Raw genomic sequence first — 54516 nt, forward strand, 5'->3', positions numbered from 1 at the left:
GCCTGGGCCTGGTCGGTGGATCGTTGGGACCCGCGTTGGTCCGAGACGGTCAAGCGCAACGCGATCCGGGCGGCCCACTTCATCCATGCCCGAAAGGGCACCATCGGCGCTTTGCGCCGGGTGGTGGAGCCGCTGGGCTACCTGATCGAGGTAGTCGAGTGGTGGCAGACGGTGCCCGCCGGTGAGCCGGCCACCTTTGCGCTCAAGGTCGGAGTGCTGGACACCGGCATCACCGAAGAGATGTATCAGGAGCTGACCCGGCTGATCGATGACGCCAAGCCCGTCAGCCGACTCATGACTGGCCTGGCCATCAGCTTGGAAACCTCCGGGGTGATCGGTTACGGGGCTTATGTGGACCAGGGCGAAGTGATCGACGTTTACCCCCCGACACCCCGCGATATCGAAGTGACCGGCCGTTATGGCCAGGTCGTGTGCATTGATGAAATAGACACCCTGGACGTGTACCCATGATCGACTCTAACAGTCAGTTCTTCGCCATCCTCACGGCGGTAGGCGAGGCGAAACAAGCCAACGCTACGGCGCTCGGTGTGCCCTGGACCTTCAAGGAAATGGCGGTCGGCGATGCCAACGGCAGCGACCCCATCCCGAACAGGGCCCAGACCAAGCTGGTCAACGAATGGCGCCGCGCTCCGGTCAACCAGGTGCGTACCGACCCGGCCAACCCCAACATCATCATCACCGAGCAGGTGATCCCGTCCGATGTGGGCGGGCGCTGGATCCGCGAGATCGGCTTGTTCGATGCCGACGGCGATCTGGTGGCGGTGGCCAACTGCGCTCCGAGCTTCAAGCCCCTGCTGGCCCAGGGCACCGGCAAGACCCAGGTTATCCGCATGAACTTCATCGTGGCCAACACCGCGCAGATCGTGCTGAAGATCGATCCAGCGGTGGTCCTGGCCACCCGCGAGTACGTCGACAATGCCGTGATCGAGGCCCTGGCCAAGCTGGACTTCAAGCACTCGGCGCTGGTGGCCACCACGGCCAACATTGCCTTGAGCGGGATTCAGACCATCGACGGTGTGTTGCTGCCGGCCGACGCCCGGGTGTTGGTGAAGAACCAGGCCCAGGCCAAGGACAACGGCTTGTATGTGGTGTCGTCGACGGGCGTGTGGAAACGAGCCCAGGATGCTGACACCAGTCTGGAGGTCACCCCGGGGCTGTTCGTCAGCATCGAGACAGGCACGGTCAATGGCGACAGCGTCTGGCAGTTGGTCACCGACGGGCCAATTGTCCTGGGTACCACGCCGCTGGCTTTCGAAATGGCAACGGGGCGAACCGGTGTCAGCGCGGGCTCCTATGCCAACATCACAGTCGACAAGTACGGTCGGGTGATCGCCGGGACGAACCCGACCACCCTGGCCGGGCATGGCATTACCGACACTTACACCAAGGCTGAGATCGAGGCGCTGGTAGCCAAAGCGTCGTCGCTGCCGGTGGGCTCGATGGTCGCGTTTCCCAAAGCCAGCGTGCCACCGGGGTTCCTTGAAATCGATGGCAGTGTGAAGAGCATTGCCACCTATCCAGACCTGGCAGCGTACCTGGGAACAACGTTCAATAAGGGCGGCGAGGGCGCCGGTAGCTTCCGGCTGCCTGAGTCCCGAGGTGAGTTTCTGCGAGGCTGGGACCATGATCGGGGGGTTGATCCTGGCCGAGAAATTGGCAGTTGGGCCCCGGATGAGTTCAGATCGCACTATCACGGTGCTCCAAACTCAGATGCTGCGGGCGGGGTTTACGGTAGCTGGTTGTATGCTGAACTCGGCAACGCTGCAACGAACTACGAAAACATCACGAAGAACGCTGGCGGTAGTGAAACCCGTCCCCGCAGCATTGCGGTCATGTGGTGCCTCAAGGCTTGGGGGGCGCCGGTCAATCAGGGAAACATCGACGTTGCCGGCTTGGCCGCACAAGTAGATGGTTTTTCGGCTCGGGTGGCAGCTCTGGAGGCGCGGCCACGGGGTCTTGGTGATGGTCAAACCTGGCAGCACGTCACCGCGTCCCGTGTCTCAGGCACTGTCTACACGAACACAACCGGGCGGCCGATCTTTGTGCAAGTGTCGTTCACTACCGGCGGCGTTTATGTCGTTGTCGATGGCGTGAACTTGACGGTATCTGCATATCACGCGGCATTCATCGTGCCGGCCGGATCGACTTACAAAGTCACTTACGGCAGTCCGACAAACCTCACCTGGGTGGAGCTTCGCACATGAAATACTTCAACAATCCCAAAACAGGCGAGGTGCATGCTTACGATGATGATGCCCCAGCGCACTACATTCTCGACTGGCTGACGCCAATGTCGGATGCCGAGATAGAAGCCTATATAGCCAGCGCCGGCGCACCGGTGTCGCCAAACGAGGGCGACGAGCGCAAATGGCGCGATTCTGAGTTAGTCGCGGTCATGTGGCTGCGCGAGCGCCACCGGGATCAGCTGGAGATCGAAGTTCAAACGACGCTGACAGCTGAGCAGTTCAAGGAGCTGCTTTTGTACATGCAAGCCCTGCGCGACTGGCCGCAATCCCCCGATTTTCCGCAGGTTGAGCGCCGCCCGGTAGCGCCGCCCTGGGTCGCCGAGCAATCCGAGTAAACGCCCCGCTCCGTCGGGGCGTTTTCTTTCCCGCGCTACGGCGCCCGTTCCACCCACAGCCTCGCTCATGCGGGGCTTCTTCATTTCTGGAGCCTATCCATGAGTGGTTTTTTTCACGGCGTTACCGTCACCAATGTGGACACCGGCACGCGGACTATTTCGCTGCCGTCGTCCTCGATCATCGGCCTGGTGGATACCTTCACTGAAGGGCCCGACGTCAGCGCCAAGGCCAACGACTTGCTGCTGATCACCAACGAGCGCGAGGCCGTCGCCGCCTGGGGCCCGGATGCGGCCATCACCAAGGCGTGCCAGGCCATCTACCAGCGGGCCAAGGCGGTGATCGTTGCATGCGGTGTGGCCAAGGTTCAGGACGCCGCACAGCAGACCTCGGCGATCATCGGCGGGGTGCTGGCCAGCGGCAAGCGTACCGGCCTGCAGGCGCTGTTGGATGGCAAGAGCCGTTTCAATGCCCAGCCGCGGTTGCTGGTTACCCCCAAGCACAGCGCCAATCTGCCGGTCGGCACAGCCCTGGTCGCTTTGGCCGACAAGCTGCGCGGTCTCGCTATCCTCGACGGCCCCAACACCACGGACGAGTCGGCCATGGAGTACGCCAAGAACTTCGGCGCCAAGCGGGCTTACCTAGTCGACCCGGGCATTCAGTACTGGGACACCGGCGAGAGTGCCACCGTTGATGCGTCGGCCTCGGCCTGGGTGGCGGGCTTGTTTGCCTGGACCGACAACGAGTACGGCTTCTGGGCCTCGCCGTCGAACAAGGAGTTCGTTGGCATCACCGGCACCTCGCGTGCCATCGAGTTCCTGGACGGCGATGAAACCTGCCGCGCCAACCTGCTGAACAACGCCAACATCACCACCATCATTCGTGATGCAGGCTTCCGCCTGTGGGGCAACCGCACGCTGTCGAGTGATCCGAAATGGGCGTTCGTCACCCGGGTGCGGACCATGGACATCGTCATGGACGCGATCCTCTACGGGCACAAGTGGGCGGTGGACCGCTCGATCACCGCGACCTATGTCAAGGACGTGACCGAGGGCCTGCAGGCGTTCATGCGCGACCTGAAGAACCAGGGCGCGATTATCAATTTCGAGGTCTACGCGGACACCGAACTGAACACCGCCAGCCAGCTGGAGCAGGGCAAGGTGTATTGGAACATCCGCTTTACCGATGTACCGCCCGCCGAAAACCCCAACTTCCGCGTCGAGGTCACCAATCAGTGGTTGACCGAAGTCCTCGACCAAGCCGCTTAAGGAGCCGCAGCAATGGCAATGATTCCCGAAACCCTGGCGAACATGAACCTGTTCGCCGATGGCATCAGCTTCCAGGGCGATGTGCCGAGCCTGACCCTGCCCAAGCTCACGCTCAAGACCGAGGAGCACCGGGCCGGCGGTATGGACCTGCCGGTGGAGCTGGACATGGGCATGGAAAAACAGGAAGCCGGTTTCACCACCACCGGCGTGCGCCGCGAGTCGTTGAAGCTCTTCGGCCTGGCCGACGGTACCGCCTTCAATGGCGTGTTCCGGGGCGCCTTCAAGGGCCTCAAGGGCAAGGTCACCCCGGTGATTGTCACCCTGCGCGGCATGCTCAAAGAGGTCGACATGGGCGACTGGAAGTCCGGCGACAAGGCCGAGATCAAGCACAACGTGGCGTTGACCTACTACAAGCTGGAAGTGGACGGCCGCCTCATCTACGAGATCGATGCGCTGGGTATGAAGCGCGTGATCAACGGCGTCGACCAGCTCGCCGCCCAACGTTCGGCCCTGGGCCTGTAAGGAAAACCCCCATGACTCAAGTAGCGAAAAAGACACCGGCCTGGATGACCCTGAGTGCCGAGAGCGTGGCCGTGACCCTCACCAAGGCGGTGGAGATGAATGGCGTGGTCTGCGACAAGGTCACCCTGCGTGCACCCACCGTGCGCGATGTGCGCGCCGCTAACACTGCCGCCGGCAGTGACGATGAACAGCGCGAACTCATTCTGTTTTCCAGCCTGGCTGGGGTCGGGTCCAAGGATCTGGAGGGCATGACCCTCAAGGATTATCAGCGCCTGCAGGCCGGCTATTTTCGCTTGGTGCAAGACGACGAACTTTGACCCGGCGGTGATGAAGATGGCGGCGAAGCGGCTCGCGAGCGAGCTGCATTTCTCCGCCGAGGAAATCATGACCATGAGGTTTTCCGACATGGTCTGGTGGCTCACGGACTGAGCCCATCAACTCGGGCGTAGGGGGATCAGATGGCAAGCAAACTGGCGTTGGGGCTGGTGATCGGCGGCGCCGTCAGTTCGACGGTGGGGGCAGCCTTCAAAACGGTTGAGGGCCGGATCAAGAAGCTGGAGGAACAAGGCAACAAGGCCAAGGTGCTGAAGAACACCATCGGCGAAACCATGCGCCTGCGGGACGAATGGAAGAAGGCCCACGACACGGGGGCCGCCTCGGCCGCTGGGTTGCTGCGCAAGTTGGAGGGCAACCTGGATAGCCTGCGCAAGCAGGGCATCCAGGTGCACAAGCTGCGCCAGGAGTATCAGGCGCTCGGTCGCGTGGCCAGGGGGGCGGATCTGCAGCTCAAGGGGCACCAGCAGATCCAGCAGGGCAAGGAGGGCCTCAAGTCCGGGATTGGCCAGGCTGTGGCCGGGGTCGGGGCGGTGGCCATTCCGACCAAGATCAGCGCGGACTATCAGGCGATCATTCGCGACATTGCAATCAAGGCCAACGTGGCGAACAAGCCCGAAGAAGCCCAGATGACCCGCGCGATCATCCAGACCTCGCAAGACACCGGGATGGGCCGCAATGAGGTGGCCGACCTGGTGAACCAGTTGGTCGGTGCCGGTATGGAGCTGGACAAGGCGCTGTCCTATGCGCCGGTGGCGGCCAAGTTTGCCGTGGGCCAGGGCTCGGGTGGTGAGGACACCGCCAAGATGATCCAGGCGCTGGAGCAGAACGCCAAAATCAGCGACCCGAAGGTCATGGAGAAGGCTCTGGAAGCCATCGCCATGCAAGGCCAGGCGGGCAGCTTTGAAGCTGCCGACATGGCGCGCTGGTTCCCGCAACTGCTGGCCGGCATGGGCAAGATGGAAATCACTGGCATGGATGCGGTGAGTCAGCTGGGCTCGATGCTGCAAGTGCAGATGAAGACCGCCGGCGGCTCGGATGAGGCCGCCAACAACCTGAAGAACTGGATGGAGAAAATCGGTTCCAGTGAAGTGGTCAAGGCGTACAAGGATGCCGGTATTGATTACCAGGCCTCGCTGAGCACTGGCGTTCAGAAAGGCATGTCGACCTTGGAGTCGAGCTTCGAGCTGGCCATGAAGTACATCAAGGCTACGGACCCAGCCAAGGCCGCGAAGATGGCGGAGGCCCAGGCGAAGATCAGCAAGGAAGCGGATCCAGTTAAGGCTAAGGCCATGCTCAACGCCCTGGAGCAGTCCCTGCGCACCGGCGATTTGTTCGCTGACATGCAGGTCAAGGCGGCGTTGACGGCGTACTCGCAGAACCGGGAGCTGTACGAGCAGCTCAAGAAGGACTCGCTGAGCGCCAGTGGCATCCTCGACAAGAACCTGGCAGAGCGCCGAGAAACCTCCTCGCAGCTGTGGGCCGAAACAGCTCACGCGATGAACGACGGCATGCGGGCCGTGGGGGATGCTCTGCGGCCGGCAACGGATGCCGTGGCCAAGCACATCACCACGGTGGCCAGATCGCTGACCGGGCTGGCGGAGAAAGCTCCGCCCCTGGTGATGGGGATCACCGCCCTAGGTGCTGGGTTGGTCGCGCTGAAGAGCGTGGTGTCCGCCTTCAAGATCGGCAAGGGGCTGCTCAATGTGGCCCGCGGTTCGTTGATGGGCAACCCGAACGTGATTCAGCGGGTGTTTGTCACCAACGCCGGCGGCTTGGGCGGTGGCGGTGGTGACTATGATCTCGACGGTGGCAAGGACAAGAAAGGCGGCAAGGGCGGTAAAGGGGGCCGTGCAGGAAGGGCGGGGCGGTTCGGTCGTGTCGGCCAGACGCTCAGGAATGTCTTCAGTCGTGGCGGCGTGGGACGTGTTGCCAAGGGCGCGGCGAGCCTAGGGTCGACAGCGCTGAAGGGGGTAGGTTCGGTGTTCAAGGGCCTGGCGCCAGCGATTAAGGGGGTGGGCTTGCTGTCGGTGTTGAGCACCAGCCTCAAGGTTGCGGACACCTACAAGAATGCCAAGACCCGCGATGAAAAGGCCGAAGGTTATGGCGGTGCGGCGGGGGGCTTAGCAGGCTCGTTGGTGGGTGCAAAAATGGGATTGGCCGCTGGTGCCGCACTCGGTTCCGTCGTTCCAGGTCTCGGCACGGCCATTGGCGGTGCTATCGGTGCCGCCATCGGGGGAACCGTAGGTTACTTTGGGGGTGATGCCCTGGGCTCATATGCCGGCAAAGCGATGTTTGGTTCCGACGATTCGCTCAAGCGGATGCCGGCAGCGGGGCCGCTGATGATGGTCAACGCCGGGAAGGATATCCCGCCGGTCCTGGGCGACATCGCGAAGTCGTTCAAGACCGGCCAGACGCCGCCGGTGATGGGGCAGGTGGTGCGCTCGATGGCGGCCGACGCGCCGTCGGCAGCTGTACCGGCAATGCTCAAGGCGCCCGAACCTGCGAAGCAGGTGCCCAAGGTCGACCAGCAATTCACCTTCGCACCGACCGTGCCAATCACGGTGCAAGGGGACGTGAAGGACCCGGCCCAGGTGGCCCGGGAAGTCGAACCCCATCTGCGGCGGATGTTCGACGAATTCAGCCGGCAGGCTGCGGCCCGTCAGCTGTCTGACGAACCACACGTTTAAGGAGGTGCCATGGCTTACATGGAGCAACTGCAATCGGGGTTCCAGTCCCTAGTCGAGGCAGGGGAGGCGGGGCGCAGTAGCGCGGATGGCATGCTGACCCCGTTGAACGGAGCCATCAGCGAGATTACCGGTGCTGCCTCGGAGCTGGAGAACATCCCGTTTGTGGGGCCTGAGATGGGCGCCAAGCTGCAACGGACCTTGCGCGGCATCACCGCCGCGCAGTCTGTTGTCGGCGAAGTGGCGGCCAAGTACAGCCAGGCCGTGTCGGCGGCGGGGCAGATCCAGCAGCGGCTCGGTACGCTGCAGGAACAGACCGCCAAGGCCAGCGCCGCTATCAATCGGATCGGTGGGCAAGTCAGCCCATCCCTGGGCAACATCCTTCCGACCGGATCATTCGGCGGTCTGGGGACCCCGGCCGCCGAGGCGGTAAAGCCGTTTCCGCACCTGCTGATCATTCAGCCGTTCCGGGCTGCCGGTGCAGCCTTTTACTTCAACCTCGACACCGCAGCCTTTGAAGAGCTACGCCGTCAGACCGGGTTCCGCTGGGCAGGCCAGGAACGCCTGACCCGCAGCATTGCGCAGCAGGCGGTAGGGCAGGGTGACGACAAGATCACCCTCAAGGGCGCAGTGTTTCCTGGGTTCAAGGGTGGACTGGGTCAGTTGCAGAAACTGCGCAGCATCGGTCGACGCCTGCAGCCGCTGAGTCTGACCACGGGCTACGGCGAAGTGCTGGGCACTTGGTGCCTGACCAGCCTTGAGGAAGAGCAGAGCCATCTGCTGGCCGGTGGCATTCCGCGTAAGCAGGGCTTTTCAATGGAGTTTGTGAGCTATGGCGACGACATGCAGAACGTCTGACGGGGATCTGCTCGACACCTTGTGTCACCAGTATTACGGGCACCTGAATGGCAGTGTCGAAGCGGTGCTCGATGCCAACCAGGGGCTGGCCGATGAGCCCCAGCCGTTCCGGGCTGGGGTTCTGATCGTGCTGCCGGAGCTGCCGGCGGTGACGGAGGCCGCGCTGCAGTTGTGGGATTAGCCAGCGGCCTTGGCGCATTCCTTGGCGTTGGCCTGGTAGGACGTGTTGTCTTCGGAGTACTGGCGAGCATTTTTGAAAATCATGCCCTGCCAGGATGAAGCCGCGTCGATTGCGGCGGAACGGCATTTAGCGAAGGGGGCGAATAGCGATCCGAAGCGGTCGCTTTCGTCTTGTAGCTTGTTCAGCGCAATGGCCTGCTCACGAGCTTGATTGCTGTCCATTGTTCCGGATTTGGCCAGGTTCTGGCCGTGCTCTACCGTCTTGTTAAGGCGCTTGAGGAACTCGCGGGCTTCCTCGGGCTTGATCTTCTTTGCAGCTTCTTGAGCTGCGATGGCCTTTCTGCCGCGCTCTGCGGCTTCGGCGCTCACCGGCGCATCGTCACCCAGGTCTATAACTCGCAGTTTCTGTTCGGCCTGTGCCATCGAGGCGGCCAATAGGCACAGCGTCAATCCAAAAATCCTTTTCACTTTTCTCGACTCCTGTAGGGGCAACGGCTCGGGATTCTATGAAGTCCCCGTCGCTGTGTCACCCAGGGGGAGGCTTATTGCATGACGCCTGTATTCCGAATCGTTGCGGACGGCAAGAACATCACCGCGCTGATCAATGACCGGCTGTTGACCCTGCGCACCTCGGACAAGCCCGGCATGGAGTCGGACGAGTTTGAGCTACGCATCGACGACCGCGACGGAGCGGTGGCGCTGCCCAGCCGTGGCGCCAATATCGAGATATTCATGGGCTACGCCGGCCAGTCACTGACCCGTCTGGGTCGTTATATGGTGGATGAGGTCGTGGTGACGGGCCCGCCTGACTCTATCGAGATCCGGGGCAAGGCCAGCGACATGCGCGGCAGTGGCAAGACCACCCGCAGCGGCAGCTGGGAAAATGTCCCGCTGCAGCAGATCGTGCGCGATGTGGCGACCCGCAACGGCTGGCAGCCGGTGTGCCCGGTGACCACAAAGGTGCCCCGGGTCGACCAGCTCAATGAATCCGACTTCAACTTCATCACCCGCCTTGCCAAGCAGTACGACTGCACGGCCAAGGTGGCCGACGGCAAGCTGCTGGTGCTGCCCCGGCAGGCCGGGCAAAGCGCCAGTGGCAAGAACCTTGGCACCGTCACCATCACCCGCAGCGACGTGAGCCGCTATCAGTTCCGCCTGGGTGACAAGAGCACTCACAAGGCGGTGCAAACCAAGCACCAGGACAAGAAGAGCGGAAAGCTGCGGGTCGTCGACCTGGGCAACGAGGACTCACCAGACGGCCTGCCGCCGGTGCACACCGACCGCCATATCTATCCGAACAAGTCCGCTGCCGAGCAGGCCGCCAAGGCGCGGTTGGCTGCATTCAACCGCAGCACCGCCGGCGTGCGCCTGGAGATGCGTGGCCGAACCGATCTATTCGCTGAACGCATGATCAATGCCCAGGGCTTCAAGGTCGGGCTTGATGGCGAGTACTTGGTGGACTCGGTCGAGCAGGTGTTCACACAGTCCGGGTGGAGTACCACGGTCGAGTGCAACGGCGGCAAGAAGGGCAAGGCGAAAGCCAAGGGCAAGAAAAAGAAAGAAACCAAGCCGCTCAAGGTTGTGCAGCTTTAAACCCCATCATCACTGGAGATATCTGGCATGACGATTACCGCGCAGCAGCTGCTGCAGATCCTCCCCAACGCCGGTGCTAAAGCCGGCGTTTTTGTTCCTGCTCTCAACGCCGCCATGAGCAAGTACGCAATCATCACCCGCCTGCGCATTGCCGCGTTCCTGGCGCAGATCGGCCACGAGTCCGGCCAGCTTCAGTACGTGCGCGAGCTGGGCAGCAATCAGTACTTGAGCAAGTACGACACCGGAACCTTGGCCAAGCGCCTGGGCAACACACCCGAAGCGGATGGTGACGGCCAGAAGTACCGGGGCCGGGGGCTGATTCAGGTCACGGGCCGGGCGAACTATGAAGCCTGCAGCGAAGCACTGTTCAGCGATGCTCGGCTGCTCAACACCCCTGAGCTGTTGGAAAGCCCCGTCTATGCCGCGCTGTCGGCGGGTTGGTTTTGGCAGCGGGCGGGACTGAATACCTTGGCCGACAAGGGCGACTTCCTCACGATCACCAAGCGCATCAACGGCGGAACCAACGGCCTGGCAGATCGCGAGGCGCTGTATGAGCGTGCATTGAAGGTGCTGCCTTGAAGGCCCCGGGGTGGCTGTTGCCGGTCCTGGCCTTGGTGCTGGGTTTTGCCCTGGGTGGTTGGCTGGCCTGGACGTGGCAGGCCAATGCCTACGGCAAGGATCTGGCTGACCAGGCGGAGGCGTACAGCAGGGACCGCGAGCAGGCCGCCACGGCGGTGATCAACTGGCAGGAAACCCAGCAGGACGCCCGTCGGGCCCTGGAGGATCGCCTGCAGGCAAATGACGAAACCCATTACAAGGAGCTACGTGATGCACAAACGAACCAGGCTCGCCTGCGTGACCGGCTTGCTACTGCTGATGTCCGGCTGTCAGTCCTACTCAACACCGCCGCCTCGGGTGGTGGCGGTGGGTTGCCAGCCACCGCCGGCACCTGCGGCGTGGTTCATGGAGGCACGCGAGCCGAACTTGACCCAGCGGCTGCTCAACGAATTGTCGCCATCGCCGGAGATGGTGACCAAGGACTGATCGCGCTGGCGGCATGCCAGAACTACGTGGAAGGGGTGATTTCAAAGTGAGGCCAACGCCCCGCGACGCGGGGCTTGGCCGTCGATCTAGTCCACCGAGATGATCAGTAGCAGCTCCAGGACTAGCTTGATCCGTTCGAGTCTGGAATAAACAATTTCGAAGATATGGTGAAGCATTGGTATTTCCTCGTAAGGGATAGAAAAATGCTTTCGCCGGCCGAACTTCCATGATTTGCGACATGAAGGTGTCAGCCAATTTTCTGGAATAGAGTGGGCTATCCCCTGCGTAGCGCAGCGTACTAGGACATCGGGACTGTAACTCCCTTAGAGGGTATACGCATCTCAGGGAGCAAGGGGAAAGATATGACTCGTGGGCTTGGTTGAAAACCATACTTGACTCGACAGCGTTGTTGGGTCAGGGTAGGGTTGGCTATTTAAACGGAAATAATTCTCCCTATTCTATATGAGAGCTAAAAATTGAGTTTATGGAATGAGCTTGGTTTTACTGACAATCCTTATAGTCCACGTCCTATTCAAGGGGATGAGCAAGGAGTTAAGCTCCTTGTCGGCAGGGCTCGGGTGTTAAATCGCCTAAAGACGTATCTGAGATCATCTGATACTCATCCTACACTTGAAGGCCCAAATGGTGTTGGTAAAACTAGTCTTGTGTCTGTTGCCGGTTACTTGCTGAAGCAAGATTTTATTGAGGGAGTTTCTCAACAGGCACTGTTGCCTTTGTCTGAGCCGTTTCAGTTGACTCAAGATGAAACTGCGGTGACGTTTAAACGCAGAGTGCTTTTTAGAGTGGCGCAATCATTCATTGATAATTATGAATTGCTGAAAGCTAGTGGGTTTGAGGTTCCTGACGTTGGTGAGGTTAATGCCTGGTTGAATTCGCCTCTGATCAGTGGTGGAGGGGGTGGTGTTTCAGTCTACGGGCTTGGTGGTTTAAATGCCTCCAAGAGCAATTCTGCTAACACTTCTGCAGGTTTCACAGAAGATGGTTTTGTGGCAGCAGTTATAACTTGGCTCAGAACATGTTTTCCTACTAATGCTGCTGGCGCCTTCATTTGTACTATTGATAATCTTGAATTGCTCGAAACCTCTAAGAATGCTAGGGCTTTGTTAGAGGCAATTCGAGATGAGGTTCTTTCACTTCGAGGGCTGCGGTGGGTTCTCTGTGGAGCGCGAGGCATTACAAGAAGTGTCGCTTCCTCACCTCGATTACAGGGTGTGCTTGCTGATCCTCTTCTGATTGAACCTATTGCAGAGGAGTACATGGAGGAGCTGATCACCGCTCGATTGCAGGTTTATGCTCTTAGTGAAGATGTGAAAATTCCAGTCGATGCCCGAGGCTTTGCTCATTTTTATAAAGTTGGCGGGCGAAGCTTGCGTAACGCGATGAAATATAGCGAGGATTTTTCGTTTTCTGCAGCTGAGAACAAGGCTTTGGAAAAAGATAGTGATGCTATGTACCAAAAGATTGAGGAGTGGATGGAAGGTATTTCTCGAGATTATCTTGAGGATACAAGTGGCGTGGGTGGACGGGCGTGGCAGGTTTTCGAGAAGCTTGCAACTATGGGGGGTAGTATTTCACCTAGTCAGTATGAAGAATTTGGATTTGAAAGTAATCAGGCCATGAGGCCGCATCTTCGAGCGCTTGAAGAGGCTAACCTCATCGAAAGTGCTATTGATGATACTGATAGTAGGCGCAAAACTATAAGTGTTTCTTCGAGGGGGTGGATTGTTAACTATCGTCGGAGCGACTATCAGCAGTCTGGTAAGCGGTAGGATAATAGTCCGAATGCTTATGGTGAAGAGTGAGCCGTTATTGGCCGTTATGGGTAAATTTTCTAATCTGATTTTCCCATTTTTTCTTGTCTAAACCTGCCTATGGGTAATAAGGAAGGGGGCGAATATCTATCCTTGCTACCCTGGGTTGTAGTTACCGAACTGGTTGTTGGCTAGGAGACGGGAAGGGGCAGGGAGGGGAAAAAATGCGGCAATCTGTACGCCAATCAATGCCATTTAATGCCAAACGGCGCGATCTCTTGGTTTGTAAAAAAAGCCCTACAGCCTTTTTTCGGGGCTTTAGGGCTTTTTTGCGTTAATACCCGGGCACAATCGGCGTGTGATCTTCTCCTCTGGGCCCATATCTGTCCCCGCTCTGACGTTCTTGACGCATACGAAACCTATGACCTAGACGTCGCTGCTGGATAACATCTAAATGTGTCCGTTGCGTTCTCGGACCTGAGCCAAGATCTCAGTTACGTCCCCCTAAAATATCCATACCTAGTGATTAACTCATGAAAAGTAATATAAAAATTAAGATTGACTTAGAACTGTCGGATGAAGTCGTACTATGGCGATATATGAGCCTTGAAAAGCTTATAAATCTGATTGATACACGTGCATTATTTCTATCGCCAATCGCATTTTTTAAAAATAGTGACCCTCTAGAAGGCCACCTTCCAAAGAAATTTCACGACGAGATTGCATCCCACCTCCAATCCATGATGCAGAGTGGCCCAGAATTTCCAGAATCAGCGCCGAAGGAAATACGTAATTTCGAAAAAGAATTGAAAGAGTCATCAAGCCAGCAATTAAAATTAATGCGTGAAAAAGCCCGAGGCCGTAAAAGCATTTGCTGCTGGTATGAAAGTCAATTTGAGTCCGAGGCAATGTGGAAACTATACGGTGATAATGGGAAATCCATAGCAATTAAAACAACTGTAGGCTCACTGAGAAAATCCATAGAATCCAGAGATAATGAAAAGCTGGTTTTTTTGGAGCGTATAAGATACCTGGATTTTAATAATGTCGACATGACAAGGGACGAGCTTTTAGCAAAAAAGGAAAGCGTTGCTAGCATTCTCTTAAAAAGAAAGGAATATGAGCACGAGAGAGAGGTCCGTCTCTACCATGAACCAGATAGGTTCGATCTCATGCGCCCTGAAAATTTTTTAAGCGATTACTGGGAAAAATACATTATCAAGCCGCACACCATTAACGTTGATGTTAGTGAGCTAATTCATAGCATTGTTATTTCACCCTATGTTTCAGAGCCTTACACAAGTAGCGTAAAAGCTATCTGCGGTAAGTATGAGCTAACTAGTTGCGATGTATATCAATCTAAACTACTGGAAAGCTATGACATTAAGTAGGGTTAGTAAGATGGAGGTTTCCTCAAACGCTAATAAAGGCTGCTTTACCACGTCTTTTTTTGACGAACTTGTGCGTCAGCATCCACAGCCCTTCCGTGGTGCAGATCGGACAAACCCCAATACCAGGAACGTAATGTCATCGAGCGGCAATTTGGTTGTCGCCCGTGCTTAACGGCCGCTTTGGCCGAAAGCGCCCGCTCATGACCGATCTTTTGGCCATTAGACGCCCCTAAGAAATCAGTTCCGCAATCAAGTTCATGGCCCGCGTAGGCCGTGGCTTTCAGCCTTTCTCTGCGATGGCGCTTGCGGAACGGAAATGTCGCTAACTACTTGAAAAAATTGAAATTTTATCTGGATTGCAAATCCGCCTACGCCGGTTCGATTCCGACCTCGGCCTCCACCCTTGAAAACCCCGTAGATTAACGTCTACGGGGTTTTTTACTGCCTGTATGAAAGTGCTGGCGTACCAAAACTTTAAGGCTGGCGTACCAAAACTTTCCTATTTCGTCGGGTTTGCGATGGCGCCAACTCGAACGTAAATCTTCTTTGTGGTCTCCTGTTTTGAGTGTCCGAGAAGCCGGCTCGCGTCGTCCAGGTCGAGAATTTCAGATGCCGCCTTCGGTCGGATATCACGGAACTGAAACCCTGCGATTTTCTTAGCCAGGCCCTGGTCGCCTTGTTCGATAGCCTCAGCCACGGCTTTTGACCTGGGCGTCGTCCCATCTCTGGCATAGCATGCGCTCGGAGACCTTCTTCCCCGACTTGCTCACGATCAAATAGCCAGAGTTTATTTTTTTCGGTCTGGCAATAATTCTCTCGATGAGCAGGCCCAAGCTATTTTTCTGGCCATCGACCTCCATGAGGATTCGGATCTTCTTGGAAGTCTTGCCTTGGCCAACGCGCAGATACACTCCCTCCACATCATCGACACGCATTAGTCGGACATCGGCTGGGCGCTGGCCGGTCAGGTAGGCCAGATCCATTGCCTCCTGCAGTTCAATTTCGCCTTTCTGGTAGACCGCCTTCCATACCGCGTCGTTTGCGTAATAGTCGCGCGGCGTTTCCTTGTTCTTACGAACGCCCTGGCAGGGGGGCTCTCTGTTGGTCAAACCCCATTCGCGCGCAATATTGAAGACGTGAGACAGTAAGGCGATTTCTCTGTTGGCTCTGGTTTTCGCGGATCGCTTATCGCGATAGGCAGCAATCATCGATGGCGTAATCGCATCCACCGGTATCTCGTCAAAAACTGGCCTTAGCTGCCTCAATTCGGCCTTGTTGTCTTTCTGAGTGCGCTCCGACTTTTTCGGGATGATGTCGCGCATGTACCTATGGGTCTTCCTTGGGCGCATTTCATCTCACTCGCGACAAATCAAAGTTCCAGGTGGGGACTTCAGCGGGCGGGTTGCTTTGCCCGCCATCGCCGGCAGGCTTTCCGATTGTTGAGTGGGGTGTTTAGAGTTGTTGCAGGATTCGCTGGCCGATCCAGCGGACGACGGTGACTGCCTTGCTGTTACCGATCGCCTTGTAGCGTGGGCCGTCTGGGCATTCGCTGGCAGGCTTGCCGCGCCAGGGGATTAGGGTGTAGTCCTCGGGCATGCCTTGGAGGCGTTCGCACTCGCGTGGGGTGGAGCGCCGAATACTGGAATTCGCGAGGATATGTGGTGTGCCGCCTGGGTCTGGTGCGTGATCGCCTGCTTGTAGGGTATGAGTATTCGCACCGCCCAGGGCCTGGTATCGGAGAGGGCTCCAGTCATGTCTGTGAACGTCCTGATTCACGTATGCGACACTGTGCTATCTCACTAGGGAATGGAATGTTTACAAATGGTCCAATTGTTAGCGGTGTCCGGAAGCATTCGCGCAGCATCTTCTAACTCTGCACTGCTACGTGCGGCTGAGGTGTTGAGCCCTGAGGGGGTGTCGATCAAGCACTATCTGGCGGTTGGTCAATTGCCGCACTTCGATCCGGACCTGGCTGATGATCCGCCGCAGAGCGTCAGAGAGTTACGGGCTTTGGTGGGTAAGGTAGATGGCATCCTTATTTCGTGCCCTGAGTATGCTCGTGGAATACCTGGTTCTTTCAAGAATGCCTTAGATTGGCTTGTGGCCAGCCATGAATTTCCTGGTAAGCCGGTTGCACTGTTTAACGCGTCACCTCGTGCGAGTCATGCCCAAGCGGCGCTTCGTTTGGTGCTGAACACCATGTCCGCAATAGTTGTCGAGCCTGCGTCGATAACTGTGAATCTGCTCGCAAAAGGAATGAATGAGGCGGACATCGCAGGGAGCCCAGAGATCAGTAAGCAGATCGTCTCGGCATTGGTTGCATTCAAGAGCCACATTGAGGTCATGTAGGAATCGCGAAGGTGAGCGAATGAACAGGCCTGTGCCTCCCCTCTCACTGCTTGAGCTAACCGATTTGTCCGACTTCGGTACCCTACGCATCAATCTGCCGGCAGCTACCAGCGGCTGGCTGCTCAGGGTGACCCGCATCACCCCGAACCAGAACAACAACAAAATTGCCGACATCATGCAGATCGCGGGTTTCACCGAGGTCATCGATGCAAAGCTGCGCTACCCGAACACCGCGCTGCTCTACATCGAGTTCTCGGCCGAGCAATTCCGTAGCATCCCAGCCGTCACAGTGGAGACCAAGCTGAAGAGGGTCCTTGTGCCGGCCAACTACAACCCTGTGGCTAGGACCTACTCCGGTATCTGGGACGGTAGCTTCAAGTTGGCCTGGACTGACAACCCAACCTGGATCACCTACGACATCACTGTCAGTGACCGCTTCGGTCTAGGCCGCCGCATCAAGCCGTGGATGGTGGACAAGTGGGAGCTCTACCGGATCTCCCAGTATTGCGACCAACTGGTACCGGACGGAATCCGCCTACGCCGGTTCGATTCCGACCTCGGCCTCCACCCTTGAAAACCCCGTAGATTAACGTCTACGGGGTTTTTTATTGCCTGGGATTTGGGCGATCGCTTCCGCAATTCGTTTGTTTTTAGCATCGAACTGACAAAGTCCTTTCGCTCCATTGGGTACGAGTTGATGGTGGAGATTGGCTAATACACTTGCCGTTTTGCGATGAGCTGCTTTGAGCCCTAGTCAAAGCGGAATTCAAGCTAGGTTCTTAGGAACGACCGCTTTCGGCTAAAAGCAGCCGATCACAACGTACCGCTTTGCGTGGACTTATTACTGTTCTGTAGTCCTCCACTTAAGTGGAGGAAATAATCATGAGCGAATGAAGGGCGCTGTATTCGACAGCTATTTGCCTAGGGTATGGAAAAGTGCTTTCGACGGACGGGTTTGTTTGTCATTTTTCAAACTTGCGTGCTCGACTTCACTGTCACCGAGTGCTTTGCGGCCTGCAACGCTTGCATCAGCTTGGCCAGTGACTCTGTCGGGACTTGCCCTTGTCGGGTGATGCTGTGAAATGCTGCGTTATACCTCAGCCGCTGCGGTGCAATTACACGCAACATGCCACGTGCTACCCAGATATCGGCGTAGTGGGTCGGTAGGTAGCCGATGCAGGTGCCGGAAGCGATCAGTGTGGCAATGGCTTCCATGGAGAAAGCGCTTACCGAGTTGCCGAAGCGCAATTTGTGCGGCCGGCGGCTTTCGAGCATGTAGCCACGGTCTACGTAATCTGCGGCACCGATCTCCTCGTCCGTAAAATGCTCGTCGGGACGTGCAAAGAAAGGATGACCACGCCCGCAATACAGGTTTTGTTCTTCCTCGAACAGCGCTTGGTAATGCAGGCCTGAGAGCTGGTGGTTAAAACAACCGATGGCGAGGTGCAGACGCCCTTCGAGCACGGCTTGCTCAAGCTCGTCGGCACGCATTACCTGCAGGTCGATGCGGGTACTGGGCGAAACCAGGCGAAAGGAAGCGAGGGCCTGCGGCAGCGGTGCCTGGTCTAGCGAAAGCAGGTTATCGACGCTGCCAATCTGCAAGAACTCTGGATACTTTTCGTTAAGCATGACTACCCGCCGATGAAAGCGGTCGATATCAGCATACAGCTCCTGCGCCGCCGCATAAGTTTGGGCGCCTTGTTCGGAAAGTTGAAAGCCGCTCTTGCCACGACGGCAGAGGGAGTAGCCGAGGCGAATTTCCAGATCTCGCACCAATGTGCTCAAGCGAGGCAGGCTGGTATTTAAGCGTACCTGCGCGGCAGTGAAGCCTCCAGCCTCGACGATGGTGCAAAAGATGCGCAGTTTGCGCAGATCCACGTCTGAGAGATTAGTGAGCATCAAAACCTCCGATGCAGAGACACAAACGCTATAGGGACAGCCCTTATACCAGCAAATTTACCTTGCGAATCAATGCGACTGAACTGCACCGAAAGAGGCCGTTTTTTAGTTGCGATTTCGAGTAAGTCAGGTTCCGTACTGCAGGATTTACCAGCCATTTTTTTCTTCCGATACTCGCGGTGCTGCTGGTCGGCAGTGTTGCGGGGAGGGGAGCCACTGCCGCGGCCCACACAAGCAAAACTTCACCCAGAACAAAAATAACGATTACGGAGTGCGGTATGGCAACTCAACGAAGTAGCGGATCGAGCAGGCCCGCCATTGAAGCTCGCTCAATCGATTATGTGCCTCGTGCAGAACGGCACGGTAAGGTCTGGCACCAAGGCCCGTTCTGGTTTACCGGCAACTTTGTGTTTCTCACCATGATGGTCGGCTTTGTTGGGCCAAGCATGGGGCTCAGCATAATGTGGAGCATACTGGCGATTGCAATAGGTGCTGGCTTTGGCACCGTGTTCATGGCCTTGCACGCCAACCAGGGCCCCAAGATGGGCTTGCCGCAGATGATTCAGTCTCGTGCGCAATTCGGTAGCCGCGGTGCCATTGTGCCGTTTGCGGCGACCATCTTTGTTTACATCGGTTTTATAGTATTCGGCGTCATTTTGGTCACTCAGGCCATACAGCTGGTTCTGCCGGGCTCGACGTGGTTCTGGTACCCCATGTTGATTGCGATCAGCATCGTGATTGCACTGGTGGGATATGACCTGTTGCACTTTGTGCAACGTTGGCTCACGTATCTGCTAATTGCCGTGTTTGGCATCGTGACGTTGATGGCTGTTACTGCACTGCCCGCGGCAGCTCCAATACCGGTGAACTCGGGTTGGAACACCACTGCGTTTCTCGTGCAGTTGTCACTTGCTGCTGGGTATAACATCAGCTATTCGGTGTATGTCTCCGATTATTCGCGCTACCTGCCTCAAGACTCGTCCAGCCCCAGGCTGATCTTCTGGACGTACTTGGGCGCGACTGCGTCGGCGATATGGCTGATGTCGCTGGGGGCGGTGTTGTCCAGCTATATACCGGGCGCCGATGGCATCGTTTCGCTGGTGCAAACCGGTAATTATTTCTTCCCTGGCTTTGGTATATTCGTCGCGTTAGTGGGGGCCGTCGCGCAGTTGTCGGTCACCGGCATAAATAGCTATGGCGCCATGCTCACTGGAATCAGCGCGGTGGACGGCTTCCGTCCAGTACGCCCCGGTGTCCGCGTGAGAGTGATCGGCCTGAGCGTAGTGGGCCTGCTGTCACTGGTGATCGCTTTGGCGTTACCGGATGCCTATATGGCCAGCTTCAATGGCTTTGTACTGCTTATGCTGTACTTCCTCATCCCATGGACGGCGGTCAACCTCGTCGACTTTTATGCGATTCGCAAAGGCGAATACGCCATCGCCGAAATATTCAATCCGCACGGCGTATATGGCCGTTGGGCCTGGCGAGGTGTACTGGCCTATCTGGTTGGTTTTGTCGCAATGGTGCCGTTCTTCTCGCTTCCGTTTTTCGTTGGCCCAGTAGCTGCGGCACTGGGCGGTGCGGATATCGCATTCATCCCCGGCTTGTTGATTTCCGGCGGCCTGTATCTCGGGTTGGCGCGCAACCTCGAACGCTCATCGGAGATCGCAGCGCAACGCCAAAGTCAGCTCGTGCTTGAAGGTATTGCCGGCTGAACGCTCACCGATAAACGACCATCAGAAAAAGGTTTTTAGATGATCAGCAAATGCGAAAAAACAGTCGCTATTGTGCAAATGCCTGCGGCTCTTCTTGATCGAGCCGAATCGATGCGCCTGGCAGCCGAACATATCAAGAGTGCTGCGCTCAAGGAGGCGCAACTCGTGGTATTCCCGGAAACGTGGTTGAGCTGTTACCCCGCATGGATATTTGGAATGGCGGGCTGGGACGATGCGCAAGCCAAGTTCTGGTACGCCAAGCTACTGGCGGACAGCCCGGTTATTGGCCGGCCTGACGACATGGACGATGACCTTGCGGTGCTTCGCGAGGCTGCGCGTGTTAACGCAGTCACCGTGGTGATGGGTATGAACGAGCGCTCTCGGCGCCACGGCGGCTCGCTCTACAACTCTCTAGTCACTATTGGCCCGGAGGGGACCATTTTGAATGTGCACCGCAAACTGACGCCGACCCACACCGAACGCACGGTATGGGCCAACGGTGATGCCGCAGGTCTACGGGTGGTCGATACCGCGGTTGGTCGCGTGGGAGGGCTGGTGTGCTGGGAGCACTGGCACCCGCTGGCGCGCCAGGCCCTGCATGCACAAGACGAACAGATTCATGTGGCGGCATGGCCGGACATGACGGAAATGCACCATGTTGCTGCCCGTTCCTATGCCTTCGAAGGGCGCTGTTTTGTGCTTTGCGCTGGCCAGTACCTGAACGTTGCTGATGTGCCAGCCGAGTTACTGACGGCTTACCGCCTTGGGGTTGGCGGCAACGGACTGGAGGAGCGTTTACTGTTCAATGGTGGATCTGGTGTGGTCGCTCCAGATGGTTCCTGGGTGACGGCACCGCTCTTTGGGGAGCCTGGAATTGTCCTGGCAACCATCGACCTTGCGCAGATCGATGCCCAGCACCATGACCTCGATGTGGCAGGTCATTACTTGCGCCCGGATGTCTTCGAGCTCTCGATTGATCGACGCGTACGTACAGGTTTAACGCTGCGCGACGACTGAATATCTCCTCAACCCTATATTCCGGGTGGCCGTGCATAGGCCGGCCCGGAATCATCAAGGCTAACTCATGGTTCATGTACTTTTGGCTACAGCGCTCTTATCCATCATGTTGGGTGCGCTCTCCGGCTTTGCCGTTCTGGCTTCCGTCGACTACCCAGCCAAGCTCCGTGCCCTAGGTGTGGTCAACCCGATGCGCGTGCGGCAGGCGCATCTGGACTGGATCATCATGGGGACGGTGATGGCGGTCACCGCGCTTGCCAATCCTCAGCTTCCCGACTGGGTCGTTGCGTTGGTGATGTTTGGTGGCGTGGTCAATCCGCTGACGTTTGTGCCCATGGCGTTCTCCACTACGGTGGAGACCACCAAGGCATTTCAATGGGTGTCTTTTGTGTCGTTTGTTTCGTTGAGTGTGGGACTGATCGCGGCGGCGGCTTATTTTATCTTTGGTTGAGTCATCAACACCGATAGCCGGCTAGACCTGTTCTACCGCCTCCTGCATTTGACCAAATCAGCGGGCCGCTCAAGCACGAAAAGCGCGGCACTCTCCTTTGGGGAATCCTCGCGCTTGATGGCCGAACACTAAGCAAAGTTCGCAATTACAGGTGGAAATCCCCCGCAGCCTCCGGCTGGTAAAGCACTTTCCTGATTTCAATCCGGCGGGTGCGATCAGAGATTCGCCAGTCGATGGTGTCCCCCTCCTGATAGCCAAGGATGGCGGCGCCTATATCGGAATACACCGAATGCTTCCCTGCGGTGCTGTCCGCGTCTTCAGGGTAGACCAAGGCCACTTCGATCTCTTCGTCGTCCAGTTGCAGCAAGGCCCTGGAGTTCATCGTGATGACGTTGCGCGCCACCTGCTGGGGCTTGACGACAATGGCTCGCTCAAGCTCATGTTCGAGTTCAACAATCGTCGGGCCTTGCTCGAACACGATCAGGCTCTCGAGCCTGGCCTTGTCGATTTCAGTGATGTAGATCTCGGTGGAGTCGACAACGGTACCTTCGCGCAAGAACTGGAGATAGCGCTCGGCCGTCATGGAAAATGATTTCAATGTCGGCGTTTCGCTTTCAAGCACAAAGCCGCTGCGCTGAAAGGCTTTCAGCGAGCGCGTGTTGTCCGGGTGGATCTTGGCGATGAGCTTCTCGGCCCGCATGTCGAGGAAGGCCAGTTTCATGCCTTCGCGGATGGTGCGGGCGCCCAGGTTCCGGCCCCATTTGTCGCTGTCTCCGATGACCAGGACTATCTCGCAATTGGCGCCGGTCTTGACCAGACGGACAAAGCCCACCGGGGCGTCATGCCGGTCATAGGCCATGAAGAACCGGCCGTCCCGGTTGAATAGATGGGTCAGGATCGGCAATTGAGTCCGATCGATGACTTGTTCGATGGAGCGGGAGACGTGACGCGAATCGCTCAGAAAGCAGGTAACGCGCTCATCCTCCAACCAATCCATCAATGTCAGCGCGTGCGCCCGAGTAATTTCAGGGCACAGTGTAATGAAAGGCTTGTTCATCTTGACCACACTTATCTGTAAAGAATGGAAGCCTTTCATGGCTATGGTCATGACGGTTCTTCGGCAACCGCGCATTTTAAGATATACCGCGAGGAATGGCGAACATCCCGGCGTGTTCGAGGAAACCATCGTTTTGCCCCAGGATCCGGTCCAGAGGTTCGCCGCAGGCTGCTCCATCAGATGTATGTGGATGTCCTGGCATGACCGGGCGTAACAGTTTCAGTGCTTTGGATCATGTGGCCGAACCCGCTTTTGGGGGAGGAGAGAGTTTCGGCCCGCCAAGGCCCGTCTGGCGGCGTTTCAGCGCAGTGAATCTAAAGATGCCTGGCCGGGCCAATCTATTCGTGAAGCGTGTATTTCCCGTTGGCTGCAATAAAATCTTGAAAGCTTTTGATAAAGGCTTTTCTTGTGCCAGGTAGTATTTTTTTTAGAGCCAGAAAATAAAGATAGATAGGTGTCGCGTCCCCAGTGCCTTCCTCTATCCAGCACTCTTCTGTTGCAAAGCAAAAAAGTACACAGCGTATGAGGTTCGCAAAGTCTTCATCTGATTTACGGTGCTGTTGCTCTACCGTCCAGAGTTCTAGCGCAAGCCTTTTCCGGAGATCCCCATCGCTTTCTATAGGTTCTCGCTGGATGCTTTTTTCGATATATGGAATCAGCACTTTCAACTTAGGGGTGGAAATGCTAGCAAGTACACCGCCGTCGATCAGACTGAGCAAATAGCGTGCGTACTGACGTGTTATTTCACTGAAAGGCACGCTCGCTTCAAGTAACGCCTGTTCAAGGTAATCGAACTCTTGAACCTCCAGGCTATCAATCATCATACAGCTCCATCTTTTACTCTTATCCTGCAGCAGCAATCGGCCGAAAGCGGTCAGTGCAGATTCAGGTAGGGGTTCGAGTTCCTATTCTCCCTACCCTGGTTGCATTTGGCGAGCTGGTTGTTGGGGGGGGGCGAGGCCCTGGGCTGGTAAGCTGATAGCTAAGAACAACTACTCATCACAGAGGGCAATGACCCGCAGATGGCCGCCCCTGCGCATCGTGCAGCTCGTGCGCCGTCGATGTTGGTTAGAATGGCGTGTTGAAGTCTACTGCTCGCAAGGAAACCCAATGAGCACTGAAAAGCCAGAGCCTTTGCTCATCCTTCAAAGGTTTCTAGATAATGTTTATGTGAAGGCTTCGAAAAGCCAGAATGTTTTACTCAAAAGAAACCATGGCCACTACACATACGCGAATGGAATACTCTTCGTCTACGTGACGATCTTCCCTAAAGAGGTTGAGCTTGTTTTTGAAAGCAAGCAGGTAGGTAACGGGGTTTTTAGTATTGTTTTGGATATGTGCATGTCCAGTGGAGAAGTACTGGCTGGCAACCTGCTGTCTCTGAATGGGAGATGCGAGGAGATCAGCACGGCATTGGCCTCGCAAGAAGACTGGGTGTTGGCCCTGTTGTTAAAGTGCTTGGGCAACTGAGTCTTTTTCCAGAGCGTGGACACCGCAGGCGTTCCGGTTTGCCGGTTCGCGTGCGCCGAGTTTATGCAGTGACCGCTTCTGGCTGTGGATTCAACCGGTCGATGCAACAGATTGGCTAAATCGTTCGGCGGGTGCTTCGTAGTCTAGTGTTTTCCGAGGGCGGCTATTTAGCTGCCTTGCAACTTCATTGAGCATGGCTCGCGGGCGAGGGCGGCGACTCGGTCTTTGCCCCGGCGATTTACTGGTTTTAAGCCAGCAAGGGCGGGTCTTTACCCGCCCCAGTGGTTTAGTTACGCACGAACGCCAGTAGATCAGCGTTAATCGTATCGGCGTTAGTTGTCGGCATTCCGTGGGGGAAGCCGGGGTAGATTTTCAGGGTGCTGTTTTGCAGAAGTCTGGCGGACAGAACTCCGGCATTTTCATAGGGCACGATCTGGTCATCGTCCCCGTGCATCACCAGTACGGGGATCTTTATGCTCTTCAAATCCTCGGTGAAGTCGGTCTGAGAAAACGCCACGATCCCGTCATAGTGTGCCTTTGCATAGGCGGCAGCTACTCGGCGCCCGCCATGCAGGGCGAAGTCCGTGACGGTAGTACCCTGGCGCGCGAGGCCTATTTCGTTGAGTTTGCGCGTGACATCCGCACCGTCGCCAGGATGCCGGTCATGGTCAACGGGGGAGTGCGCCGACGGCCGATCGCTGAAATGGCCGCCCAAAGTGGCATGGATATGGTGGGGATCGGCGCGGCGTTGACCTCCGATCCGAGCGTGTCGCCGTTGCGTGCGCTGGTGCTGCAACAACTCGCCATGGCCTTTCGCCCCCGCCAATATCGACGTTGGGTAGAGAAGCGTTCGATGTGAGTCGATACCTGGCAAACCTACCGCTCATTATTTGGGCGAGAAAGTCACCTTGACCGGATTGTCGTGTTTGTAGGTTGCCGATGATGGCCCGTAGTCGAGGTTGAAGCCTGGCAGCCAGGCCCTGAGTTCAGTATCTGAAATCCATTCGAGCTGGAGCTGGCTTGCGGCCGCATTGGCGTCGAACTGAGCCAAGGCTTGCACCGCAGATTGGCAGGCTGCCGATACGCCGGATTCCAGTACCGAGACCTGGAGCTTCTCGCTCCAAGTGATGGATCCGCTTTGCGGGCACTGGCGTACTTGCACATGATATTTCCCGCTGGGTGAAGGCAGGTCGTAGACAATTTTGTTGGGGCCGCATGCGGCCAGCAAGGCGGATGAGAAAATCAGGGCGGGGACGCGTTTATTCATCGCAGTATTCCAATTGCCAGGAGGGGCAAGTGAGCAGTCGGCCGGCCTGCACTGGGGGCGTACCGAATTCAGGCAAACAGGCCCCCGAGCGCATGCTCGACACGGTATTCGATGAGACGCCCATACCCCCGGACTGGTCTTACTTGGCCAGTGACAACGGCACGCCCCAGATGGGATCTTCCATGCCTTGCTTGCCCAGCGGCGTGATTTGCATGGGCTGGAGCCTGGACAGCAACTGCCGGTGCTTCTCGCTCAGGTTGCGCTGCTCGATGAGATTCTGCGTAAAGCTCATGGGCGCCGGCCAGGTATAGACGGTCAGGTTGTCGAGAGGGCACTCGATTTTCTTCGGGTCGATCGCCCGGCACTTCGACTGCTGGTACTTGTAGCCAGGGGTCTTCAGGTGCATGCGTGGGGCCAGCAGCAATTGGCCGCCCTGGATGGTGAAACTGGCAAGCGCCTTGTCGACCGGCAGGCGCGCCTGGACCTTGATCGCGGGAACGTCGCGAGAATCGGTCTGTTGGTAATAGCCGCCCGGGGAGAGCGCCGTCGTCTGGGTATATTGCTGTTCACCCCAGCTCACGCAGGCACCCGAAGCCCTGAGCACGGCGGTACAGACACCTTCGGTCTTGGTCTCGCTGCCATAGGTAGCGTCCTTCCAGACCTCTTCCCTGTAATACTCGCGGTACAGCTCGGGGGACAGGTAGGCAGTCCCGTTGGCGCCATGGCCCGAACCGGGTGGGCCGCTGCGGGCGCCGACCTGGTCGAGCAAGCCGTGGATCTGGTAGTCGTCGCCGCCGGTCAGCAAGTATTTGCCTGGTGGCAGGATATGCACCTCGAAGGCCTTGAACAGATAGGTTTCGCCAGGCGGCCTCTGCAGCGCGTTGGTCTGGAACTTGCGGCCGAAGGTCACCTTCGGATCCTTCTCGTATTCCCAGATCACCGTCGGCGTCCATTGAGTCATGGTCAGTGCATCGCTCAGCGACTTGTGCGGCATCACGTCCGCCACCAGCACCACCGCCATGTTCGCCTTGAGTGCTGCGTCCACCTGGTCCAACAGCTGCGCGTAGCGCGGATCGTCCATGCTGCCGTAGGCACCCGAATCGAGATCGGAGACGCAACCGGAGAGGGAAAGAGCGAGGAGCAACGCGGCGGGTAAGGCAGAGCGCTGCCGGAACAGTTTCATGTATCAATCCTTGATGGGCGTTGGCAGGGGATGTTGAACAGCAATATTAATGGTTTGAGGGTAGAGCGCAATATTTAGGAAGGCCGGTCCGATGGCATGCGCAAAGAGCAAGAATACGCTGTGATTGACCTCACATATCGAACTCTGAACGCTGTGCGAATTCGACTTCGCAGGCCCATGACGACCTGCGCAGGTAGAGGCAGGGAGAGGGCGAATTGCTGTCCGTTTCTCTGGCACAACCCGGATCCTCTGCTAGTTTTTTCAACGATCAATCTTGCCGCAAAAGATTCGCTCGCCAAAAAAACACTCAAGCAAGGAAGCAGCCGGATGAAGAAAGCCCCCGTATTCATCAGTGGCTTGATTGCTACGTCAGTGATGCTCGCCGCGATGCTTGTGCAGGCGCAAACCTCGCCGATGGCGCAGGTCTCCGGGCCTGAAGCCGATGTGAAGGTAACGCAAACCTACGTTCGGATGATGGCGCGGGAAGCGTATTTCTGGGGTTGGCCGATGGCCAATATCTTCAACCGCCGGCAGAAGTTCAAGGACCTGCCGGAGCCGGGACTGATGGGCGGTATCGTGCCCGTAGCACCGATCAACCATCTGTCGATGCTCACCGATTACATTTCCCCTGGCGAGCGGCTGGTGGCCTGCCCGAACCAGGATGTGGTCTACGGTGCGGGCAGCATTGCCCTGGATATCGAGCCTGTGGTGATTCAGGTGCCGGACTTCGGCGACCGTTTCTGGGTGTATCAACTGGTGGACCTGCGCTCCGACAGCTTCGCCGAACTGGGCAAGATGTACGGTACCAAGCCGGGCTTCTATCTACTGGTGGGGCCGGACTGGAACGGCAAGGTACCGGAAGGCATTGCCCAGGTGTTTCGCGCAAAGACCAACACCGGTTTCGTGATCCCGCGGGTATTCCAGGACGATACCGCCTAAGATCGCAAGGCCATTCAGCCCTATCTGTCAGGCATCGATATGTACCCGCTGTCCAAGTACGACGGCAAACTCAAGCAGCGTGACTGGAGCAAGTCGCCGAAATTCCCTGCCGAGGCATCGGGAGACGAGGAGACCCGCTGGGTGCTCCCGGAAAAGTTCTTTGATGAACTGCCGGCGATTCTCAAGGACGCCAGGCCGCTACCGGGTGAAGAGGCGCGCTATGCGCAATTGGCGGTGCTGGCGCAAATCGCCCAGCGCGACCCCGAGCTGAAAAAAGCCATGATCGACGAAGCGCAAAAGGCTGACAGCGAGGTGGTCAAGCCGCTGTTGCAGTTTCGCAACTACGGCCAGCAATTGCCGCATCACTGGAGCACCATCAGCAACGGCGCGGCGTTTGGTACCGATTATTTCCTGCGCACGGCAGTCGCCCGGTCGAATATCTTCGTCAACAAGCAGATCGAGACCAAGTATTTCTACCAGGACCTGGACGAGGCCGGTACTCGGCTCAATGGCGCCCAGCGCTACAGCGTGACCTTCCCCAAGGGTGCGCTGCCGCCGGTCAAGGGCTTCTGGTCGTTGACGCTGTACAACCAACAGCATTTCTTCGCCGAAAACCCGTTGGGACGCTATTCCCTCGGCACCAAGAACAAAGCGCTCAAGAGCAATGCCGATGGCTCGCTGACACTCTATGTGCAAAGCGACTCGCCGGGCGCGGACAAGGAAAGCAACTGGCTCCCCGCGCCCCAGGGCGCCGACTTCTCGCTATACGTACGCGCCTACTGGCCGGAAGCCGCTGCAATGAACGGCCAGTGGACACCACCGGCGGTGGTCAAGGTCAACTGAGCCGATTTTCCAACTGCGTTTCATAAGGACAGCCCATGAACCGTTTGCGCACTTCCCTGACGGCCCTGGCCGCAGCCATTACCTTGAGCGGCCTGGCCAATGCTGCGACGCGTTATGAGGAACTGGCCAACCAGCCCTTTGAAAAGGGCTTCCCGACTGAGACAGCTGCACGCAACCTGATCGATGAGCTGGTGTTCCAGCGCGCCGTGCAGTCGTACCTGTGGGCCTTGCCGGCGATCAACATCTGGTCGATGAAGGAGGCTTCGGAGAAAGAGTTCGGCGCCGGCTACAACATCCTGCCCACCTGGAAAAAACGCATCAATGCCAAGACGCTGGTGACCACCCCGAACTCCGACCTGGTCTACGCCATGAGTTATCTGGACCTGCAGAAGTACGGCCCCCTGGTGGTCGAAGCACCTCCCGGTGTACAGGGCATGTTCGACGATTTTTTCCAGCGCCCGATCGTTGGCCCGACCATCGACGGCAAGACCTGGCGCGGTGACGTCGGCCTGGCCGGCCCTGACAAGGGCAAGGGCGGCACCTACGTGCTGTTGCCGCCGGACTACAAGGGGCCGGAGCCGACCGAGGGATACGTCTATCGTTCGCGAACCAACAACGTGTTCCTGTTCTGGCGCACCTTTTTCAAGGATCCGAAAGACCTCAGCGTGCCGGTGGCTGAAGTCGAGCGCACCAAGATCTATCCGCTGGGCAAGAAGGATTCGGCGCTGCCGATGCAATTTCCCGATGCCACCGGCGCACCGATCAACATGCTATTTCCCGAGGATGGTCGCTATTTCGACATGCTGTCGCGCTTCATTGACGCCGAAGCGGTGGACCCGGCAGACATGGACATGCGTGGCTTCCTGCACACCTTGGGCATCGAGAAGGGCAAGCCCTTCGCTCCGGATGCGCAACGGCGCAAATTGCTCGATGAAGCGGCGCGCACCGCGTTCAAGATGAGCAAGGTGGTGACCAGCCATTTGCTGCTCAAGGAACCGGGCGGCTTGTACTACAAAGATCGGCAATACGTGAATACCTTCGCCGGGGAGAACACCGAGTTTCAGTCCAGTGGCAGCTTCACCAATCTTGAGCAGCGGGTGGCGTTCTTCACTTCGGCCTACTCGGACAGCCCCGGCATGGTCATGAACATGGTCGGTGCCGGTGCCAAGTATCCCGCGACCACCCGTGATGCCGACGGCAAGTTCCTCGACGGTGCCCAGACCTACAAGCTCAACCTGCCGGCAAATGTACCTGCGGCGTTGTTCTGGTCGGTGACCGCCTACGACAACCTGACCGCCTCGGGCCTGGACAACGGCCAGCCGTTCCCGTCTCTCAATCAGATGGATAAGCCGGTGCAGAACAGCGACGGCTCCACCGATATCTACTTTGGCCCGAAATCTCCGGGCGAGGGCAAGAACTGGATCAAGACCGTACCGGACAAGGGCTTCCTGGTGATCGTGCGGCTTTACGGGCCCAAGCAGGCATTCTTTGACCAGAGCTGGAAACCGAGTGATTTGCTCAAGCAGTGATGAGTGTGCTCGTGTCGTGCCCCATAAGACGGCCAATGCGAACAACGCTTTTCGAAGGGTAGCCGGTGTGCGGTACGTTGAACCCTCTGCGCGATAGCGTTGAGCATTCATTAATAGCCGTCAGGTATGTCTGAATCAGGCTAAATGGTGCCCACTTCATTAGGTGGACACCATTTCCCTGAACGTTGGGATCAGGCCGGACGATTACAGCCATAGTGACTGTCGACCCGTGGGTGAGATTTGCACAGAGCGGGGAGTTCGCTCACTGCCCCTTTATATTGATTGTCACCTGTAATCCCAGTGGGCCAGGCCTGTCGCAGATCAATGTCATGCTGCCGATGGGATGACGCTCCAGCAATTGAAGCAGTTGCGTCGGTCGCAGACCTACTCGCACATGTGCCAGCAACTCGCGAGTGTGCTGAGACAGCGCTTGTAGCAGGGTGGCGGGATCATCAACCTGCAGATGCAGCCATTTGCGCGGCGCCGCGATATCCGGCAAATCGAAGCCGTCGACGCCTGTCTGGAACAGCTCCCCACCCTCGCTGTGAACGGAGGACGCAGCAGGTGAAATACCCAGGCCCTGCAGTAGCAATTTAAGCCTGGCAGCCTCGCCGGCAATGCCTGCGGCATTCATGGCAGAGAATGCGTAATTGACGCGCTTGCTCGGGGACTGCAATACGGCTTGCTCAAGAAAGGCCGTACGCTTGGGTGCTATCTCCCAAACCAGGGTGTTTTCAGTTTCGCAAGGCTGCATGGACTGCCTTTGAGCGGCAGCCTGATAAAACGGATGCTCACTCAGGGGCTGCATGACCTCGGACAGCCGAGTGGCCAACCCGGTATCAAGAAAGCTCAGATACGCCTCGAAGGTCTGGTTGGACTTCGCGTCAGGCCAGCACCCGCAAAAAGCCCTGAGTGCGTCACGGGCTGCCGAGTCGAATGCCTGCGGCAGGATCATCGTCCCCAGATCCCGGGATCGCCCGCTGTCGCTCAACAGCGCGGCGTAGTCCATCAGCAACTCGCCCTGGTCGACCCATTGAATACCGTGGTCACGACCACGGCGTTGCCACAGACTGCGTTGCTGCTCATCGTGAGAGAACAGCAGGGCTGTCGTCTGTCCCGGAATGCATTGCGCCAGGAAGTCTTCAGTGGTCATCAGTTGAATGCCATCAACGGCATCAATCAGTACCTTGTCGTGCACCAACGCCACCGGTTCCCAAGGGAAGTCCAGATCCTGCAACGCGCGCTTGAAGGGCACTGATCGCGGCGTACTGTAATCCCAACCGATAAAGTAGAGTTTCTTGCGAACAGTCATGCCGGGCTCACTGTGGTTTCTGGAAGTAAAAAGTTTGCGTATCGCCGATACGGCCTGCGGTCAAAGCACCGCTATGGGGGCTGTAGTAATTGCCCGAGACCACCTTTCCGCTACTTGGATTGACCAACGTGCAGTCGGCCCCCAGCCAGGTCATCAGGGTCAAACCATGCCGTTCGCCCAAGCTCAGGAACTCTTCCACGGTGTAGTGCTTGTAGTGCCACGCGTAGGGGTTTTTGCTCAGGTCCACAACCTGTGAGTTGGGTGCGGAGATAATCAATCGGCCGCCGGGCTTCAATGCATGGACCATCAGCCCAAAGAACGCTTCGCCCTGCTCGACGTGCTCGATGGACTCGATCGACACAATGAAATCAAAGTGGTTGGCTGGCAGTGAAAACGGAAAAAATTTCTGGCTGAACAGTACGTTCAAATCGACATAATTGCGGTTAGCCAGGTCAATGGACTCGGCCGAGCCGTCGATGCCGTGCATGAAGCAGGGCAGGGATTGCGCCAGCAGATGAGTGCCATAGCCATTGCCGCAAAAGATATCGGCGCCCAGCAGCGGCCCCGGCAGGTCGGCGAGGACCTCGCGTGCGAATTCATAGCGAGCGATGGCATCGGGCGGGAGTGCATCCGGGTGCAATGCGGTGAGTCGTTCACCACTGTCCAACCTAAAATCTCTATCAAGCAATCCCATAAATACCTCGGCACTAAATGCCCGGACTCCAGGCACCGTAAATAAATGATTAGTACGTGAACACCCTGGGGCCTAGGGGGCTCAACTTGTCATAAAAACTGTTGCCAGGTAACTGTCGCCCACGTACAGCTCCCAACAATCATTTGCAGTGTTCGCCCGCTACCGTGCCGGGCAAGGCGACACTGGCCAAGCCAACCTTGGGTCTTGCGAGCCACCCCTGCGCTGTCCGGGGTGACTGCAGATTGATCAGCCGGTAGCCCGCCATTTGAACCTGCGGAGTTGCTCGTGGCAGCGTAATTCGCCGCCCTGCCATCGAGCACGACCCCTACACGTTTTTCGGCAGGCGGATAGTGCTGTAGCAGTGGCGACAGGTCAAATTTGGAATGGTTGTTCGATGCCACGCGAGCTATACCGCCCAGTAGATCGTCTGGTGCCGCCGCTATGGAGGTTGGCCATGGGCCAGGAGCAGACCCCTGGCCCGGCGTGGCTCTGGCCGCCCGGGGCGGGTCAAGGAGGGTCAGGCTTCTGGCTTGAGCTTTATGCCGGCGCATCGGCCTCGAGTCAGCAGGTAGTCCACTTGCCTGGCGCGGTTGATGGCGACGCGGATTTCGCAGCTGGCTGAGTTGGTCACGTCGCCCCAGTATTCAGCGTGTACCAGTTGGCCGTTCTGTGGCCCGGTGTAGGTGCCGAGCGCTTCGCGTGAGGTGTACGAGGTGTCGCGTTTATAGATCAGTACCACCCAGTCCTTTTCGGGGGCGGTGGCGACTTGGTTGGGGACGCCAAAGTGCTCGATCGCCTCGCCAACCGGGCGGTTCTTCCAGTAGTTGCGAGCCTGGGCTTCGGGCAGGGTTGGAATGGCCGAGCATCCGCTGAGCAAGATGGCGGCTATTCCCAGTGCGAGCAGTCTTTTCATCGCACGTTCTCCATAAATAGTGCGTTCATTTGGCGGGCATCTGATCGAATGCCTGGTCGACGATCTTCAGGATGGCCGTCTTGGTGTGCTCGTGATTCATTAACTGGAACAGCCCCGGAGCGGCCGAAATCATCTGCGAGGTAGGCATCTTGCCGAGCGGATACATCTGCTTCGCCTGGCGCTGCTCCGGATGACAGAGGAAGTCCCGGGTCTGGGCTATCCAGGGCTCGGGCTGCTTTTGCCATTGAGTGGAAACCTTCTTCGGGCGCAAGTCGTTGAAGAGCTTGCTGTAGTTCTGCGCGCCGTTCAGGCGCACCCGGTTCTTCGCGCAGTCGACTTCGACGTCATACGCGGTCATCGTTGGCTTGCCGCCTTCTTCGTAGAGCTGATAGACGCCCAGCGAACGGACACCGCCCTTGCGCAGGAAGATGTTGGAAGGTTCACCGTCGACGATGAAGGCTTCGTTCTTGTTGAGGCTGCCCTGGTGATGAATCATCCAGAAGTCGCCGGCCGGGGCACTTTCCGCTTGTGCAGCCAGCGGGCTGCACAGCAGCAAGGCGGGCAGCCAGGGTCTGAGGGAGGTGAGCATAGGGCAACAATCCTTTGCTGTGGTGGGCACCTGGAGGCGGTGCTTGCGGGTGAAGAAAAATCAACTCAGTCCGTTGGCAAGACGGTGAGTGGCCAAGCTCAGGGGCTGTATCGGGCGATGGGCAGGGCGGACTCTGGTGAGTGGCTGCCATGACCAGAGGGCGCTCCTCGAGTTTTTTGTTCGTGGCAGCAGGTGGGCCGCTCAAGGGTAGAAATATAGGTGCGCCGGGCGTCGTGGGTCGATTAGGGCAAATGTGCTAATGGCGTATTGCTGCTATCGAGCAGGGCCGCGGAAACTGCGGCGGGCAGCTATGCCAGGGCAGGCCGCAGGAGGTCGATGGAGCGCTCAGGCCCGAGGGGGCCGGGTGAATTCAGGTAAAGGCCAGGGCCGCTCGGGGAGGGGGCAGTGTGCTACGGCGGCCAAGGCTGTTGGGGGGGGGGCTGGATCAGCTTTCGGGTGCGATGATCGGGTCTTGAACGGCTTCAGCCGCCAGCTTCAAGCGATCGGCCTTGCTGATGTAGGTGCACTTCTTCTTCGGTGCCAGTTTGGCGCTGGCCTTCTTGGCGTTGGCCTTCAGCAGTTGGTTGATTTTCTTGCGGCGATTCATGTGTGCGACTCGGCGGGTAAGTTGCCGAATGATATCAGCTAAGGGGGGCAGGCCGGCCACCCGGGGTGAACCCTGGTGGCACAAGATTGGGTGGCGGCCCTGTTTAGCTGGATCACCCGATCACTTCTTGCTGTTGCAGTCGATTACGCTGGCATCGGTGATGATGTTCTGGCTATCGGTGTACAGGGTGATGCTGCAGAAGTAATCGAGCACTGTCCGGTTTTCCTCATACCCGGTCTTGCGATAGACCGCTTCGCTCCCCACCGGCATCATGCCGCCGACTCCGCCACCGCCAATGCCTACCCAGGTCTCCTTCTGGCCGACGTACTCGACGCCGGTCTGCACGAAGACCTTCTCTGGCGTGGTATGGGTCTGCACCCGGTTCCACAGGTAGAAACCTCCGCTGCCGTAGGAAGAAGGCCCCATGCCCTGGTCGGGCCTGCCGAACAGTTGAAACGCATTCTTGGCCGGCTGCCCCACCAGTTTCTGGGCGGCGATCTCGACGTCGTTGGGTTCGGTCTTGGCTGTTGGGATGGCACAGGCGCTGATGGTCAGAACCGTGAGGGCAAGGCATACGAGCTTGAGTGAAGGCATGACACAGATTCCTTGTGTTCCTGGATTTTCGGCAAAAGATAATCTGAAAAATATCGGCATGGCCAGTGCAAGATTGTGCTGAAGAGCCGCCGTGCGCTGATTTGCGCCGGCCATACAGGCGCGACAACACGCCACACTGGCGCAATCGCCGGCAGTGGTCTTTGCTGTCTCGGGCCCGGCGGCAGGGCGCGCGGACTGAGCCTGCGTCATGCCATACAGGGGGCCTGTGTCCGACTCTGGTGACAGAGCAGGGCACAGAACACTATCGAGGTCTCGACCAAGGAGGTCAGGTTGAAAAGGAAAATGCTGGCGGCTTCGCTGCTGCTGTGGATGTTTTCGCTGACGGCGCAAGCCGACTGCGCGGTGCTGGGGCCGGGAGAGGATCCGTGCGCTGGCCCGGTGCTCGGGCCTACGGTCTGCGAATGCCCTTGATGAATGTCCGTGCCCTCGTCAGGGGGCATGGGTGACTGGATGACTGACCAGGAGGTCGCAAATGAAAAAAGTGATGTTGGCGGTATTGCTGCTGTGGGGCTTCACCCTGACGGCCCAGGCTTCTTGCCCGGTGTTCGGCCCGTCCGAAGATCCGTGCAGCGGCCCGGTATTCGGTCCGTCCACCTGCGAATGCCCTTGAGCTAGTTGCCAATGGCAGGCCCGGCCCAGGTCGGGCCTGCTTCTGCCTTGGGCCTGATCGGCAGGTGCCGAAGCGCCTGTGGCCGGTTCTTCAAAGATGGGCAATCAGCTGCTGCCGATAGCCGTTTTCATCGGCTGGGGCGGGGTATCGGGTTTCATCGATCAGCGCGCGCAACTGCTGTGAATGGCTGGACTGCCTGAAGGCAACCTGGCACTCGGCAGCATCAAAAAAGCCTCGTAGATGAGGCAGGGCCAAGGGCAGCAGCAGAGGTTCTATCTTCAACGAAATACTGACGATATCCAGTTGGTCGGTGGGGTCTCGGTAGAGATCGATGACCAGCAGGCTTGCACTTTCGGTACCCGGATAAATGTGGACGTCGCCAGCGCCAACCGGGGTTTCGTCAAAGTAGCTGGTGTACAGCTTGCGAATGTCGAGAGCGATTCCCAGGGTGTTCAATGCCGCCGCCAGATCGGCGTTGGGAACAGGCTCGTCCTGCGCCCAGGTGACGAAGTCGGGCATGGAAACACAGATGTCGAACTCGTTGGCGCAGATGATGGGCGTCACTGGGAAGGCTTCCTGGTGGTGGAGGGCCGCTAGCCTACCACTGGGCGACGCTGTTTTTGCAGCGATGATCCATGAGCTACTCCAGGTTGCTCATCGGCTGTCCATAACTCTTGAATAGGTGGCGCATTCCCCGGTTTGTCCTGTAGCGTTCATCGCGGCTGGCGAAGCTGGCCAGACACGGACGTTGGGAGTCCTGCACACATTCAGACCAAGGATATTGGCCCCAGATGACTCAGCTGATTGATTTCAAATCCATCGTTGCAGCAGCGCAGCGGATAGATGGATCGGTAGTTCGTACGCCGACGGTGGAAAGTTCAATGCTGGCAGGCATGGTTGAACGACCTGTCTTTCTCAAGCTTGAAAACCTGCAGGCCGGTGGTTCATTCAAGGCCCGCGGGGTACTCAACAAGTTCTCGGCGTTACAGGAGGGCCTGAGCGATAGCCACTTCGTCGCCGTCAGTGGGGGTAACTTCGGCATTGCCATCGGCGAGGCGGCCAAGCGCTTCGGCGCCAGGGTGACGGTGATCATGCCCGAGAGCGCGCCGTCTTCGTCGGTCGAACGCATTCGCGCCTCCGGCAGTACGGTCATTGTCGAAGCGGATGTGCATGCTGCCTTTGCCCGGGCCAAGACCCTGGAGGCAGAGGGCTATGTGGTGATCGACGATTGCGCCGACACGCTGATTGCCGAGGGGCATGGAACACTGGCCCTTGAGTTCATTGCCGACTGCCCGTCCCTGACCGACGTGTTTGTCGCGGTCGGCGGCGGGGCGATGCTGGCGGGGGTGGCCACGGCCTTGAAGGCAATCAAGCCCGGGATCCGGGTCTGGGGCGTAGAGACCGCCGGCGCACACTCCATGAGCCAGGCCTTGCAGGCGGGCAGGCCGGTGGATATCGACGTCAGTTCGATCGTCTCCACCCTTGGCGTTCCGATCATCGACGAGCTGATGTTTGCCCACGCTCGCCACTATGTCGAAGACATGGTTGTGGTCCCTGACGAAGAGGCGATCAAGGGCATGCTGTCCTTTGCGCAAGGGACAAGGCAATGGGTTGAGCTGGCTTCTGGCGCGCTTGTGCCCGCGGTCGTTGCCACCGCGCCCAGGCTGCCTGCCGACGCGGTTATTGGCCTTGTCGTCTGTGGTGGGAACATATCCCTTCAAGACATGACGAAATGGGCTGCCTATGCGGGAATTTCCTGAACATTCCCAGGGTGATGTCTGTAACAGGTCGCTCGCTATCGAAAGCGAGTGCTGGCTGACGTACGCGCTCCGGCGCTGAGAGGGGGCGAGCAGCCCTCTCAGCGCACCAGGTTGGCCAGCCAGCCGTGCAGGTCCTACTTCACATCGCCATTGTAGAAAACGTGCTGTACGTCTTCTTTCTTGACGATCAGCTTGTTGCCATCGGCCAGGCTTTCGACCAGCTCCGAGCAGTTGTTGATTTCCATCTTGCCGGTCACCGATTCCGAGGCACTGTCAAAGGTGAAGGCGTAGGTGGTGGCGGGGCAGCTGGCGCCACCTTCTCCGGTGGAGACCACCAGCAGATACTTGCCACCGAAGGCATAGGCTTTCTCGACGGCGACGTATCCTGTGAGGTCCGGGTCTTCAACCACGTAGTCCATCACATTGACGACACCGGCGCGGGATACATAGTTGATGGCCGAACCGCCCATTTCGCGGGTGCTGGTGGTGAATACGCCACCGATGTCGTCGCCGCTGATGATCAGCGGTACGTAGCTGACCCGGGGCGCTTCTGGGGCCGGTTGGGTGGCGACTGTCGGGGCGGGGCGCTCGCCGAGGGCAGGAGCCGCCTGTGGCGATACACACTTGCCGGTCTCGCAGATCCGATCACCCTTGCAATCGGTGTCCTTGAAGCACTGGGCGGCAGCGCCTGCCTGGCCGGTTGCCACCGGCTCGGGTTTCTTGTCGCATCCAACCAGGGTCAGCGCTGCAAGTGAGAGGGCGTAAACAAGCTTCATGTTGATCTGTCCTTAATCAAGAGGGGGGGCCGGCGGGCAATGTAAAGGGTTTGCTCAGGCGTTGCCAGGAAACCTCAGCCCGGCCATCCCCTGTTGGCGGCTTGTCAGCAAAGGCTGTCGGCAGCACTGAGCATGGGGAGGACCGGGAGGCTCATATCGCGGATGGCCGCTTCAAGCTTGTCCTGGTAGATGCTGAGGATGGAGTAATCCAGTTTCTGGGTGATGTTCGCGCCGCTTGCGCAATTTTGCAGCAGTTCTTCCAGTGCCCCGGCAACCAGGTCCGCGGTGACCTGCAAGACGTTCAAGCCGAAGCGGCTATCGACAATGACCAGATTCGTTAAGTCGTACATACAGCCCCTGCGGTCACTGTGATGAAGGGTAATGGCTATGAGCCACTAGCAGTTTAACTAAACCGTCGGTGGGCTGTCACGGGGAGAAAAGGGGGGAGTTGCGCCAGTGAGCTGGTTTTTTGTACGGCGATTTTCCAGCGCTCAGGGGCTGCTCTGTGTACCATTCTGGTCCGCCTGGAAACCAGATTTGATCTGCATGCTGATTTTGAAAAAGGGTGATCACCAGGGCTTGAGGATAGGGCCACGCTGGCCGTCTTCAGAGGTCTCGATAGATGCCCGGGTCTTCGCCCAACTGCTTGAGGTCCAGTCGAGACTGCCTCGCTCCGTGCAACTGCTGGTAACCCGGGGTTACGAACCCAACAGCAGTTGCCTGGGGTTTTTCAGAACCCTGTCGCGCTGGCTGGGCATCCGGCTTTTCTGCCTGTGTTACCCGCGGCGAAAGCAGGAGCTGGAGGATATTTTCGGCTCCAATGGCCATGACGTGGACGGCACTCATGTCGACCTGTCCATCGTCCTCGATGGCAAGCGCTTGCGCTTTCTGCCCTTGGGTGTGTTTACCTCGCCGGCCCGCCAGGAACAGCGCAAGGCGCGTTACTCGGCGGTAGTGGAGGAGGTCAAGGCCACCCTGGGGCAGTGCGGTTTTCAGATTCATCGCAACCCTACCGAAAGCCTGCAGATCCATTGCGACTACAAGGCTTGATCTCGATCTCTGAAGCGTTGGTCATGCAGCACCCATGGTGCTTGCCGATGCAAGTAATAAGGACGTTACGTGTTGCGAAGTCTGTTGTGGCTGGTGCTGACCCTGGGGCTGAGCGGGTGCACGGCATTGATGACCCGAACCACTCCCTACACCTGTCCCTATATCGGCGTGCGCATGGACTGGGCCCTGGCAAAGGAAAACAACGGCGTACTCTGGCCGTTTCTGGCGCTGGATGCGCCGTTTTCCGGGGTGGTGGATACGCTGATGTTTCCCTTTGAATACCAGCACAGTTGCAGCCTTTGACTCTCGAGGTTCAGCTGGGCTGAACGGGCAGGTGAGTGGGCGGGCCGATCCGTGCTCAGGGGCGGGGACGACCCCAGGATAGAAAGGCCGTCTAGAGTTGATTCTGGCAATCGCTGCCTGAGGAGAACCACCATGCACACATCGCGTCCGCTTGTTACCGTTCTTGCCTGCCTGTTCCTGGCTGCGGCTTCCCCCCTGGCTCTGGCCGATCCGGGCGGGGGCAAGGGGCAAGGCCATTCCAAGCAGGACGCCCAGGATGATCGTGGCCAGGGCAACCGGGAGGGCCACGGCAAGGGCAAGAAACCTGCTGCTGACGATTGGAGCCATGGCCCGAGCATCGATCGTGGCAACGTGCTCGGCATCTTGGGTGGGCACCGTGATTACTGGAGCCCGGGACCGGCGTTGCCTCCCGGTATCCAGAAGAACCTGGCCCGTGGCAAGCCCCTTCCACCAGGCATCGCCAAGAAGCTGGACAGCCGGCTGCTCGGGCAACTGCCACGCTATGAGGGGTATGAGTGGCGGCAGGCCGGTACGGACCTGATCCTGGTGGCCATCGCCAGCGGGGTCATCTACGAAGTGCTGAATGACGTGTTGAACTGATGGGGCTGCCGGGGTTTCAGCCAATCGCAACTCAAACCCCGGCAGGGAGCCCAGGCCCGAAGGGCTATTCCCAGCGCTTGAACAGCACGCTGGCATTCACCCCGCCAAAGCCGAAGCCATTGGACAGTGCGTATTGCATGGCCAGCTGGCGAGCCTGCCCCCTGACCAGGTCCAGCCCTGCGGCGGCGCTGTCCGGGTTTTCCAGGTTGAGGGTGGCCGGGGCGATCTGATCGCGCAGGGCGAGGATGGTGAAGATCGCCTCGATTCCTCCGGCCGCACCCAGCAGGTGGCCAGTGGCGGATTTGGTGGCGCTGATGGCCAGTCCACTGTCGGTGCCGAACACCGTTCTGATAGCAGCCAGCTCGCCTTTGTCACCCACGGGGGTGGAGGTGGCGTGGGCATTGAGGTGCTGCACCTGAGATGCCTGGATACCGGCCTGGCGCAGAGCCTGCTGCATGGCGCGACGGGCGCCGTCGCCGTCTTCCGGGCCGGCCGTCATGTGGTAGGCGTCGGCGCTGGTGCCGTAGCCCACCAGCTCGGCGATGGGCCGGGCGCCGCGGGCCAGGGCATGTTCCAGTTCCTCGATGACCAGCAGGCCGGCGCCTTCACCCATGACAAAACCATCCCGAGCCTGGTCGAACGGACGGGAAGCGCGTTCCGGGGTGTCGTTGAATTCGCTGGACAAGGCGCGGGCTGCGGCGAAGCCGCCCAGGCTGACCCGGTGGATGGCCGCCTCTGCACCGCCACACACTGCGATGTCGATTTCCCCGGCGCGGATCATCCGCGCGGCATCGCCAATCGCCTGGACCCCGGCGGCACAGGCGGTCACCGGCGCGCCCAGGGGACCCTTTAGACCATGGCGGATCGACACGTGCCCGGCGGCCATGTTGCTCAGGAACGAGGGAATGGTGAACGGCGACAGGCGGCGCGGGCCCTTGCTGTCGGTGGTGCGTACCGCTTCGGCGATGGCCGGGAAGCCGCCCACCCCGGAGGCGATGATGGTGGCCGTGCGTTCCTGGGCTTCTGCGGTATCCGGCTTCCAGCCGGCCTGGGCCAGGGCCTCCTCGGCCGCGGCCAGGGCGAAGAGGATGAAGCGATCCATCTTGCGCTGTTCCTTGGGGGCCAGCAGTTGGTCCGGGTCGAAGCCGGCCTCCGGGTCCTGGAGCGAGTCGGGCACCTGGCCGCCGATGGTGGTCGACAGCTCGCCGATGAGTTCTTCCGGTAACGAGCGGATGCCGGACTGGCCTGCCAGCAGGCGCCGCCATACCTGTTCGACTCCACAACCCAGTGGCGTGATTGCGCCCATGCCGGTGACTACGATGCGTTTGCTCATGCGGATCCTGCTCCTTCAGCGTACGTGATTGGGGAACAACGAAACGTGGACGATACTATCATCATGAAAGTAACATCCGAATCCATAATTACCGAGGTGCAGTGCAGGAGCCAGCCATGCAACGAAAGAGTCTGATTGAAGCCGAGTGTCCGATCGCCCGAGGCCTGGAGCGGGTGGGGGAGTGGTGGAGCATCTTGATCATGCGCGATGCCTTGCATGGCTTGCGGCGCTTCGACGAGTTTGCCCGCAGCCTGGAGATCGCCCCGAACATGCTGACCCGGCGTCTCAATTCCCTGGTGGAGGATGGGTTGCTCGTACGTGAGGCCTACAGCCAGCGCCCTCTGCGCTATCAATATGTGCCCACGGCCAAGGGCGAGGACTTTCGTGTGGTGCTCATGGCTTTCGTGGCCTGGGGCAATCGTCACTACGCTCCCGAAGGTGAGAGCGTGCAACTTGTCGAGCGGGAAACCGGGCTTGCGGTACAGCCTGTGATGGCGGAGGTCGCCAGCGGCCGGTTGGTGGCATTGCAGGCGTGCACGGTGCAAGCCGGGCCCGCGGCCAGTGCCAGCATGCGCCAGCGCCTGGGGGCTACGGCTGACTGAGCCCTGGCGCCTGGTTCGATGCTGCGGGTGCGGCGGGTTGCTGTGCGGCGGCCAGGTTCTGGGGTATCCAGCAGATTCTGGCTGGTGGCTGCCAGGGCGTTATCGTCCGCAGGCTGGCCGGCGTCTCAGCGTGCTCGCTGCCCGCGCCGCCAGGAAGGGTGAAAGTGCCGCCAGTGGGCGTCCTGGGCTGCAGCCAGCAGCTCACGGTCGCCGCGGGTATCGCCCCAGGCCCGGAGCCGATACTGGTTCAGCGGACCGTAGACGCTTTCCAGGCGCAGGACCTTGTTCTGGCAACGGCAATTGTTTCCGGTGATACGCCCGCTCAGTATGCCGTCGACCACCTCCAGTTCGGTGCCGATCAAGCTGATCCCCAGGCGTGTGGCGAAAGGTTGCAGGACCAGGGCCGGGGAGGCAGAGCACAGGGTTACCAGGGCGCCTGAGCGCAGCTCCTGGGCCACCGCCTGCAGGCCCGCCGGGCGCATCAGTCGGCTCCAGGCCTGCTGGCAGAAAGCTTCTGCCCGCTGCTGGAGCCAGGCGGCCTCGACGCCTGTGAGGAAGGTGCTGATCAGTTGCGCCTTGAGCTGGTCGCGATCGACCCGGCGCACCAGGAACCTCAGGCTGGGCAGGGCCAGGCCGAGTATCCGCCGGTTGAACTGGCGGTGGCCGAAGGCAAACCTTAGAAAGGGTACGAAGCTGTCATGGCGGGTCAGGGTGCCGTCGAAATCGAACACCGAGAGCACCTGGCTGGCATCGGGGTTGATCCCGATGGTGTCCGGGGCAAGCGCCTGGGCTACGGATTGTGGGGCCTGGGATGGCAAGCCCGTGGGGGCGAGGGGGCCGGTTGGCGGGTGGGGCGGCATGGGTGTTCTCATTGATGGCGGCCGTGGATACGCGGCCGGTTTTGCCTGGGATCGCTGCAGTCTACGCGTTCCGAGTGGAGGCTTCTGCTACAGGTCTACAGACGCAGCATGGGAAGGGGGTTCCAGGGACGGGTCAACAGCCGTCTGGCGGACAATTGAACCAGGCGCAGATGAAAGCCGGCATCGGGAAATGCGGCAAGCACTCGACGCCGATCCTGGCGCGATAGACCAAAGCTCAGCATGCCCAGGGAGACATCAATCCAGTCGGCGCGGCGAAAGCCTTCCACCAGGCTACTCGGCTGCTCGGCAGTAGGGGTGATCTTGTGGTGCAGTTCAATCATTGGCAGCACCTCGGCTGCCCATTCCGGCCTGCCGATTTCCTCCAGATAGGCTTCGGCCAGGTGTAACGAGGGTGGCAGGTAGTCGAAGGTCCCGGCGGTCCAGATCCCCAGATCATGAAAGGCTCCGGCAATGGAGAGTTTCTGCAACTGCAGGGCATCAGTGCCTGTAAGCAGGTGGCAGAAGTTGATGACCCGGTACACATGGTTGCGATAGCCGGTGAAATCCTTGCCCAGCTCTCCGCGATAGCGTTGCAGCAGTTCGTCCAGTAGTTCCAGTTGGGTCAATAGCATTGCAGCGTCCTTGCGGTACCCCTTCGGGGCGCGTTTTCAAGAGTCGGTTCACAATTAACGGGAAGCGCCGGATGCCGGCGTGCGTTGCCTGGCGCGGGCTCTTTCGACCATGGCCACGATGGTGTCGCAGAGCTCTTCCTGGGCTTGGCCGAAGCTGATCTCTCCCAGTGTGGCGGCATGGGACAGCGCTTTAGCGGCGCCGAGCATGGCCCGCAGGCCCGCGGTGCCTATCACGGCGCCGTTCGCGAAGGGCTCAAGGGCACCTCGACAGGTTTCCAGGAAGGTGGCCTCGTATTCACGCTTGGTCTGTTCCAGCTCTGGCGAGCTGGCCAGGGCGGCGATCACCCCAGGGATTTCACGGCCCTGGCGTTGCACACAATCCATATAGGACGCGGCAATCACATCGGCGCGAGCCGCCAGCGTGGGCCTGGCAGTCTCCAGCGCCTGCTCCATGAGTGCGGTCTGACGCTGATCGTAGTCCTGGTAGAGGGCCGCCAGGAGTACCGCCCGAGTGTCGAAATGATCGTAGACCACGGGTTTGGTGACACCGGCCTGTTCTGCCAGGTGCCCCAGTGTCAGGGCCTCGGTGCCTTGTTCGCGAACTATCTGCCAGGCCACGCCCATCAACTGCTGCAGGCGCTGTTCCCGTGTCAGGCGACGGCGCGGTGAGGCATCGGTGTTCTGGCGGCTTGACATGCTTATATACCAAAGGTAGGTTATTGGTTGTAACTTACTAAAAGTATATAAATCCTCTGCAATCAGCGCAATGCGCTTGTGGGAGTAGTCGCCATGCACGCACTTCTTGTCTTTGCCCATCACGACCCCAGGTCCCTGACCCACAGCCTTGCCCGGCAGATTGCCGAAGGCCTGGCCGAGTCTGCGGAGCACTCCTTCGAGATTGCCGATCTCTGGAGCGAAGGCTTCGAGCCGCGTTTCGGCGCTGCAGATATTGCGGTACACAGAACCCAGGTCACCCCTCCTGTGGACGTTCTCGCCGAGCAGGCCCGGATCGATCGCGCTGATGCTCTGGTACTGGTCTATCCGGTCTACTGGTGGTCCATGCCAGCGCTGCTCAAGGGGTGGATCGACCGGGTGTTCAGCAATGGCTGGGCGTTTGATTTCCAGGCCGATGCCAGGTTGGTGAAAAAGCTGGGGCGCCTTCGGGTGCATCTGGTAGGGGTGGCTGGGGCTGATGCCGGTACCTATGAGCGTCACCGCTACCTCGAAGCGATGCAGGCTCAGATTGATCACGGGATCTTCGATTACTGCGGGGCCAGTGTGATGACGTCGCAGTTGCTGTACGAGTCGGAGTCCGGCGCCCAAGCCGCCAATCTGCAAAGGGCCCGGGCTATCGGGCAGGCCTTGTTCAGCGCCCACAGGCTCGCCGAGCCGGTGTAAGGCTTTGCCAGGCATATCCATAGGGGCAGGGCGGGAAGGGGGGCGGGCGGTGGTCGCGGTCGAAGGGCGGGCTGGCTCTAGCCCCAGCAGCACCAGGCGAAGGTCGTCAGGCAGAGCAGCAAGGGCAGGGCATCAAGAAATTCATTCATACCGGCACATTCCATTCGGACGGGTGCCGGCAATTTAAGGTGGCTGCTGTTATCTGTCTGTTGCGATTCTGTGAATTTTCAACGCTATTTTGTTGAATGCTTCAGGAAGCATCGTAGGTGCGTGGCTGGCACCTTTTTTTCGCGGCTCCAACACTGATGGAGGCCTTCCAGAAACCTGTCCTGAAATCCAAAGACTCAAAAAAAGTGTGGATATTTAATGACTTAGGTGATTTTATTTGTGGTTTTTTTCTCAAAATATGTTGTTACAGAATGTACGATTCCGTTACTATAGCCCTGCGTTCACCTACCACGGTTTATGCATTTTTAGCCCCAAGTGTCCATCAGCTACTTGGGCTTTTTTTTGCCTGGAATTTGTCACGGGCCGCTTTTTCCCCATGGGCTGGATGCACAGGATTCACGATCGGGCACCTGGCTCACCCGACCGTGACTGCCGATACGCCTAGTGCCGGACGATGTGCAGCCCTTCCTCCTCCTGAGGCGGCACGAAGTAGCGGCTAATCCGTTCGAACTGCTCGTCGCTGGCGGCAAACGGGTGATCGCCCAGACGATTGCGCTCGCGCAGCCTTGCCTTGCACTGGGCTTCATCCACATCCAGTACATGCAATTGATGAGGGGTGCCGGCCTGGTCCGCCAGCGCTCGCAGCCAGGTTCGCTGGGCGACGGTATTGGCGGGAAAGTCCAGGACGACACAGGTTCCAGCGCGCAACATGGCGATCACCAGCGGTTCCAGCACACTTGCCAGGCGCTGGGCGTGGAGCAGGTAGTCGGCAATCGAATGAATCTGCTCCGGATACAGGCCTGCCAGCCACTGGTCTTCAGAGATCAGGACGCTACCGTGCGCCTCTGCCAGCTGCCTGGCCAGGGTGGACTTGCCCGAGGCGATCTTGCCGCACAGCAAATGCAGTACGGCGGGTGATGAGTGCTTCATGGTTTTCTCCTGGGGTAGTTGCCTCAGAAGAGTGGTGGTCAACCCCGCCTCCGAGGCGGGTTTTTGACAGCCTGGACGGCCGCTAGCCCACCTTGCTGATGAAGGGGGTAATAATCGCTGCAAGGCCAGGCCGGGGGATCGGGTTCATGTTGTGGAAACTACAGAGTCGCCACGAAAAAAAACAGCCCGGCCATGCACAAGCCTTCATCATTTCGAAGCGCTGAGGCACTGCGCAGGCATTCGATAACTGCGGGGTAGTTAACATTTCTCTGTGTTTTTTCTGATACACAAAAGCGCATACAGGCCTATCCTGAACGGGCGAACTTCACCTCCCCCATACAGGCGAGAAGCCATGCTCTCTACCAGCGAGCTTTGCCACATATTGGAGTCCGGCTTTCTCCCGCTGTCCTGCGCCTGCGCCCTGAACCCCAACGGCTCCCTGACCATCAAGATCTACGATGCAGAGTCGGGCCGGGTGGACTTGCTGCTCACCGGTGTCTCCACTGCCGAACTCACCAGCGTGCGCGACATTTCCAATCTGATTGGCGAGCTGCGTACCGAATTGCGGGCAGGGCGCCGAGCCTTTGCCGGGGCCTTCACCCACTACGCCGGCTGAGGGGGCGGGGAGGCGCGTATTGCTGACAGTTGAACATGTCATTGCGAGGGCATAGCGTTACAGCGTTCGCCCAGTATCTATGACTCTTTACCGGTTCATGGATGGCGAGGTCATCTGTACTGGGCGAACTCCACAGGCGCTTGATGTACGTCTTTCTGGTTATAGCTGTTAACCTCCCTCGCCATTTTCACCCAAGGGTGCGCAACTCGGGCGGTGCTCGAGGCTTTCTGCACCTGGCTTGGTCTTTACCCATTCAAGGAAGGTCTTCATGAACATCGGCAATACGCCTCCCGCCAACTACAGCTACGCCCAACTCTCGAAAGTACTGGAACACAACCGCTCGGTTGCTCAAGTCAAAGGTCCCGAGGCGCCTGTGGAGCAGGAGTTCGCAGCGCATCTGGAGGCCGAGCAGGCGGTCGCCAAGGACGACGCGCTCAAGCTCTCCTTGAGTTTTTCCGCGCAAGCTTGAGGGCTGCCCGGGGAGGAAGCTCTTGCTGGACATTGCTGGCAGGAGCTTCGTCCGAGGCTGTCATTTCAGGATAAGTCTTTAAAAATCAGTTGGTTGGCTTATGGCGCCATGTTAGTCTTGCCGCCGCTGAGGGAATTGGCGAGAGGCCGTGCGGCCCCTGGTTGAACCTCGGGATGACGCTGTAGATCTCTGATTTACCGTGTTTTTTTACCCTCGACAGCGAGTCGGGAACCGGGCTTTTTTGCCGGCTTCGACCTTGCTTCACAAGGACTGGATGTATATATTCCACTCCCTGCTTCAAACACTGGACGGCCTGATGCCGATTGAATGTTCCAGTGCCGCGTTATCGCGCTACCGCCCGAATGGCGAAACTGGTAGACGCATGGGACTTAAAATCCCCCGCTCGTAAGGGCGTGCCGGTTCGATTCCGGCTTCGGGCACCATCTATTTCAAGGGCTTGCACGGTTTTTTGAGTGAGCCTTACTCTGAATCAATTCGCAACTTCAAATACTGCTCCGCAATTCACTTTGAGGGTGAGACCTTCTTGCCCTTACGATTGCGCGTGCACTGTTCGGTCATCTCCAAAGCGGGAGGGCTAAATGAGCTGGAAGCGTTTTAAGGTGGCGATCCTGTATGTCGGTGCTGTCCTCATGCTTGTGCAGGCCGGGCGACATTTGGCCGATGGTCCTACAAAGCTCGATAACGTGGGGCCCGCAATCATTGCCTTGGGGATCGCCTACTACTTGATCAGGCGAGCAAGAGCGTGTGCCGGATAGCATGGCGGCAACTTGATCTTGATTGATAGATCACGCTGTCACTAGTTGTCGAGTAGGTGGGTAAATCAACTCAGCGCTCGGATACTTGGCATGCTCTTGCGGCAGAGAAGGGCTTGCGCCCCTTCAGCATCGATGAATCCGCTATGTGCGTCTATTTGTTGGCGCCCTGATCGCCAGGTATTTGCCGGTGGTTCTTTGGGGGAAGTTCGCAAGTAGAGGTGGTGAAAAAAGCCTGGTAACTCTAGGCCGAACTATCTGGCAGTAGTGGTACCGTCTACGCTACATCTCTGGAGCCTGCTAGATGGATGGTCAAAGTCCACCTCACCGCATCGCAACGCCTCTAGTTGCGTCAAGCGCTGAAAACCCTGCCGTTCACCCACCTGTTTGGCATCGCGGCCCGGACTTGCTCACCATTGGAAGCACGGGGGCGGCCATTTTGGGTTTCTGCTTTGTGGTGCTTGGGTTGTTGCCGGGCTTGGTGCTGACGCTACTGCTCCTACTCGGGTTCGAAGCGATGCCAGGTGAACCGAGCGGCGATGGGTCTAGCCTCACAACGTCGTCGTTCATCCAGCTCCTGTGTGGGTCTGTTGTGCTCATGGGGCTGGTCTTCGCGTGGATTTTTTCTGCATCTAGAGTGCTGGCCTTCACGTTCGACGAAAACCAGCAACTGCTTACTCTCACGGTCACCCGTCGCGCTCGCAAGCCCGCCGAAGTGCAAGTGCCATTTAGCGACATCATTTGTATCTGCCCTTACGTGCTCGCCAGTTATGACCGCGATGGCCATTTTAGTGTCGTGTGCCAGAGGCCGAGGGGCAAGGAGTTCGTATATCGATTGGCCGAGGGCACTTCTCTGGAGGAGATGGAGTTTCATGCTGCGTGGTTGCGGGGAATGATAGGGGACCGGATGCAGGAACCATTGAATCTGGATAAATGAACGAAGCACGTCTCTCCAGCCACTATCGAGGTGAGGCGGCTCTGCGCTCGACTGCCCGGGGTGTTTCAAACGGATTGTTGAACGGCCTGCACCGGCCAGGACGAGCGCCAATTGGCATGTTTCATAGGATGCTGATCGCATCCGGGGCTGGACTGTTCAAACTGCTCCACAGGTCGCCAAATTCTGCAATTCGATCGGGCCGGGATCGTGACGGGGTTGCTGAATTTAGGTAACTTGGCATTTTCCATTCATGGACGACGGATTCATGCCAATCACCAAGCGTATTGCAAAAATCTCCCTGAGCATCTCCCTGCTGGGCCTCGTAGGCGCTAGCCCATTCTCCCTGGCGGACGACACTACTCCGGTGAGCGAGTTGCTGCGTAGCGGCTATGAAGTCAAGGCGGCCTACCAGGCGCCAGCACGAGTCGGCCTGGTGCACTTTCTGATCTTGCAAAAAGGTTCGTCGGCGTTCCAGTGCGTGACCTATGGCGCCGAAATAAAGCCACGTTTCCATGACTACTCCAACACCTACTCTTGTGCTCAAATTCAGGACCTGATTCCCACCCAGCCTAACCTCCGGCAGTAATCCTACAGCGCATTTACGGTTCCATTACCCCTCCAGCCCTTATGGCCAGGGCTGGTGCGGTCTGCTGTTGGGGAATTCCCGCTCGAAGGTGCCGAGATCAAGGTTGGCGGAGCGGTTTAAGCGTATGGAGGACTACCTCCGAGAAGCCCCCAGTAGTACTTAACGGATGTATTCGCCTGCGGGACGCTTCAATCCATGCATCGGCGTGTGCGATGGGGGAGGCTGTTCTTCCTGGCACGGATCTGGATCCTTCTGGGCAGGAGAGATAGAGCACCGGACACATAACGCTGGTTGCATACACAGTTTTTTTGGGGTGTTTTCCGACCCCGCGGGTGCATAGGAAATGCGGAACTGCGTTTGAGCTGAAGTTCACCTCTGGCAAACACATGTTTATTGCTGACTAAGACTCTCGTTTCAGATGTGAGTCAGAGCGTTGCTGTGCTGCCTCCGGGATTTGATTTCTACAATAAGGCCAGATGCAAAAATGAAAATAAACGCATTGTTCATCGCTTTGCTGGGAGGGCTCATGCTGATTCAAGCAACGCTTTCCTTTGCGGACAATACCAATGGCAAGAGTCTCTATGTGCAACGATGTGCCATGTGTCACGGCGCCGATATCAAGGGAACTGGGCCGTTGGCCAATAAGAGCAATCCTCCTACACCTGATCTGACGACCCCTGCTTTCAAAAAACGACTCAAAGAGTATCCGGGTGTGATTGTGTCGTCGGTAATACTGCGTCCCAATGGAGACTTGATTCCCAGAACTTTGCGGGAGAACGGTGTGAAGGTGCCCCCGCATGCTTGGAGCGTTAAGGATTTTCGCGATTTGAATCAATACATGAGTGACGTGATTTCAAAGACTCGATGAGTTCTTCATATGCGTTGGCATAGCGTTCCAAGAGCCACTTGCTCCGAGACGGTGGCCAATCAATCTTCGCTTCAGCCTTGAGGCTCATCGCTGCCCGGGTCGGGCTGCACCAGGTGCTGCCAGGGAAATACCTGTCGGGCGAAATTCTTCACGTAACCGCCAGTGGTGGCCTGGATCACCATGATCGGCAGTTTGGGTCGCTGGCGCTGCAGGGCTTCGAGTTGTTCCAGGCTCAGGCAGGTATTGCGCAAGCGCAGCGCCCGCAATGGGTCGCACGCGTGGCTGGCAAACAATCTTTCATAGCTGGCAAAAGACGTGATGGCGTGCTCCTCGCGGTCTTTTGCCCAGCTTTGCTGAAGTGCGCTGGATTCGCTGAAATCCAGGCTGCTCAACCGCGGCAGGTTGCTGGAGCCTGCGAGGTTGTCGATAAAACCCTGGGTGTCGAAATGGGCGCCGATACGCAGTTGCGCAAGGTGTGGCAGGTCGACCTGGAAGAAGTCCGCGTTGGGGGCATTGGGCAGGGTCAGTTCGCTGAGGTACGGGGTCTTTGCTACCCAGCGGGCGATTTCACCGGCTTCTTCCATGATGGTGCCGGCCTTCTGGATCAACGAAGCGTTATGGTCCTGAGGTTCGGTGGGGCGAATCGCCAATGACCTGAGGCGGGGAAATTGCACAGCACTGTCCAGCAAGGGGCTGAACTCCCACTCGCGGGTACCGTTCGTGCCTTCATCGGCACCGGAAAACAGCAGCGAGCTGAGGGTGTCCGCCACGCTCTGCTCTGCCAGGCATTCCAGGGTCCAGGCAAAGGGCTCGTCCCATAGCTCGCCGTAGTACTCCAGATGCAGGCCGTCACGCATCGGCGCCAGGGCCAGGTAGTTGTAGTCGCTGGCCCACAATGGGCCGGCCGGGTCTTCGCCAGTGTCGTCGTGCTCGGCGGCCTGCTCCCGAGTGAACTCATGGATGCGTTGCTGCAGGGCCAGCAGCCGCTGGTAGCCAGGGGAAGACAAGGGATTGGACATGGGCTGGGTTCCGCGGGTAACGCAGGCGCGGGCCTGCTGGATAAACGCTGGGCATGGTGAGGGCCGATCATAACAAAGCGGCGAGGGCGGCCCGCTGTGAAGCGAGCGCTGGGCGGTACACATTTTTCCAACAAATAAACTCTGTCCTCAGGGCCTGACCGGACGCTAGGATCCGTCGCCGACCTGCCGGCCTAGTGTTTTCCAGGGGCTCCACAGCATGCAATCAAGGCTACTGCCGTCATCAGCAACCGGGCTCGCGCCCAGGGAAATCACCCTGGATGACGCAGCGCTGTTGCAGCGTTTCTTTGTCGAGAACCCGGAGTATTTCCATATCGTCCACGGTGCAGCGCCGCAGCCGGACGAGGCGCGCGACGAGATCGATGATGCACTGCCAGCGGGCTGGTCCTACACCCACAAGTGGAAAATCGGTTACTTCGACAGTGAAGGGCGCCTGCTGGCGTTCGTCAGCATTGTCACCGACCTGTTGGCACAAGGGGTCTGGCACATAGGCCTGTTCATGCTGGCTACCCCCTGTCACGGCAGCTCCCTTGCCCGGCAGTTGCACTCTGAGCTGGAGGCCTGGGCTGCGGGCGAGGGCGCACGCTGGCTGCGCTTGAGCGTGGTCCAGGACAATGCCCGGGCACAGGGTTTCTGGAATGCCTGCGGTTATGCCCAGGTGCGTACCCGTGACGGGATCGAGCTGGGGCGCTTGCAGCACCAGGTGCGGATCATGATCAAGCCCCTGGCCGGGGATGCGCTGGCCGACTACCTGACCCTGATGCCCCGTGATCGCAGCGAGGAGCAGGTACCTTCCTGACAAGGTGCCAGGAGCACCCGGACGGCGTGACTACCGCAAGGCAACCCCCCCAGCCAGGTGCTAGGCGTGGCTGAGCGACAGCTGGCTGATGATGCAGGCCGAGCCATCCTCCGCCGGAGTGCTGGGGGTGAAATCGATCTGGTTGTAGATCCCGCCATGAAAGTCGAATACCTGGCCATCCCAGGTCGAGTCCAGGGCGTGCGGGGGAGAGCTGGCTTGCTGACCATTGCAACTGGCGCCGATGGTGATCAGCCCAGCGTAGGTGCAGTGGATGCTGAGCTGGAACAGCGCGTCGAGCGGGACGCCGCCGAGCAGCGGTAGCGGCCTGGGGTCGGCGCCGTTGAAGCTCTGGCGCAGGGCATAGGTCAGGGTGCCCTTGTCCCAGAACACCTTGACGGCCGGATTCACGTCATCGCGTACATGCATTTGCGCAACCACCACTTTCTGCGCCGAGTTGACCTTGGTCAGGGTCATCTGCTGGCGGTTCCAATGATCGGCGGCGCTGCTCAGGGCCCAGTAGCGGGATTCCTTCCACTCGCAGCGGGTTCGATGGGTGCTTTTGCTCGCCGCGCCCCGGGTCGGCGCGCACAGTTGTATCGAGCCATCTGCCAGGCGCGAGATCACGCTCGGGCATTGGGCCAGGGCGAGGTTGCCGTTGAGCTCCAGTGCCAGCGGGTTGCTGGCCGAGGTGGGCAGTGGGGTGGCGATGTCGAGTGTGCTGATGTCTACCGGCATGTGGAGGTTTCCTTGTCGGGGCGGTCGGTGGGCCAGCGTCCAGGGCGATGCTCGCGGCTGCGGGGCCGCGGCATCAGCGGGAGCTGTTTCCCGGAGCGCCCCCGGAGCCGCTAGACCGCGGTGGCGATGTGACTGTCGCCCCCGTTCCTCACCGACCCGCAGTTCTACCTCGAGCTGTACCGCACCGTGGTCCGAGGGGCTTGATCAGCCTGAACTAAAAACGCCCCTGCCAGTCCCATTGGGCATCTTTGAACGACTGGGGGAACACCATGAAAATTCATCCTGCAATGCTCTGCGCCGCGGTTCTGGCTTCAAGCCAGGCGCTGTTGGCACAGGCTGCCCAGACCACTACCGCCGAGCCGGCCTACCAGAGCCAGGTAGCACGCTACCAGTGTGAAGGGCAGGTGCGCATCGACGCCGCCTACCTGAACATCGACAACGGCTCCTCGTTTGCCACGCTGTATTACAAGGACCAGTTGATCCCCATGCACATCGCGCGTTCCGCTTCCGGCGCCCTGTATGTGGCGGACGACGAGCAGAACAGCTTCCGCTGGCACACCAAGGGCAAGATGGGGGTGCTCTCGTTCCTGGAGGCGGACCACACCGCCACGGAGCAAACCCTGCTCAAGGACTGCAAGGAACTCGAGCAGGACTGAAAAACCGCCAACGCACTTTCCCGCGGGCAAAAAAAAGCCCGCGGGGAGTGCGGGCGAACGTAGTTGCTTGAATGAGCGAGGCGACTATACACAGCGCTTTTTCGCCGCTGGGTGAAAGAAGTTTCATCTTGCGCCTCAGGGGGCCGGCCTTGCCCAGTCCCGTACTCGGCCGGCACGCTGGCGTGCTTCGGTTTCAGACGAAGGGCTGGCCGTGAAAGCCCCGTGGCAGACGCTGCAGGCCCGGCAGGGCGGTCAGGCGTTCGGTCCAGGCGTTACGCCAGAGTTGGCCGCCATGGCTGGCCTTGGCCTTGCGTGCAGCCCGACGAGCGGCATTGCGCTGGTTGCGTCGGGCCTCCTTGTAGACCTCGGTGTTTCGGCAACTGCGGCATTTGACCCGGTTCAGTTCGCCGGTGGAGGCCAGTTGGGTGCCGTGATGACCGCAGGCCAGATGCCCGGCGACCTTGAAGTGAGTAACCATCGCGTTTCTCCTTCGGAGTGAGTACGGAGCACGCGTCGTGTGTTCGATGCGTCTCCATACTTTTACGACCGCAGGGCACAGGCGACGTTCGTTGTTTTGTCGGCAAACCCCGAGCCACCGGCAGATCTGTTCTAACCTGCTAAGGCGAGTGAAAAATCCCTTCAGGAAGAGAGGTGGGCATGGCAACGCAACAGCAACGCCCTTACGAGCAGGAACGCAGCGATGAGACGGCACCCTACGAGGTTGAACACAAGGAGCCGCCTCCGCAGACCTGGAAGCATCCGGATGATGGCAAAAGCCTGTCGGAACTGGATGAAGAACGTCCCTTGAAACCGTGACCCACAGCCCCGCTCCAGAGCGGGGCTGTCGTTTGTGGCAAAGCCTTGGGCGGGCTCTGTTACCATCCCCGGTTTTGCCGCCCCGAAGTGCCGGGGCGAGTGGTCCGTTCAAGGGAGAAACACATGATTGTCACCACCACCGCCCATATCGAAGGCCGGGAAATTGCCAGCTACCTGGACATCGTCAGCGCTGAATCGGTCCACGGCATCAACGTGGTCCGTGACCTGTTCGCCGGCATGCGCGACTTTTTCGGCGGCCGCTCCCAGACCCTGGAGCGCGCCCTGAAGGAAGCGCGGATACAGGCCACCAATGAAATCAAGGAGCGCGCTCGGCAGTGCAACGCCGATGCGGTGGTCGGCGTGGATTTCGAGATCAGCATGCCGGCAGGGCGCGGTGGCATGGTAGTGGTCTTCGCCACCGGCACCGCCGTCAGGCTCAAGTAGCGTTCAACGCCTCCGGGCGTTCAGGGCGCGACCGGGGTGCACAGCTCCACTAAAGTGCCGT

At 58.7% G+C, this 54516-nt stretch carries 60 protein-coding genes, 1 tRNA gene and 8 pseudogenes (1 of these 69 only partly in view); 42 read left to right on the forward strand and 27 right to left on the reverse strand.

Going from position 1 to position 54516, the window contains the following annotated elements:
- The 10 genes and pseudogenes from F6S12_RS10910 to F6S12_RS10950 all read left to right on the forward strand — a co-directional run.
- The coding region (locus F6S12_RS10910) for a phage tail protein I (RefSeq protein WP_315868903.1) at positions 1-471 on the forward strand (471 nt) is incomplete at its 5' end.
- A pseudogene (locus F6S12_RS33800) lies at positions 468-911 on the forward strand (phage tail protein); the annotation flags it as partial. The gene F6S12_RS10910 and the pseudogene F6S12_RS33800, both read left to right, overlap by 4 nt.
- Before the next feature lie 456 nt (positions 912-1367).
- Positions 1368-1929, forward strand: a pseudogene (locus F6S12_RS33805) (phage tail protein); the annotation flags it as partial.
- Between the two features lie 292 nt (positions 1930-2221).
- Entirely contained in the window at positions 2222-2602 is a 381-nt protein-coding gene (locus F6S12_RS10920) for a phage tail assembly chaperone (RefSeq protein ID WP_161467344.1), read from the forward strand.
- Positions 2603-2701: 99 nt separating this feature from the next.
- Complete coding sequence (locus tag F6S12_RS10925) at positions 2702-3868, forward strand: phage tail sheath family protein (RefSeq protein WP_161467345.1); 1167 nt, start codon at positions 2702-2704, stop codon at positions 3866-3868.
- A gap of 12 nt (positions 3869-3880) precedes the next feature.
- Positions 3881-4390: a phage major tail tube protein gene (locus tag F6S12_RS10930; RefSeq protein ID WP_161467346.1), complete on the forward strand. Its 510-nt coding sequence runs from the start codon at positions 3881-3883 to the stop codon at positions 4388-4390.
- Between the two features lie 11 nt (positions 4391-4401).
- Positions 4402-4707, forward strand: a complete 306-nt coding sequence (locus tag F6S12_RS10935) for a phage tail assembly protein (protein WP_161467347.1) — start codon at positions 4402-4404, stop codon at positions 4705-4707.
- Between the two features lie 141 nt (positions 4708-4848).
- Positions 4849-7413: a phage tail tape measure protein gene (locus F6S12_RS10940; protein ID WP_315868905.1), complete on the forward strand. Its 2565-nt coding sequence runs from the start codon at positions 4849-4851 to the stop codon at positions 7411-7413.
- A 9-nt stretch (positions 7414-7422) separates the two neighbouring features.
- Entirely contained in the window at positions 7423-8268 is an 846-nt protein-coding gene (locus tag F6S12_RS10945; protein ID WP_060839732.1) for a phage tail protein, read from the forward strand.
- Positions 8243-8449, forward strand: coding sequence for a tail protein X (locus tag F6S12_RS10950; protein ID WP_102863714.1), 207 nt, complete (start codon positions 8243-8245; stop codon positions 8447-8449). Before F6S12_RS10945 ends, F6S12_RS10950 begins: the two co-directional genes overlap by 26 nt.
- Here F6S12_RS10950 and F6S12_RS10955 read toward each other — a convergent pair.
- A complete protein-coding gene (locus F6S12_RS10955) occupies positions 8446-8916 on the reverse strand; it encodes a hypothetical protein (protein WP_169891410.1) in 471 nt (156 codons plus the stop codon). The genes F6S12_RS10950 and F6S12_RS10955 overlap by 4 nt on opposite strands.
- An 81-nt stretch (positions 8917-8997) precedes the next feature.
- Here F6S12_RS10955 and F6S12_RS10960 point away from each other — a divergent pair, with 81 nt between their 5' ends.
- The 5 genes from F6S12_RS10960 (at position 8998) to F6S12_RS10985 (ending at position 14248) form a co-directional block, all read left to right on the forward strand.
- The gene (locus F6S12_RS10960; protein ID WP_169891411.1) at positions 8998-10041 is read left to right on the forward strand and encodes a phage late control D family protein; all 1044 of its coding nucleotides are present in this window, start codon (positions 8998-9000) and stop codon (positions 10039-10041) included.
- Positions 10042-10068: 27 nt separating this feature from the next.
- On the forward strand, positions 10069-10620 hold the full coding sequence (locus F6S12_RS10965) for a glycoside hydrolase family 19 protein (protein WP_169891412.1): 552 nt from the start codon (positions 10069-10071) through the stop codon (positions 10618-10620).
- Positions 10617-11135: a lysis system i-spanin subunit Rz gene (locus F6S12_RS10970; protein ID WP_169891414.1), complete on the forward strand. Its 519-nt coding sequence runs from the start codon at positions 10617-10619 to the stop codon at positions 11133-11135. The genes F6S12_RS10965 and F6S12_RS10970 overlap by 4 nt, the downstream gene beginning before the upstream one ends.
- Positions 11136-11561: 426 nt before the next feature.
- The gene (locus F6S12_RS10980) at positions 11562-12875 is read left to right on the forward strand and encodes a hypothetical protein (RefSeq protein WP_169891416.1); all 1314 of its coding nucleotides are present in this window, start codon (positions 11562-11564) and stop codon (positions 12873-12875) included.
- Positions 12876-13390: 515 nt separating this feature from the next.
- The gene (locus F6S12_RS10985) at positions 13391-14248 is read left to right on the forward strand and encodes a DUF2971 domain-containing protein (protein WP_169891418.1); all 858 of its coding nucleotides are present in this window, start codon (positions 13391-13393) and stop codon (positions 14246-14248) included.
- Between the two features lie 499 nt (positions 14249-14747).
- Here F6S12_RS10985 and F6S12_RS10990 read toward each other — a convergent pair.
- Together F6S12_RS10990 and F6S12_RS10995 are read right to left on the reverse strand one after the other, a co-directional pair.
- Positions 14748-15576, reverse strand: a pseudogene (locus F6S12_RS10990) (tyrosine-type recombinase/integrase); the annotation flags it as partial.
- Between the two features lie 124 nt (positions 15577-15700).
- A pseudogene (locus tag F6S12_RS10995) lies at positions 15701-15952 on the reverse strand (DNA cytosine methyltransferase); the annotation flags it as partial.
- 117 nt (positions 15953-16069) lie between these two features.
- Here F6S12_RS10995 and F6S12_RS11000 point away from each other — a divergent pair.
- Entirely contained in the window at positions 16070-16597 is a 528-nt protein-coding gene (locus tag F6S12_RS11000) for an NADPH-dependent FMN reductase (RefSeq protein WP_019095841.1), read from the forward strand.
- 79 nt (positions 16598-16676) lie between these two features.
- A pseudogene (locus F6S12_RS11005) lies at positions 16677-17126 on the forward strand (host specificity protein); the annotation flags it as partial.
- 440 nt (positions 17127-17566) lie between these two features.
- Here the strand turns inward: F6S12_RS11005 and F6S12_RS11010 are convergent.
- Complete coding sequence (locus F6S12_RS11010; RefSeq protein WP_123430647.1) at positions 17567-18496, reverse strand: LysR family transcriptional regulator; 930 nt, start codon at positions 18494-18496, stop codon at positions 17567-17569.
- Between the two features lie 278 nt (positions 18497-18774).
- On the opposite strand from F6S12_RS11010, the gene F6S12_RS11015 reads away from it, so the two are divergent.
- From F6S12_RS11015 to F6S12_RS11025, 3 genes are all read left to right on the forward strand, one after another.
- A complete protein-coding gene (locus F6S12_RS11015) occupies positions 18775-20211 on the forward strand; it encodes a purine-cytosine permease family protein (RefSeq protein ID WP_236204183.1) in 1437 nt (478 codons plus the stop codon).
- Between the two features lie 39 nt (positions 20212-20250).
- Positions 20251-21228 carry a carbon-nitrogen hydrolase family protein gene (locus tag F6S12_RS11020; RefSeq protein WP_183001717.1) on the forward strand — a complete coding sequence of 326 codons (978 nt, stop codon included), beginning with the start codon at positions 20251-20253 and terminating at the stop codon, positions 21226-21228.
- 67 nt (positions 21229-21295) lie between these two features.
- Positions 21296-21679, forward strand: coding sequence for a hypothetical protein (locus tag F6S12_RS11025; RefSeq protein ID WP_011061741.1), 384 nt, complete (start codon positions 21296-21298; stop codon positions 21677-21679).
- Between the two features lie 145 nt (positions 21680-21824).
- On the opposite strand, the gene F6S12_RS11030 is transcribed toward F6S12_RS11025, so the two are convergent.
- Together F6S12_RS11030 and F6S12_RS11035 are read right to left on the reverse strand one after the other, a co-directional pair.
- Complete coding sequence (locus tag F6S12_RS11030) at positions 21825-22787, reverse strand: bifunctional GNAT family N-acetyltransferase/nucleoside diphosphate kinase regulator (RefSeq protein WP_019092746.1); 963 nt, start codon at positions 22785-22787, stop codon at positions 21825-21827.
- Positions 22788-23074: 287 nt separating this feature from the next.
- Complete coding sequence (locus F6S12_RS11035) at positions 23075-23557, reverse strand: hypothetical protein (RefSeq protein ID WP_210670988.1); 483 nt, start codon at positions 23555-23557, stop codon at positions 23075-23077.
- Between the two features lie 289 nt (positions 23558-23846).
- On the opposite strand from F6S12_RS11035, the gene F6S12_RS11040 reads away from it, so the two are divergent.
- Entirely contained in the window at positions 23847-24206 is a 360-nt protein-coding gene (locus F6S12_RS11040; protein ID WP_041752309.1) for a hypothetical protein, read from the forward strand.
- Positions 24207-24492: 286 nt separating this feature from the next.
- Here the strand turns inward: F6S12_RS11040 and F6S12_RS11045 are convergent.
- A pseudogene (locus F6S12_RS11045) lies at positions 24493-24747 on the reverse strand (alpha/beta fold hydrolase); the annotation flags it as partial.
- A 3-nt stretch (positions 24748-24750) separates the two neighbouring features.
- Here F6S12_RS11045 and F6S12_RS11050 point away from each other — a divergent pair.
- Positions 24751-25065: pseudogene (locus tag F6S12_RS11050) on the forward strand (2,4-dienoyl-CoA reductase); the annotation flags it as partial.
- A 27-nt stretch (positions 25066-25092) separates the two neighbouring features.
- On the opposite strand, the gene F6S12_RS11055 reads toward F6S12_RS11050, so the two are convergent.
- On the reverse strand, positions 25093-25473 hold the full coding sequence (locus F6S12_RS11055) for a hypothetical protein (protein ID WP_210483891.1): 381 nt from the start codon (positions 25471-25473) through the stop codon (positions 25093-25095).
- A 139-nt stretch (positions 25474-25612) separates the two neighbouring features.
- Positions 25613-26656 carry a hypothetical protein gene (locus F6S12_RS11060; protein WP_011061732.1) on the reverse strand — a complete coding sequence of 348 codons (1044 nt, stop codon included), beginning with the start codon at positions 26654-26656 and terminating at the stop codon, positions 25613-25615.
- 327 nt (positions 26657-26983) lie between these two features.
- Between F6S12_RS11060 and F6S12_RS11065 the strand changes: the two are divergent.
- Positions 26984-28438 (forward strand): annotated as a pseudogene (locus F6S12_RS11065) (DUF1254 domain-containing protein).
- A gap of 35 nt (positions 28439-28473) precedes the next feature.
- A complete protein-coding gene (locus F6S12_RS11070; protein WP_103290130.1) occupies positions 28474-29967 on the forward strand; it encodes a DUF1254 domain-containing protein in 1494 nt (497 codons plus the stop codon).
- A 262-nt stretch (positions 29968-30229) separates the two neighbouring features.
- Here F6S12_RS11070 and F6S12_RS11075 read toward each other — a convergent pair whose 3' ends face one another.
- The 6 genes from F6S12_RS11075 to F6S12_RS11100 form a co-directional block, all read right to left on the reverse strand.
- The gene (locus tag F6S12_RS11075) at positions 30230-31279 is read right to left on the reverse strand and encodes a hypothetical protein (RefSeq protein WP_315868906.1); all 1050 of its coding nucleotides are present in this window, start codon (positions 31277-31279) and stop codon (positions 30230-30232) included.
- A gap of 7 nt (positions 31280-31286) precedes the next feature.
- Positions 31287-31946: a class I SAM-dependent methyltransferase gene (locus F6S12_RS11080; protein WP_019093065.1), complete on the reverse strand. Its 660-nt coding sequence runs from the start codon at positions 31944-31946 to the stop codon at positions 31287-31289.
- Positions 31947-32490: 544 nt separating this feature from the next.
- The gene (locus F6S12_RS11085) at positions 32491-32886 is read right to left on the reverse strand and encodes a hypothetical protein (protein WP_011061727.1); all 396 of its coding nucleotides are present in this window, start codon (positions 32884-32886) and stop codon (positions 32491-32493) included.
- A gap of 25 nt (positions 32887-32911) precedes the next feature.
- Positions 32912-33475: a hypothetical protein gene (locus F6S12_RS11090; protein ID WP_315868907.1), complete on the reverse strand. Its 564-nt coding sequence runs from the start codon at positions 33473-33475 to the stop codon at positions 32912-32914.
- Positions 33476-33920: 445 nt separating this feature from the next.
- Positions 33921-34082 carry a DUF2986 domain-containing protein gene (locus F6S12_RS11095; protein ID WP_019093064.1) on the reverse strand — a complete coding sequence of 54 codons (162 nt, stop codon included), beginning with the start codon at positions 34080-34082 and terminating at the stop codon, positions 33921-33923.
- Between the two features lie 120 nt (positions 34083-34202).
- The gene (locus tag F6S12_RS11100) at positions 34203-34676 is read right to left on the reverse strand and encodes a hypothetical protein (RefSeq protein WP_015635918.1); all 474 of its coding nucleotides are present in this window, start codon (positions 34674-34676) and stop codon (positions 34203-34205) included.
- A gap of 291 nt (positions 34677-34967) precedes the next feature.
- Here F6S12_RS11100 and F6S12_RS11105 point away from each other — a divergent pair, with 291 nt between their 5' ends.
- Complete coding sequence (locus F6S12_RS11105) at positions 34968-35108, forward strand: hypothetical protein (RefSeq protein WP_003083582.1); 141 nt, start codon at positions 34968-34970, stop codon at positions 35106-35108.
- A 61-nt stretch (positions 35109-35169) separates the two neighbouring features.
- Positions 35170-35307 carry a hypothetical protein gene (locus F6S12_RS11110; protein WP_011061723.1) on the forward strand — a complete coding sequence of 46 codons (138 nt, stop codon included), beginning with the start codon at positions 35170-35172 and terminating at the stop codon, positions 35305-35307.
- 90 nt (positions 35308-35397) lie between these two features.
- Here F6S12_RS11110 and F6S12_RS11115 read toward each other — a convergent pair whose 3' ends face one another.
- Positions 35398-35871, reverse strand: coding sequence for a hypothetical protein (locus tag F6S12_RS11115; protein WP_015635917.1), 474 nt, complete (start codon positions 35869-35871; stop codon positions 35398-35400).
- Positions 35872-36098: 227 nt separating this feature from the next.
- On the opposite strand from F6S12_RS11115, the gene F6S12_RS11120 reads away from it, so the two are divergent.
- Positions 36099-37067: a threonine/serine dehydratase gene (locus F6S12_RS11120; protein WP_315868908.1), complete on the forward strand. Its 969-nt coding sequence runs from the start codon at positions 36099-36101 to the stop codon at positions 37065-37067.
- Positions 37068-37201: 134 nt separating this feature from the next.
- Here F6S12_RS11120 and F6S12_RS11125 read toward each other — a convergent pair whose 3' ends face one another.
- Together F6S12_RS11125 and F6S12_RS11130 are read right to left on the reverse strand one after the other, a co-directional pair.
- Complete coding sequence (locus F6S12_RS11125) at positions 37202-37843, reverse strand: hypothetical protein (RefSeq protein WP_053152158.1); 642 nt, start codon at positions 37841-37843, stop codon at positions 37202-37204.
- A gap of 104 nt (positions 37844-37947) precedes the next feature.
- Positions 37948-38193, reverse strand: a complete 246-nt coding sequence (locus F6S12_RS11130; protein ID WP_011061719.1) for a hypothetical protein — start codon at positions 38191-38193, stop codon at positions 37948-37950.
- 196 nt (positions 38194-38389) lie between these two features.
- Here F6S12_RS11130 and F6S12_RS11135 point away from each other — a divergent pair, with 196 nt between their 5' ends.
- The 3 genes from F6S12_RS11135 to F6S12_RS11145 all read left to right on the forward strand — a co-directional run bounded on the left by F6S12_RS11135 (position 38390) and on the right by F6S12_RS11145 (position 39796).
- Positions 38390-38893 (forward strand): hypothetical protein, encoded by a 504-nt coding sequence (locus F6S12_RS11135; RefSeq protein ID WP_015635914.1) that lies wholly within the window; start codon positions 38390-38392, stop codon positions 38891-38893.
- Between the two features lie 69 nt (positions 38894-38962).
- Positions 38963-39196 (forward strand): YceK/YidQ family lipoprotein, encoded by a 234-nt coding sequence (locus F6S12_RS11140; RefSeq protein ID WP_011061717.1) that lies wholly within the window; start codon positions 38963-38965, stop codon positions 39194-39196.
- Between the two features lie 132 nt (positions 39197-39328).
- Complete coding sequence (locus tag F6S12_RS11145) at positions 39329-39796, forward strand: anti-virulence regulator CigR family protein (protein WP_125063867.1); 468 nt, start codon at positions 39329-39331, stop codon at positions 39794-39796.
- Between the two features lie 64 nt (positions 39797-39860).
- Here the strand turns inward: F6S12_RS11145 and fabF are convergent, their stop codons facing one another.
- Positions 39861-41129: a beta-ketoacyl-ACP synthase II gene (gene fabF / locus F6S12_RS11150; protein WP_011061715.1), complete on the reverse strand. Its 1269-nt coding sequence runs from the start codon at positions 41127-41129 to the stop codon at positions 39861-39863.
- A gap of 116 nt (positions 41130-41245) precedes the next feature.
- Between fabF and F6S12_RS11155 the strand changes: the two genes are divergently transcribed.
- Positions 41246-41731 carry a winged helix-turn-helix transcriptional regulator gene (locus F6S12_RS11155; RefSeq protein ID WP_011061714.1) on the forward strand — a complete coding sequence of 162 codons (486 nt, stop codon included), beginning with the start codon at positions 41246-41248 and terminating at the stop codon, positions 41729-41731.
- Between the two features lie 125 nt (positions 41732-41856).
- Here the strand turns inward: F6S12_RS11155 and F6S12_RS11160 are convergent, their stop codons facing one another.
- From F6S12_RS11160 to F6S12_RS11170, 3 genes are all read right to left on the reverse strand, one after another.
- Positions 41857-42591 (reverse strand): HAD family hydrolase, encoded by a 735-nt coding sequence (locus F6S12_RS11160; protein ID WP_041752307.1) that lies wholly within the window; start codon positions 42589-42591, stop codon positions 41857-41859.
- A 95-nt stretch (positions 42592-42686) separates the two neighbouring features.
- Complete coding sequence (locus F6S12_RS11165) at positions 42687-43223, reverse strand: HD domain-containing protein (RefSeq protein WP_053159100.1); 537 nt, start codon at positions 43221-43223, stop codon at positions 42687-42689.
- A 54-nt stretch (positions 43224-43277) separates the two neighbouring features.
- Entirely contained in the window at positions 43278-43919 is a 642-nt protein-coding gene (locus F6S12_RS11170; protein WP_276495092.1) for a TetR/AcrR family transcriptional regulator, read from the reverse strand.
- Positions 43920-44012: 93 nt separating this feature from the next.
- Here F6S12_RS11170 and F6S12_RS11175 point away from each other — a divergent pair, with 93 nt between their 5' ends.
- Positions 44013-44621 carry an NAD(P)H-dependent oxidoreductase gene (locus tag F6S12_RS11175; RefSeq protein WP_065364224.1) on the forward strand — a complete coding sequence of 203 codons (609 nt, stop codon included), beginning with the start codon at positions 44013-44015 and terminating at the stop codon, positions 44619-44621.
- 609 nt (positions 44622-45230) lie between these two features.
- Here F6S12_RS11175 and F6S12_RS11180 read toward each other — a convergent pair.
- Entirely contained in the window at positions 45231-45719 is a 489-nt protein-coding gene (locus F6S12_RS11180; RefSeq protein WP_015635908.1) for an AAA family ATPase, read from the reverse strand.
- Positions 45720-46071: 352 nt separating this feature from the next.
- Between F6S12_RS11180 and F6S12_RS11185 the strand changes: the two genes are divergently transcribed.
- The 6 genes from F6S12_RS11185 to F6S12_RS11210 all read left to right on the forward strand — a co-directional run bounded on the left by F6S12_RS11185 (position 46072) and on the right by F6S12_RS11210 (position 49968).
- Positions 46072-46335: a DUF1652 domain-containing protein gene (locus F6S12_RS11185; protein ID WP_015635907.1), complete on the forward strand. Its 264-nt coding sequence runs from the start codon at positions 46072-46074 to the stop codon at positions 46333-46335.
- Positions 46336-46603: 268 nt separating this feature from the next.
- Complete coding sequence (locus F6S12_RS11190) at positions 46604-46804, forward strand: hypothetical protein (RefSeq protein ID WP_015635906.1); 201 nt, start codon at positions 46604-46606, stop codon at positions 46802-46804.
- Between the two features lie 356 nt (positions 46805-47160).
- Positions 47161-47247: transfer RNA gene (locus F6S12_RS11195), tRNA-Leu, on the forward strand.
- 634 nt (positions 47248-47881) lie between these two features.
- Complete coding sequence (locus F6S12_RS11200) at positions 47882-48514, forward strand: hypothetical protein (RefSeq protein ID WP_246881862.1); 633 nt, start codon at positions 47882-47884, stop codon at positions 48512-48514.
- Positions 48515-48779: 265 nt separating this feature from the next.
- Entirely contained in the window at positions 48780-49100 is a 321-nt protein-coding gene (locus F6S12_RS11205; RefSeq protein ID WP_019093051.1) for a hypothetical protein, read from the forward strand.
- Between the two features lie 484 nt (positions 49101-49584).
- The gene (locus tag F6S12_RS11210; protein ID WP_315868909.1) at positions 49585-49968 is read left to right on the forward strand and encodes a cytochrome c; all 384 of its coding nucleotides are present in this window, start codon (positions 49585-49587) and stop codon (positions 49966-49968) included.
- Positions 49969-50039: 71 nt separating this feature from the next.
- Here F6S12_RS11210 and F6S12_RS11215 read toward each other — a convergent pair whose 3' ends face one another.
- Entirely contained in the window at positions 50040-50987 is a 948-nt protein-coding gene (locus F6S12_RS11215; protein WP_315868910.1) for a hypothetical protein, read from the reverse strand.
- 217 nt (positions 50988-51204) lie between these two features.
- On the opposite strand from F6S12_RS11215, the gene F6S12_RS11220 reads away from it, so the two are divergent.
- Positions 51205-51804, forward strand: coding sequence for a GNAT family N-acetyltransferase (locus tag F6S12_RS11220; protein ID WP_077934252.1), 600 nt, complete (start codon positions 51205-51207; stop codon positions 51802-51804).
- A 60-nt stretch (positions 51805-51864) separates the two neighbouring features.
- Here the strand turns inward: F6S12_RS11220 and F6S12_RS11225 are convergent, their stop codons facing one another.
- Complete coding sequence (locus F6S12_RS11225) at positions 51865-52539, reverse strand: polysaccharide lyase family 7 protein (protein ID WP_053158956.1); 675 nt, start codon at positions 52537-52539, stop codon at positions 51865-51867.
- A 269-nt stretch (positions 52540-52808) separates the two neighbouring features.
- On the opposite strand from F6S12_RS11225, the gene F6S12_RS11230 reads away from it, so the two are divergent.
- Entirely contained in the window at positions 52809-53195 is a 387-nt protein-coding gene (locus F6S12_RS11230) for an MliC family protein (protein WP_047337039.1), read from the forward strand.
- Positions 53196-53388: 193 nt separating this feature from the next.
- Here F6S12_RS11230 and F6S12_RS11235 read toward each other — a convergent pair whose 3' ends face one another.
- Positions 53389-53673: a hypothetical protein gene (locus F6S12_RS11235; protein WP_015635899.1), complete on the reverse strand. Its 285-nt coding sequence runs from the start codon at positions 53671-53673 to the stop codon at positions 53389-53391.
- 179 nt (positions 53674-53852) lie between these two features.
- On the opposite strand from F6S12_RS11235, the gene F6S12_RS11240 reads away from it, so the two are divergent.
- Together F6S12_RS11240 and F6S12_RS11245 are read left to right on the forward strand one after the other, a co-directional pair.
- A complete protein-coding gene (locus F6S12_RS11240; RefSeq protein WP_011061701.1) occupies positions 53853-54011 on the forward strand; it encodes a hypothetical protein in 159 nt (52 codons plus the stop codon).
- Positions 54012-54134: 123 nt separating this feature from the next.
- A complete protein-coding gene (locus F6S12_RS11245; protein WP_011061700.1) occupies positions 54135-54455 on the forward strand; it encodes a YbjQ family protein in 321 nt (106 codons plus the stop codon).
- A gap of 20 nt (positions 54456-54475) precedes the next feature.
- Here F6S12_RS11245 and F6S12_RS11250 read toward each other — a convergent pair whose 3' ends face one another.
- Positions 54476-54516, reverse strand: the end of a protein-coding gene (locus tag F6S12_RS11250) for a VOC family protein (protein ID WP_019094154.1). Its footprint extends 352 nt past the window's final position; 41 of the gene's 393 nt are visible here — the last part of the coding sequence; its start codon lies off the right edge, out of view; it ends in the stop codon at positions 54476-54478.

This window comes from Pseudomonas sp. JV245A (genome assembly GCF_032424515.1).
Classification (GTDB): Bacteria; Pseudomonadota; Gammaproteobacteria; order Pseudomonadales; family Pseudomonadaceae; genus Aquipseudomonas; species Aquipseudomonas protegens.

Coding starts and splice junctions, on each gene's coding strand:
- F6S12_RS10920 (WP_161467344.1), top strand. CDS start 2,222: ATGAAATACTTCAACAATCCCAAAACAGGCGAGGTGCATGCTTACGAT.
- F6S12_RS10925 (WP_161467345.1), top strand. CDS start 2,702: ATGAGTGGTTTTTTTCACGGCGTTACCGTCACCAATGTGGACACCGGC.
- F6S12_RS10930 (WP_161467346.1), top strand. CDS start 3,881: ATGGCAATGATTCCCGAAACCCTGGCGAACATGAACCTGTTCGCCGAT.
- F6S12_RS10935 (WP_161467347.1), top strand. CDS start 4,402: ATGACTCAAGTAGCGAAAAAGACACCGGCCTGGATGACCCTGAGTGCC.
- F6S12_RS10940 (WP_315868905.1), top strand. CDS start 4,849: ATGGCAAGCAAACTGGCGTTGGGGCTGGTGATCGGCGGCGCCGTCAGT.
- F6S12_RS10945 (WP_060839732.1), top strand. CDS start 7,423: ATGGCTTACATGGAGCAACTGCAATCGGGGTTCCAGTCCCTAGTCGAG.
- F6S12_RS10950 (WP_102863714.1), top strand. CDS start 8,243: ATGGCGACGACATGCAGAACGTCTGACGGGGATCTGCTCGACACCTTG.
- F6S12_RS10960 (WP_169891411.1), top strand. CDS start 8,998: ATGACGCCTGTATTCCGAATCGTTGCGGACGGCAAGAACATCACCGCG.
- F6S12_RS10965 (WP_169891412.1), top strand. CDS start 10,069: ATGACGATTACCGCGCAGCAGCTGCTGCAGATCCTCCCCAACGCCGGT.
- F6S12_RS10985 (WP_169891418.1), top strand. CDS start 13,391: ATGAAAAGTAATATAAAAATTAAGATTGACTTAGAACTGTCGGATGAA.
- F6S12_RS11000 (WP_019095841.1), top strand. CDS start 16,070: ATGGTCCAATTGTTAGCGGTGTCCGGAAGCATTCGCGCAGCATCTTCT.
- F6S12_RS11010 (WP_123430647.1), bottom strand. CDS start 18,496: ATGCTCACTAATCTCTCAGACGTGGATCTGCGCAAACTGCGCATCTTT.
- F6S12_RS11015 (WP_236204183.1), top strand. CDS start 18,775: ATGGCAACTCAACGAAGTAGCGGATCGAGCAGGCCCGCCATTGAAGCT.
- F6S12_RS11020 (WP_183001717.1), top strand. CDS start 20,251: ATGATCAGCAAATGCGAAAAAACAGTCGCTATTGTGCAAATGCCTGCG.
- F6S12_RS11025 (WP_011061741.1), top strand. CDS start 21,296: ATGGTTCATGTACTTTTGGCTACAGCGCTCTTATCCATCATGTTGGGT.
- F6S12_RS11030 (WP_019092746.1), bottom strand. CDS start 22,787: ATGACCATAGCCATGAAAGGCTTCCATTCTTTACAGATAAGTGTGGTC.
- F6S12_RS11035 (WP_210670988.1), bottom strand. CDS start 23,557: ATGATTGATAGCCTGGAGGTTCAAGAGTTCGATTACCTTGAACAGGCG.
- F6S12_RS11040 (WP_041752309.1), top strand. CDS start 23,847: ATGAGCACTGAAAAGCCAGAGCCTTTGCTCATCCTTCAAAGGTTTCTA.
- F6S12_RS11055 (WP_210483891.1), bottom strand. CDS start 25,473: ATGAATAAACGCGTCCCCGCCCTGATTTTCTCATCCGCCTTGCTGGCC.
- F6S12_RS11060 (WP_011061732.1), bottom strand. CDS start 26,656: ATGAAACTGTTCCGGCAGCGCTCTGCCTTACCCGCCGCGTTGCTCCTC.
- F6S12_RS11070 (WP_103290130.1), top strand. CDS start 28,474: ATGAACCGTTTGCGCACTTCCCTGACGGCCCTGGCCGCAGCCATTACC.
- F6S12_RS11075 (WP_315868906.1), bottom strand. CDS start 31,279: ATGACTGTTCGCAAGAAACTCTACTTTATCGGTTGGGATTACAGTACG.
- F6S12_RS11085 (WP_011061727.1), bottom strand. CDS start 32,886: ATGAAAAGACTGCTCGCACTGGGAATAGCCGCCATCTTGCTCAGCGGA.
- F6S12_RS11090 (WP_315868907.1), bottom strand. CDS start 33,475: ATGCTCACCTCCCTCAGACCCTGGCTGCCCGCCTTGCTGCTGTGCAGC.
- F6S12_RS11095 (WP_019093064.1), bottom strand. CDS start 34,082: ATGAATCGCCGCAAGAAAATCAACCAACTGCTGAAGGCCAACGCCAAG.
- F6S12_RS11100 (WP_015635918.1), bottom strand. CDS start 34,676: ATGCCTTCACTCAAGCTCGTATGCCTTGCCCTCACGGTTCTGACCATC.
- F6S12_RS11110 (WP_011061723.1), top strand. CDS start 35,170: ATGAAAAAAGTGATGTTGGCGGTATTGCTGCTGTGGGGCTTCACCCTG.
- F6S12_RS11120 (WP_315868908.1), top strand. CDS start 36,099: ATGACTCAGCTGATTGATTTCAAATCCATCGTTGCAGCAGCGCAGCGG.
- F6S12_RS11125 (WP_053152158.1), bottom strand. CDS start 37,843: ATGAAGCTTGTTTACGCCCTCTCACTTGCAGCGCTGACCCTGGTTGGA.
- F6S12_RS11130 (WP_011061719.1), bottom strand. CDS start 38,193: ATGTACGACTTAACGAATCTGGTCATTGTCGATAGCCGCTTCGGCTTG.
- F6S12_RS11135 (WP_015635914.1), top strand. CDS start 38,390: ATGCTGATTTTGAAAAAGGGTGATCACCAGGGCTTGAGGATAGGGCCA.
- F6S12_RS11145 (WP_125063867.1), top strand. CDS start 39,329: ATGCACACATCGCGTCCGCTTGTTACCGTTCTTGCCTGCCTGTTCCTG.
- fabF (WP_011061715.1), bottom strand. CDS start 41,129: ATGAGCAAACGCATCGTAGTCACCGGCATGGGCGCAATCACGCCACTG.
- F6S12_RS11155 (WP_011061714.1), top strand. CDS start 41,246: ATGCAACGAAAGAGTCTGATTGAAGCCGAGTGTCCGATCGCCCGAGGC.
- F6S12_RS11160 (WP_041752307.1), bottom strand. CDS start 42,591: ATGCCGCCCCACCCGCCAACCGGCCCCCTCGCCCCCACGGGCTTGCCA.
- F6S12_RS11165 (WP_053159100.1), bottom strand. CDS start 43,223: ATGCTATTGACCCAACTGGAACTACTGGACGAACTGCTGCAACGCTAT.
- F6S12_RS11170 (WP_276495092.1), bottom strand. CDS start 43,919: ATGTCAAGCCGCCAGAACACCGATGCCTCACCGCGCCGTCGCCTGACA.
- F6S12_RS11175 (WP_065364224.1), top strand. CDS start 44,013: ATGCACGCACTTCTTGTCTTTGCCCATCACGACCCCAGGTCCCTGACC.
- F6S12_RS11180 (WP_015635908.1), bottom strand. CDS start 45,719: ATGAAGCACTCATCACCCGCCGTACTGCATTTGCTGTGCGGCAAGATC.
- F6S12_RS11185 (WP_015635907.1), top strand. CDS start 46,072: ATGCTCTCTACCAGCGAGCTTTGCCACATATTGGAGTCCGGCTTTCTC.
- F6S12_RS11190 (WP_015635906.1), top strand. CDS start 46,604: ATGAACATCGGCAATACGCCTCCCGCCAACTACAGCTACGCCCAACTC.
- F6S12_RS11200 (WP_246881862.1), top strand. CDS start 47,882: ATGGATGGTCAAAGTCCACCTCACCGCATCGCAACGCCTCTAGTTGCG.
- F6S12_RS11205 (WP_019093051.1), top strand. CDS start 48,780: ATGCCAATCACCAAGCGTATTGCAAAAATCTCCCTGAGCATCTCCCTG.
- F6S12_RS11210 (WP_315868909.1), top strand. CDS start 49,585: ATGAAAATAAACGCATTGTTCATCGCTTTGCTGGGAGGGCTCATGCTG.
- F6S12_RS11215 (WP_315868910.1), bottom strand. CDS start 50,987: ATGTCCAATCCCTTGTCTTCCCCTGGCTACCAGCGGCTGCTGGCCCTG.
- F6S12_RS11220 (WP_077934252.1), top strand. CDS start 51,205: ATGCAATCAAGGCTACTGCCGTCATCAGCAACCGGGCTCGCGCCCAGG.
- F6S12_RS11225 (WP_053158956.1), bottom strand. CDS start 52,539: ATGCCGGTAGACATCAGCACACTCGACATCGCCACCCCACTGCCCACC.
- F6S12_RS11230 (WP_047337039.1), top strand. CDS start 52,809: ATGAAAATTCATCCTGCAATGCTCTGCGCCGCGGTTCTGGCTTCAAGC.
- F6S12_RS11235 (WP_015635899.1), bottom strand. CDS start 53,673: ATGGTTACTCACTTCAAGGTCGCCGGGCATCTGGCCTGCGGTCATCAC.
- F6S12_RS11240 (WP_011061701.1), top strand. CDS start 53,853: ATGGCAACGCAACAGCAACGCCCTTACGAGCAGGAACGCAGCGATGAG.
- F6S12_RS11245 (WP_011061700.1), top strand. CDS start 54,135: ATGATTGTCACCACCACCGCCCATATCGAAGGCCGGGAAATTGCCAGC.